Here is a 56,589-nt window from a genome sequence, read left to right on the forward strand (position 1 = left end):
CCGGCAGGGTGTTGGTCTGATGAGACAGCTCGGCGGCTTCAAAAATACGCCCTTCGTTGGCCAGCTTCAGCCAGTTCGGGATGTAGTTATGGACCGGACACTTCCATTCGCAGTAAGGGTTACCGCAGGACAGGCAGCGGTCTGCCTGTGCTTTGGCCTGGCCTTCTGAAAACGGCTCGTAGATTTCAACAAATTCAATTTTACGGATCTTCAGCGGTTTCTTTGGCGGATCAACACGCTGAAGGTCGATAAACTGGTAAACGTTCTGGCTCATCTGAATTCCTTACTGCGCCTGCACGCGCAGCTCTGCTGCGCTACGACTACGGTGACCCAACAGGGCTTTAACATCGCTGGACTTCGGCTTAACCAGCGCGAATTTCGCAGAGAACGCCGGCCAGTTGGCCAGGATCTCTTCGCCGCGCGAAGAACCGGTATGCTGCACGTGTTCGGTAATTAAGCCGCGCAGGTGTTCTTCGTGGATGGCCAGCGTATCAACGTCCAGCACTTCCACCAGTTCCGGGTTCACGCGTTTGCGGAACTCACCGTCTTCATCCAGGACGTAGGCAAAACCGCCCGTCATGCCCGCGCCAAAGTTCACGCCGGTTTTACCCAGGACGCACACAATTCCGCCCGTCATGTATTCACAGCCGTTATCGCCGATGCCTTCCACCACGGTGATGGCACCGGAGTTACGCACCGCAAAACGCTCGCCCGCACGGCCCGCGGCAAACAGACGACCGCCGGTTGCACCGTACAGACAGGTATTGCCGATGATGCTTGCTTCATGGCTGCGGAAGGCTGAACCAACCGGAGGACGCACCGCCAGCAGACCGCCCGCCATGCCTTTTCCGACGTAGTCGTTGGCATCACCGGTCAGGTATAACTCAACGCCGCCCGCGTTCCACACACCGAAGCTCTGACCCGCGGTACCGCTGAAGTGCGCGGTAATCGGATCCGACGCCAGGCCCTGGTCACCGTGCGTTTGCGCGATGTAACCGGAGAGGGACGCACCCACGGAACGATCGGTGTTGCGGATATCAAACCAGAACGTTTTGCTCTGCTTCTCATCCACGTACGGCTTCGCCTGTTGCAGCAGCTGCGCGTTCAGCACGCCGTTGTCGAACGGCGGGTTGTTCTCGGTGCAGTAAACCGCTTTGCCAGGATGCGGCTGAGCGGTTTCCAGCAGCTTAGACAGCTCCAGCTTCTGCTGCTTGGCCGTGAAGCCCTCAAGCTCTTTCAGCAGGTCGGTACGGCCAATCAGATCCACCAGACGCTTCACGCCCAGCTGCGCCATCAGCTCGCGGGTTTCACGGGCGATGAAGTCAAAGTAGTTAGTCACTTTGAACGGGAGGCCGTGATAGTGATTCTTACGCAGCTTTTCGTCCTGGGTAGCAACGCCCGTTGCGCAATTATTCAGGTGGCAAATACGCAGGTATTTACAGCCGAGCGCAACCATCGGGCCGGTACCGAAGCCGAAGCTTTCCGCACCCAGAATCGCCGCTTTGATGATGTCGAGGCCGGTTTTCAGCCCGCCGTCTACCTGCAAACGGATCTTGTGACGCAGGCCGTTGGCGACCAGCGCCTGCTGGGTTTCCACCAAACCAAGCTCCCACGGACAACCCGCGTATTTTACGGAGGAGAGCGGGCTTGCGCCGGTGCCGCCGTCGTAGCCGGCGATGGTGATCAGATCCGCATAGGCTTTCGCCACGCCGGTGGCGATGGTGCCAACGCCCGGCTCGGAAACCAGCTTCACGGAGATCATCGCTTTCGGGTTGACCTGTTTCAGGTCGAAAATCAGCTGCGCCAGATCCTCGATAGAGTAAATATCGTGGTGTGGCGGCGGGGAGATCAGCGTCACGCCCGGCACCGAGTAGCGAAGCTTAGCGATGTACGGGGTGACTTTATCACCCGGCAGCTGACCGCCTTCACCCGGTTTTGCCCCCTGCGCGACCTTAATCTGGATCACGTCGGCGTTAACCAGGTATGCAGGCGTTACGCCGAAACGGCCGGACGCTACCTGCTTGATACGGGACACTTTATTGGTGCCGTAACGGGCAGGATCTTCACCGCCTTCGCCGGAGTTGGAGTTGCCGCCGATGCTGTTCATGGCTTCCGCCAGCGCTTCGTGGGCTTCCGGGCTCAGCGCGCCGATGGACATCGCCGCGGTATCGAAACGTTTGAACAGCTCAGATGCGGGTTCAACCTCGTCAATGCTGACCGCTTCCTCACCCGGATTGAGGGCAATGAGATCGCGCAGCGTCGCCGCCGGACGGTTGTTCACCAGATCAGCATACTGCTGATAATCGCTGTACTCGCCGCTTTGCACCGCCTGTTGCAGTGTGCGCACCACGTCCGGGTTATAAGCGTGATACTCACCCCCGTGAACGTATTTCAGCAGACCGCCCTGTTCCAGCGGCTTACGTGCCAGCCAGGCGCGTTTCGACAGGTTCACCAGATCCTGCTGGAAGTCAGCAAAGCCTGCGCCACCAATACGGCTGATCACGCCCTGGAAGCAGAGGTTGGCAACGTCGTCATGCAGACCGACCGCTTCAAACAGCTTCGAGCAGCGGTATGAGGCGATGGTCGAGATGCCCATTTTGGACATGATCTTGTACAGACCTTTGTTGATGCCGTTACGGTAGTTCAGCATCACAGCACGGTAGTCTTTATCGATCGCGCGGGTATCCACCAGGCGGGCCAGTGTTTCGTAGGCCAGATACGGGTAGATCGCCGTGGCGCCAAAGCCTAACAGCACCGCAAAGTGGTGCGGGTCGCGCGCGCTCGCAGTTTCAACGATGATGTTGGCATCGCAGCGCAGGCTCTTGTCCACCAGACGCGTCTGGATAGCCCCCACCGCCATGGGTGCAGGTACCGGCAGACGGTTTTTCGCGATGTTGCGGTCAGACAGCACCAGCAGAACGGTGCCGTTACGCACCATCTGCTCGGCTTTGTCGCACAGCGCGTTCACCGTCTCTTCGAGGCTCGTTTCGGTCACGTCGAAGGTGATATCGAGCGTGTCGGCGCGATAGTGCTCCTCGGTCATGGTGGTGAGCTGTTTGAAATCGGAGTACAGCAGGATCGGTGATTTAAAGGTCAGACGGTGCGCCTGGCCTTCGGCTTCACAGAATACGTTCATCTCACGGCCGATGCTGGTGGCCAGCGACATGACGTGGGCTTCGCGCAGCGGATCGATTGGCGGGTTGGTGACTTGCGCAAACTGCTGACGGAAATAGTCGTAAATAATGCGTGGCTGGCTGGAGAGCACAGCAAACGGGGTATCGTCACCCATTGAGCCGACCGCTTCCTGGCCGTTTTCGCCGAGCACGCGAATAACCGAGTCCAGCTCTTCCGCGCTGTAGTTAAACTGCTTCTGGAAGCTCGCGAGGGTGTCATCGTCCAGCTCGCGGCTACCCACTTCTTCGTCCGACAGATCTTCAAACGGCACCAGACGACGCACGTTTTTCTCCATCCACTCTTTGTACGGATGGCGGCTCTTCAGATCGTTGTCGGTTTCAGCAGAGTGCAGAATTCGCCCACCGCGGGTGTCAATCACCATCAGCTCGCCCGGTCCGACGCGGCCTTTCTCGACCACTTCGTCTGGCTGGTAATCCCAGATACCCACTTCAGAGGCACAGGTGATGAGCTTGTCTTTGGTAATGACATAGCGCGCCGGACGCAGACCGTTACGGTCCAGGTTACAGGCGGCAAAACGTCCGTCGGACATAACGATGCCTGCCGGGCCATCCCACGGCTCCATGTGCATGGAGTTAAAGTCAAAGAACGCGCGCAGCTCAGGGTCCATATCCGGGTTGTTCTGCCAGGCCGGCGGTACAAGCAGACGCATGGCGCGTACGATATCCATACCGCCCGCCAGCAGCAGTTCCAGCATGTTATCCATTGAGCTGGAGTCCGAGCCGGTTTCGTTCACGAACGGCGCGGCATCGTGCAGGTCCGGGATCAGTGGGGTCTGGAACTTATAGGTACGGGCGCGGGCCCACTGGCGGTTACCGGTGATGGTGTTGATCTCACCGTTGTGCGCCAGGTAGCGGAACGGCTGAGCCAGCGGCCAGCGTGGAACGGTATTGGTGGAGAAGCGCTGGTGGAACAGGCAAATGGCCGATTCCAGACGCAGATCCGCCAGGTCCAGGTAGAAGCGCGGCAGGTCAGCCGGCATGCACAGACCTTTATAGATGTTCACCAGGTTAGAGAGGCTACAGACGTAGAACTCTTTATCGTCCTGAAGACGTTTTTCAATGCGGCGGCGGGCAATAAACAGACGGCGTTCCATATCACGCGGACGCCAGCCCGCAGGCGCGTTGACGAAAATCTGTTCAATACGAGGCAGCGAGGAGAGGGCGATTTCACCGAGCACCCCTTCGTTGGTTGGCACATCGCGCCAGCCGACAATCGACAGGGTTTCACGCTGAAGTTCTTCTTCAACGATGCGGCGTGACGCGGCAGCTTTTTCAGGATCCTGATTCAGGAACAGCATACCGACAGCGTAGTTTTTAGCTAAACGCCAGCCGCGCTCTTCCGCCACGATGCGGAAGAAACGATCCGGTTTTTGCAGCAGCAGACCGCAACCGTCGCCGGTTTTACCATCGGCAAGGATGGCGCCACGGTGCTGCATACGGGCCAGTGCGTGAATAGCAGTACGCACTACCTTGTGGCTAGGTTCGCCTTCTATGTGGGCGATCAGGCCGAAACCACAGTTATCCTTCTCAAGGGATTTATCGTACAACATATCAGTGAACCTCCCCAGGCTCGTCGGGCTTCCCACTGAACTTTACCGTGGCGCACAGGCGCAGAAAGAGCATGGCGACGGGGTTAGCGTTTCATACGCGGACCTCGCATTCGCCCTCTTTTTCATCCTTTCGCGCAGGTAAACAAGTTTGAGGACTTGCTTCAGAGGGAATCTCAATTACTGCATAAATATGATGAGCAGGCCGCTCATCCAGAAAGCTTCCAGCGGATTTCCAACTTATCGGGAATTGGTACACAGGTCAAATGGCAATCTTATTTATACAAAAATGTGCTAAAGAGTGGTCATATTGTTGTTTTTATTGATGATTTCACTATTTTTACAACCACTTAAAGCGCCGGGAAGGTGCAGGGGAGTGTGATCTGACTCACTATATGAAAGCGGTATTATCAATGCAGCGTGCTGAAATGCAGATTTATAGCAGAATAATAATCTGGGGTGGCATTCAAACCCGCATAAAATCACTGTTTTTCAGACCTGGCGCTATAAATGAAAAAAACCATCAGAACATAAGGAAAAGTAATTACGTGCAGGGTGAATGAAATCTCGGTAATCGTGATTATTTATTCAAATAGATAAAGGCCGTCCAGGGCGATTGATCCAGGTCATCGCCGACAGAGGCTAAAAATGGCAGGCTTGTCCCCTTTCTTCGGGACGGTCTATCAGATTATGCAGTTACAGAAATTAGTCAATATGTTTGGTGGGGATCTTTTGCAGCGCTACGGACAAAAGGTTCACAAACTGACGCTGCACGGCGGCTTTAGCTGTCCGAACCGCGATGGCACCATCGGGCGTGGTGGCTGCACCTTCTGTAACGTGGCCTCGTTTGCTGATGAAGCTCAACAGCATAAATCTATCGCTGAACAGCTCGCCCATCAGGCGAGTCTGGTGAACCGCGCGAAGCAATATCTGGCCTATTTCCAGGCCTACACCAGCACGTGGGCGGAGGTGCAGGTGCTGCGCGCTATGTATCAACAGGCGGTTGCTCAAGCGAACATTGTCGGGCTGTGCGTGGGGACGCGTCCGGACTGCGTGCCGGACGCCGTGCTGGATTTACTTAGCGAGTACAAAGAGAAGGGCTACGAGATCTGGCTGGAGCTGGGCTTGCAGACCGCGCACGACAAAACCCTGCACCGTATCAATCGCGGGCATGATTTTGCCTGCTACCAGCGCACCACGCGTCTCGCCCGCGAGCGTGGATTAAAAGTCTGCTCGCATCTGATTGTCGGCTTGCCGGGAGAAGGGCAGCAGCATGGCCTTGAAACGCTGGAAAAAGTCGTCGAGACCGGCGTGGACGGCATTAAGCTGCACCCGCTGCATATCGTTACGGGAAGCATTATGGCGAAAGCCTGGGAAGCGGGGCGGTTAAGTGGCATCGAACTCGACGACTATACGGTGACGGCGGGGGAGATGATTCGCCACACGCCGCCGGAGATTGTTTACCACCGCATCTCGGCAAGCGCCCGCCGCCCAACGCTTCTGGCACCGCTCTGGTGTGAGAACCGCTGGACGGGGATGCTGGAAATCGACCGCTATCTACAGGAGAACGGCGTACAGGGGTCGGCGCTTGGCCGCCCGTGGGTTCCACCGCTACCGGCGGCGGCCGCCTAACAGACTTCCCAGCATGCCGCGCACTATCTGGTTGGTAATCTGACGCGTCGCGCTTTTTGCCATGGTCTGCACCACGCCATCGCGTTTGCCGCCGCGCGGCCCGGTGCTGCCGAACAGAATATCTTTCAGCCCGCCGAGAATACCGTCGTCCACGGCTACAGATTGCCCTTTGGCGGCAGGCGCATCCTGCGATTCGGCAGTCGCCTGCACCCCTTTTTGCAGCATCTCGAACGCGGATTCGCGATCCACCTCGTCTTCATACTTCCCGTACACCGGGGAGTGGTTGATCAGGCCGTTGCGTTCATCGTCCGTTACTGGCCCCATGCGCGAGCAGGGCGCAATCACCATCGCGCGCTCGACAACTGTCGGGCTGCCTTTTGCATCGAGGAACGAAATCAGCGCTTCACCGGTGCCCAGCGCCTGAATGGCGGTTTCGGTATCAAAGGCCGGATTGGCACGCATGGTTTGCGCCGCGGCTTTCACCGCTTTCTGATCTTTTGGCGTAAAGGCGCGCAGGGCGTGCTGCACGCGGTTACCCAGTTGCCCCAGTACGTTGTCCGGAATATCCGACGGGTTTTGCGACACAAACCAGACCCCGACGCCTTTGGAGCGGATCAGGCGGATAACCTGTTCAATTTTATCCAGCAGCACCTGCGGCGCGTCGTTAAACAACAGGTGCGCTTCGTCAAAGAAGAACACCAGTTTGGGTTTTTCCAGATCGCCTGCTTCCGGCAGTTGTTCGTAGAGTTCAGAGAGCATCCACAGCAGGCTGGCGGCGTAGAGCTTCGGCATCTGGTAGAGCTTCTCTGCGCTCAGAATGTTGATGATGCCTTTGCCGCTGCTGTCGGTGCGCATCCAGTCTTTGATATCCAGCATTGGCTCGCCGAAGAAATGCTCGGCGCCCTGTTGCTCCAGCGTCAGGAGCCCGCGCTGAATGGCGCCCACCGAGGCGCTGCTGATATTGCCGTACTGGTTCTGGAAGGATTTGGCGTTATCGCCAATGTACTGGGTGATGGCGCGCAGATCTTTGAAGTTGAGCAGCAGTAAGCCCTGATCGTCGGCGATACGGAAGATAATGTTCAGCACCCCGGACTGCACGTCGTTAAGATTAAGCAGACGGGCCAGCAGCAAAGGGCCGAGGTCGGAGACGGTGGCGCGCACCGGATGCCCTTTTTCGCCGAAGATATCCCAGACCACCACTGGATTACCGTGCGGCGTCCAGTCCGTGATGCCGATATTTTTCAGGCGCTCGAGCAGTTTTTCTGACGCCGTGCCTTCCTGAGCCACCCCGGTTAAATCGCCCTTCACGTCAGCCATAAAAACCGGCACGCCAGCCTCGGACAACGACTCAGCCAGCTTTTGCAGGGTGACGGTTTTTCCCGTCCCGGTCGCGCCGGTGATCAGGCCATGACGGTTCGCCATCGCGGGCAGTAAAAACAGCTCTTTTTCCAGCGTCCTGGCGATTAACAATGGTGTACTCATGATGCACGTCCTCTCGTAGTCCTGGGTGGAGTATAGGCAACCTGACGGCAAAATGTCTGCGTAAATTCCTCACTTTGCGGCGCGTTATCCAGTGCGGACTATGCTTTTGCATACGGTAAACAAAATTTTGGGAAACTATGTCCAGATTCTTTTTTAACGACCGCAAACAGCTTGTCAACGATGCCATTGAAGGCATACTTCTCTCCGCGCCGCACGGTAATCTCGTCAAACTGGATATCGATCCGGCCATCCGCGTGGTGGCACGCGGCGACTGGGATAAAAGCCGCGTGGCGGTGATCTCCGGTGGCGGCTCCGGCCATGAACCGGCACATGCCGGGTTCGTCGGTAAAGGCATGCTTACCGCAGCGGTGTGTGGCGATTTGTTCGCCTCCCCAAGCGTGGATGCGGTCCTCAATGCCATTGTGGCGGTGACGGGCGATCGTGGCTGCCTGCTGATTGTGAAAAACTACACCGGCGACCGGCTTAACTTTGGCCTGGCGGCGGAAAAAGCCAAACGCTACGGCCTGAAGGTGGAGATGGTTATCGTCGCGGATGATATTGCCCTGCCGGATAACAAGCAGCCGCGTGGTATCGCGGGAACGGCGCTGGTGCATAAGATTGCGGGATATGCGGCAGAGCAGGGGAAATCGCTAAACGACGTGCGGGATATAGCGCAACAGGCCTGCGATAACCTCTGGAGCCTGGGCGTGGCGATGCAAACGTGCAACCTGCCGGGCAGCGATGATGAAGAGGGGCGCATAAAACAAGGCCATGTCGAGCTGGGTTTGGGCATTCACGGCGAGCCGGGGGCATCGGTGGTGGATACGCAAAACAGCAAAGCCATTATCGACACGCTGGTGACGCCGTTACGCACGCAGGCGGGGGACGGGCGCTTTGCGGTGCTGATCAACAACCTCGGCGGCGTGTCAGCGCTGGAGATGGCTCTGCTCACCAAAGAGCTGGCGCATTCGGCGCTGAAAGAGAACATAGCGTATCTGATTGGCCCGGCGCCGCTGGTGAGTGCGCTGGATATGAAAGGGTTTTCGCTAACGCTGTTAAAGCTCAGCGATTTCTTCGAGAAGGCGATACACGCCGAGGTCGAGACGCTGGGCTGGCAGAAGCCCGTCGCGTTCGCGCCCCTGCGTACCGTCCCCCATAGCGCCCTTCGTGACCGCGTGGAATATACCCCATCGGACAATCCGCAGGTGAGCGAGGCCGTCGCTTCGGTAACGAAGACATTGATCCAGCTGGAAAACCGCCTCAACGCGCTGGATGCCAAAGTAGGCGATGGCGATACGGGCTCCACCTTTGCGCAAGGGGCGCGGGATATTGCGCAGCGACTTGAGGAGAACAACCTGCCCCTTAACGACGTGCCGACATTACTCCTGCTGGTGGGGGAGCGGCTGGCTACGGTAATGGGCGGGTCGAGCGGGGTGCTGATGTCGATCTTCTTCACGGCGGCAGGACAAAAGCTTCACGATGGACAGCCGCTACCAGAAGCATTGTTGAGCGGACTGGCGCAGATGAAGCAGTATGGCGGGGCCGATCTTGGGGATCGCACGCTGATCGACGCCCTGCAACCGGCGCTGGAGGCGTTAAGGGATGGCGATCTGCGGACGGCGGCGCAGGCTGCGCAGCAGGGTGCCGAAGCAACGGCAAAAATGGCGAAAGCCGGCGCGGGACGCTCGTCGTATGTCAATAAAGAGAACCTGGATGGGGTGATGGATCCGGGAGCGGTCGCGGTGGCAGAAGTACTTAACGTATTGGCGCGGCAGTGAAAGTAGGCCGGGTCAGGCGAAGCCGCCACCCGGCAAACTCACATCAGAAATCCGCTTTCAACACCACGCGGTAGCGGGCTTTGCCGTCGCGCACGTGCTGGATCGCTTCGTTGATTTTTGACATCGGATACAGTTCGGTGGTCGGCGCCACTTTTGTGCGTCCGGCAAACTTCATCAGCTTGCGTAACTCATATGGCGTGCCGGTAGCAGATCCGGATACGCTGCGATCGCCGCCGATCAGGGTAAACGCCGGAACCGGCAGCGGCTTCATCACCGCACCCACGGTGTGGAAGTTACCACCGTAGGCCAGGGCCTCAAAGTACGGCTGCCAGTCGAGATCGACGTTGACGGTGTTGATGATCAGGTCAAACTGACCTGCCAGAGCGGTGAGCGCCTCGGGATCGCGACTGTTCACCACTTTATCCGCACCCATCGCCAGCACTTCCTGCTCTTTCGCCGGGTTCGAGCTGAACGCCGTCACTTCACAGCCCATCGCGTGCAGCAGTTTGATGGCAATATGCCCCAGCCCGCCAATACCGATCACGCCCACGCGGCTGGTGGCGGTGATGTGATGCATCAGCAGCGGTTTAAATACGGTGATACCGCCACACAGCAGCGGACCTGCTGATTCAATATCAATGCTGTCCGGCAGCGGGATAACCCATTGCCAGTCGGCGCGTAGTTTATCGGCGAAACCACCCTTGTTCAGGATGGTCGGCGTAGCGCCCTCAAGGCAGTTGATCTGGTTACCGCTAATACAGGCGTCGCAGTGGCCGCAGCTGCGTGCCGTCCAGCCGATACCCACGCGCTGGCCCACTTTCAGCCCTTTGTCCTGCGCGGCGCTGCCGAGCGCCACGACGCGGCCAATGACTTCGTGCCCGGCAACCAGCGGATAGCTGGAAAAGCCCCATTCATTGTCGATCATCGAGAGGTCTGAATGGCAGATCCCGCAGTAATCCACCTGTACTTCGACGTCTTCCGCTTTTAGTTCGCCCGCATCGTACTCGTACAGCTCAAGTTCTGCACCCGCCTGCGGTGCGGCGTAGCTTTTTATCTTCGACATCGCGTTTCCCCTGTTTTGGTGTGAACTGTGAGTGTAGAGCATTCAGTTTACAGACGCTTAACAGAAGACGGCAGGAACAAAACTTACAGACTTTTCAGCATCCTGACTTCGCAGTCCACGTGGCCCGTGCAGCCCAGTGGGGCATCGATATGCTCAAAGCCCAGATGCTCATACAGGCCAATGGCCTCTCTAAGGAAAGCGGTGGTTTCAAGGTAGCAACGTTTAAAGCCCTGTGAGCGTGCATGTTCCAGGGCGACCAGCGCCAGCTTTTTCGCCAGGCCTTGTCCGCGTATCGTTGGCAGGAAATACATTTTCTGAAGTTCACAGATATCCGGCTCGCTGCAGAGCAGGGGGGCAATGCCGCCGCCGCCCACGACCTGGCCGTCCTGCTCGATGACCCAATAGGCATGGCCCAGCTGGCTGTACAGCTGAAAAAGTTCGTCCAGATTTGGGTCGGCCACGGTGTAGCCTTTGTCGGCGGTCAGGCCATATTCGGCCGATACCGTGCGGATAACGGCGGCGATAGCCGGGTTGTCCTGCTCAGTGATCCGACGCATTGTCGTCGCGACGGGGGTAATCACGCTCATAGCATTACTCATGACAAAAATTGACACACAACTGCTGTTAATAGCACCGCAGAAAGGGGAGTGCAAGCGAGGAGTTTTCAGGAAGGATACCCCTTACGCCCTGAAGCGTAAGGGGTAAAAGCATTACAGGGCTGCAATAACCGCCTGCTGCTCGATCAGTTTGGTCTTCGCATCGGCGAAGGCAACCAGACGCTCACGCTCTTTGGCGATGACCGCTTCCGGCGCGCGGGCCACAAAGCCCTCGTTCGCCAGTTTGCTTTCGATTTTGCCAATTTCCACGTCGACTTTCGCCACTTCTTTCGCCAGACGAGCCAGCTCAGCGTCTTTGTCGATCAGGCCCGCCATCGGGATCAACAGCTCCGCGCCGTCGATAATTTTGGTCACGGAAACCGGACCTTTATCATCGGCAGGCAGCACGGTGATGCTTTCCAGACGCGCCATGGTTTTCAGGAAGGTGTTGTTCTCGGTGACGCGACGAACGGCAGCTTCGCTGCAACCGCGCAGCAGCAGCTCCAGTGGTTTACCCGGAGCGATGTTCATTTCCGCGCGGATGTTACGTACCGCAACGATCGCCTGTTTCAGCCACTCGGTATCCGCAGACGCGGCTTCATCCACTTTCGCGGCATCGAATGCCGGGAACGGCTGGAGCATGATGGTATCGGCGTTAATACCGGCAATCACCTTCACGCGCTGCCAGATGGTTTCGGTGATGAACGGAATGATCGGGTGCGCAAGGCGCAGCAGACCTTCCAGGACGGTAATCAGCGTATTACGCGTACCGCGCAGCTCTGCCTCAGTGCCGCCGTTCATGACCGGCTTCGCCAGCTCCAGATACCAGTCACAGAACTGGTTCCAGGTGAATTCGTACAGGATGCCTGCCGCGATGTCGAAGCGGTAGCTGTCCAGCGCGTCGCGGAACGATTTCACCGTCTGGTTAAATTCCGCCAGGATCCAGCGGTCTGCCAGAGACAGGGGCATTTCGCCGCCGTTAAATCCGCAATCCTGATCTTCGGTGTTCATCAACACGAAGCGGCTGGCGTTCCACAGCTTGTTACAGAAGTTACGGTAACCTTCGAGACGCTTCATATCCCAGTTGATGTCACGACCGGTGGAGGCCAGCGCCGCCAGGGTGAAGCGCAGGGCGTCGGTACCGTGAGATTCGATCCCGTTCGGGAACTGCTTCTCGGTACGCTTGCGGATTTTCTCCGCCAGCTGCGGCTGCATCATGTTGCCGGTACGTTTTTCCAGCAGCTCTTCCAGAGAGATACCATCAACCATGTCCAGCGGGTCGATAACGTTACCCTTGGATTTGGACATCTTCTGGCCTTCGTCGTCGCGGATCAGGCCGGTCATGTAAACGGTATGGAACGGAACCTGCGGCTTGCCATCTTCGTCTTTGATGAAGTGCATGGTCATCATGATCATGCGGGCGATCCAGAAGAAGATGATGTCGAAGCCGGAGACCATCACGCTGGTTGGGTGGAACTGACGCAGCGCGTCGGTGTTTTCCGGCCAGCCGAGGGTCGAGAAGGTCCACAGCGCGGAAGAGAACCAGGTATCCAGCACGTCTTCGTCCTGGCGCAGCGCAACGTCAGCGCCCAGGTTATTTTCCTGACGCACTTCCTCTTCGGTGCGGCCAACGTAGACGTTGCCTTCATTGTCGTACCACGCCGGGATACGGTGACCCCACCACAGCTGACGGGAGATACACCAGTCCTGAATATCGCGCATCCAGGAGAAGTACATGTTTTCGTACTGCTTCGGCACGAACTGAATGCTGCCGTTCTCAACCGCTTCCACAGCCGGTTTCGCCAGCACGTCGGCACGCACGTACCACTGGTCGGTCAGCATTGGCTCGATAACCACGCCGCCACGGTCGCCGTACGGCACGGTCAGATCGTGAGGTTTAATCTCTTCCAGCAGGCCGAGCGCGTCAACGGCGGCTACGACGGCTTTACGCGCGGCAAAGCGCTCCAGCTTCTGGAACTCAGCCGGGATGTCGCTGGAATAAACGTCGGATTCGTTGCCTTTGGTGTCGTACACTTCTGCGCTTTCGCGGATATCGCCGTCGAAGGTCAGAATGTTGATCATCGGAAGTTGATGGCGACGACCGACTTCATAGTCGTTAAAGTCGTGCGCCGGGGTAATTTTCACGCAGCCGGTGCCTTTTTCCATGTCGGCGTGTTCGTCGCCCACAATCGGAATACGGCGGTTCACCAGCGGCAGCACCACAAATTTGCCGATCAGATCTTTATAGCGCGGATCTTCCGGGTTAACGGCCACGCCGGTATCGCCCAGCAGGGTTTCCGGACGGGTGGTCGCCACCACCAGGTAATCTTTACCGTCTGCGGTTTTTGCACCGTCGGCCAGCGGGTAGCGGATGTGCCACATGGAGCCTTTAGACTCGCGGTTTTCCACTTCCAGGTCAGAGATGGCGGTACGCAGTTTCGGGTCCCAGTTGACCAGGCGTTTGCCACGGTAAATCAGGTCTTCTTTGTACAGGCGCACGAAGACTTCTTTCACGGCGTTGGACAGGCCTTCGTCCATGGTGAAGCGCTCACGCTCCCAGTCCACGGAGTTGCCGAGACGGCGCATCTGACGGGTAATAGTGCCGCCGGATTCCGCTTTCCACTGCCAGATTTTGTCGATAAACGCGTCGCGACCGTAGTCGTGGCGGGTTTTACCTTCTTCAGCGGCAATTTTACGCTCAACCACCATCTGGGTCGCGATACCCGCGTGGTCAGTCCCCGCCTGCCACAGGGTGTTTTTACCCTGCATACGCTGGTAGCGGATCATGGTATCCATGATGGTCTGCTGGAAAGCATGCCCCATATGCAAACTGCCGGTGACGTTCGGCGGCGGGATCATGATGCAGAAGGACTCTTTGCTTTCGTCGCCGTTAGGCTTGAAATAGCCCTGCTGTTCCCAGTGCTCGTAAAGCGGCTGTTCGATATCGCGTGGGTTATATGTCTTTTCCATTATTTCCAGGTTGCCGTATTCAGGTTAAAACCGGCCAGGCGGTACGCTTTGTAGCGTTCGCGCGCCAGCTGTTTCAAAGATTCTTCGTAAGGGACAAAGTCTACCACTTCTGTGAAAGCGGTGGCAAAATCTGCAAAGTCTGTCCGCAGGCTAATGAGAATATCGCGCGCGCTGCTGTTGCGTTTTTGCGGCCAGGCAATCTCCACCGGTGCCCCGCCGCGTGGACCTTCGCCCGACAGGTTATGCGGAACAAAACTCTCCGGCGGGCGCGCCCATAGCGCTTCATCCAGACGAATCGCCTGCTGCTCATCTTCACAGGCAATCAGGACGCGTTTACCTGCGCGCCAACGTTCTGCGGCAATTTCACACACCAGTTGTTCAACGGCGCTGAGGCCATCCTGATGGGTGTCATTGTCCAGAAGGTAGAACGTTGCATTCTTCATATATGGGGTTTCTTGTCGTGGATTTAAATGCAAAGCCGGGTGGCGCTACGCTTACCCGGCCTACGGTTGAGTGACGTTGTAGGCCGGGTAAGGCGAAGCCGCTACCCGGCGTTTTTCATCACTCGTCGCCGTTAAAACCCGCGCGATTGAGCAGGAACTGCGACAGCAGCGCCACCGGACGTCCGGTCGCGCCTTTGGCTTTACCGGAGCGCCATGCGGTCCCCGCGATGTCCAGGTGCGCCCAGTTGTACTTGCGGGTGAAGCGCGCCAGGAAGCAGCCTGCGGTAATTGCGCCGCCAGGACGACCACCAATGTTCGCCATATCCGCGAAGTTAGACTCCAGCTGTTCCTGGAACTCGTCCCCCAGCGGCAGACGCCACGCGCGGTCGCCAGCCTGTTCGGACGCGCCGATCAGCTCATGCGCCAGCGGATTGTGGTTCGACATCAGGCCGGTGATGTGATGCCCCAGCGCAATCACGCAGGCGCCGGTCAGGGTAGCTACGTCGATAACCGCTTCAGGTTCGAAACGCTCAACGTAGGTCAGCACGTCGCACAGCACCAGACGGCCTTCGGCGTCGGTGTTCAGCACTTCAACGGTCTGGCCGGACATGGTAGTCAGCACATCACCCGGGCGATAAGCGCGGCCGCCAGGCATGTTTTCGCAGCCCGCCAGCACGCCGATCACGTTGATGGGCAACTGAAGTTCCGCGACCATGCGCATGACGCCGTAAACCGCCGCCGCGCCACACATGTCGTACTTCATCTCATCCATGCCTTCTGAAGGCTTGATGGAGATACCGCCGGAGTCGAAGGTCAGCCCTTTGCCAACGAGCACGATCGGACGCGCGTCTTCAGACGGATTGCCTTTGTATTCGATGACCGACATCAGGGATTCGTTCTGGGAGCCGTTACCGACCGCCAGATAAGAGTGCATCCCCAGCTCTTTCATCTGCTGTTCGCCGATAACGCGGGTGATGACGTTCTTGCTGTAGGCGTCAGCCAGCTGGCGCGCCTGTGACGCCAGGTACGCGGCGTTACAGATGTTTGGCGGCATATTGCCAAGATCTTTTGCCGCTTTAATACCGGCAGCAATCGCCAGACCGTGCTGAATGGCGCGCTCGCCGCTGGTCAGCTCGCGACGGGTCGGCACGTTAAAGACCATTTTACGCAGCGGGCGACGCGGCTCGCTTTTGGTGGTCTTCAACTGATCAAAGCTGTAGAGGCTCTCTTTTGCGGTTTCGACGGCCTGGCGTACTTTCCAGTACGTGTTGCGGCCCTTAACGTGCAGCTCCGTGAGGAAGCAGACGGCTTCCATCGAACCAGTATCATTCAGTGTATTAATGGTTTTCTGAATAACCTGCTTGTACTGGCGCTCATCAAGCTCACGTTCTTTACCGCAGCCAATCAGCAGAATACGCTCGGACAGGACGTTTGGAACGTGGTGCAGCAACAGGGTCTGCCCTGGTTTGCCTTCCAGTTCGCCACGGCGCAGCAGGGCGCTGATATAGCCGTCGCTGATTTTATCGAGTTGCTCGGCGATCGGGGAGAGTCGGCGTGGTTCAAAGACGCCCACAACGATGCAGGCACTCCGCTGTTTCTCCGGGCTACCGCTTTTTACACTGAACTCCATGCACTACGCTCCTGAATCTTAAAGACAACGGCGGCGGCTACGGATAGAATTGAAACCTTTCGTAACTCATGTCCGCCGTTGTGGTGACTTCGTGTTAATCTTACGTTACTACGGTTTCGACACGTCAATAAATGTCATGAAGCGCGAATCCGCCGGGTTTTTTAATCTTAGCGATGATTTCGACGACTCAAGAGAATAAATGACGTTTAAGCCATGAAACAAGCTAAATTCCTGCATAAGACGAGTTTTAACGGGCGTATTTAAAGTGATAATCATAAGATATCTGGTTCGGGAGACGCTGAAGAGCCAACTGGCGATCCTCTTTATCCTCCTTCTGATCTTTTTCTGTCAGAAGCTGGTCAGGATCCTCGGCGCGGCAGTTGATGGCGAAATCCCAACGAATCTGGTGCTTTCCCTGCTCGGGCTTGGCGTGCCGGAAATGGCGCAGCTTATCCTGCCGTTAAGCCTGTTCCTTGGTCTGCTGATGACCTTGGGTAAGCTCTATACCGAAAGTGAAATCACCGTGATGCATGCCTGCGGCCTCAGTAAGGCCGTACTGGTAAAGGCAGCCATGGTGCTGGCGCTGTTTACGGGCATTGTTGCCGCGGTTAACGTCATGTGGGCGGGGCCGACCTCGTCCCGTCATCAGGATGAGGTGCTGGCGGAAGCAAAAGCTAACCCGGGGCTGGCGGCGCTGGCGCAGGGACAGTTCCAGCAGGCGACCGACGGTAACTCCGTGCTGTTTATCGAAAGCGTCGATGGCAACCGCTTCAATGACGTGTTTCTTGCTCAACTGCGCCCGAAAGGTAACGCGCGCCCTTCTGTGGTAGTGGCGGATTCCGGTCAGCTGGCGCAGCGTAAAGACGGCTCTCAGGTTGTCACGCTGAACAAAGGAACGCGTTTCGAAGGCACGGCTATGCTGCGTGACTTCCGTATCACCGATTTCCAGAACTACCAGGCCATTATTGGTCACCAGGCCGTCGCGCTCGATCCAACGGATACCGAGCAGATGGATATGCGCACCTTAATGAATACTGATACCGATCGTGCGCGTGCTGAACTGCACTGGCGTATCACGCTGGTATTCACCGTATTTATGATGGCGCTGATGGTGGTTCCGTTGAGCGTGGTAAACCCGCGCCAGGGCCGCGTGCTGTCGATGCTGCCAGCGATGCTGCTGTATCTGGTGTTCTTCCTGCTGCAAACCTCAATCAAGTCTAACGGCGGGAAAGGTAAAATTGACCCGATGATCTGGACCTGGGTCGTGAATGGTTTGTATCTGCTGCTGGCAGTCGGACTCAACTTGTGGGACACGGTGCCTGTGCGTCGTCTTCGTGCCCGGTTTACGCGTAAAGGAGCCATCTAATGCAGGCGTTTGGCGTACTTGACCGCTATATCGGTAAAACAATTTTTACCACCATCATGATGACCCTTTTCATGCTGGTGTCGCTCTCGGGCATTATCAAATTTGTCGACCAGCTGAAAAAAGCCGGGCAGGGGAGTTACGACGCGTTGGGCGCCGGGATGTACACCCTGCTCAGCGTACCAAAAGATGTGCAGATCTTCTTCCCGATGGCGGCCCTGCTGGGTGCGCTGCTGGGCCTGGGGATGCTGGCTCAGCGTAGCGAACTGGTGGTGATGCAGGCATCGGGCTTTACCCGTATGCAGGTTGCGCTGTCGGTGATGAAAACCGCGATCCCGCTGGTGCTGCTGACCATGGCGATCGGCGAATGGGTCGCGCCGCAGGGCGAACAGATGGCGCGTAACTACCGTGCTCAGGCGATGTACGGCGGTTCTCTGCTCTCCACGCAGCAGGGATTATGGGCGAAAGATGGCCAGAACTTCGTCTATATCGAACGCGTGAAAGGGGATGACGAGCTGGGTGGCGTGAGTATCTATGCTTTCAATAACGATCGTCGTTTGCAGTCAGTGCGTTATGCCGCCTCTGCTAAATTTGATGCAAACAACAAGCTGTGGCGGTTATCCCAGGTTGATGAATCTGACCTGACTAACCCGAAACAGATCACCGGTTCGCAGACCGTTAGCGGTACCTGGAAAACCGACCTGACGCCGGACAAGCTCGGCGTCGTGGCGCTTGACCCCGATGCGCTCTCCATCAGCGGTCTGCATAACTACGTGAAGTATCTGAAATCGAGCGGGCAGGATGCGGGGCGTTACCAGCTCAACATGTGGAGCAAAATCTTCCAGCCGCTGTCCGTGGCGGTGATGATGCTGATGGCGCTGTCGTTCATCTTTGGACCGCTACGTAGCGTGCCGATGGGGGTTCGCGTGGTAACCGGTATCAGCTTTGGTTTCGTGTTCTACGTCCTCGATCAGATTTTTGGTCCGCTGACGCTGGTGTATGGCATTCCGCCAATTATCGGCGCGCTGTTGCCGAGCGCCAGTTTCTTCCTGATCAGCCTCTGGATGCTGCTAAAACGCTCCTGATAAACCTTCTTCCTCGCTCCCGCTTGCCCGGGGGCGAGGCTAATCTCCTGTTTCACCCCGCACTTTTTCTCACAACCTTCAACGCCTCGCCGTGAATTTGAGTATTATTGAGCGATAAAGTCGTGAAGGGATCCTCTATGAAGCAAATTCGAATGCTGGCCCAGTACTACGTCGACCTGATGATGAAGCTCGGGCTGGTGCGTTTTTCCATGCTGCTGGCGCTGGCGCTGGTCGTTCTGGCCATCGTCGTGCAAATGGCCGTGACCATGGTTCTGCATGGTCAGGTCGAGAGCATCGACGTGATCCGCTCTATTTTCTTTGGCCTGCTGATCACCCCATGGGCGGTCTATTTCCTCTCCGTGGTGGTTGAGCAGCTGGAAGAGTCCCGACAGCGTTTATCGAAACTGGTGGATAAGCTGGAAGAGATGCGCGAGCGCGATCTTAAACTCAACGTTCAGCTCAAGGACAACATTGCCCAGCTGAATCAGGAAATTTCAGACCGTGAGAAGGCGGAAGCCGAGCGTCAGACCACGCTGGAGCAGCTGAAAATTGAGATGAAAGAGCGTGAGGTCACGCAGATCCAGCTTGAACAGCAATCCTCTTTCCTGCGCTCGTTCCTCGATGCGTCGCCGGATCTGGTGTTCTACCGTAATGAAGATAAAGAGTTCTCCGGCTGTAACCGGGCCATGGAACTGTTGACCGGGAAAAGCGAAAAGCAGCTGATACACCTGAAACCTCAGGATGTCTATTCCGAAGAGGCGGCGGCAAAAGTGATGGAGACGGATGAAAAGGTCTTCCGCCATAACGTCTCGTTGACCTATGAGCAGTGGCTGGATTATCCCGACGGGCGCAAAGCCTGCTTTGAAATCCGCAAAGTGCCTTATTACGACCGGGTGGGTAAACGTCATGGTCTGATGGGCTTTGGCCGTGATATCACCGAGCGTAAGCGATATCAGGATGCGCTGGAGCGCGCCAGTCGTGACAAGACCACCTTCATCTCCACCATCAGCCATGAGCTTCGTACGCCGCTAAACGGTATCGTGGGGCTGAGCCGTATTCTGCTGGATACCGACCTGACCAGCGAGCAGGAAAAATACCTCAAAACGATCCACGTCTCGGCGGTCACGCTGGGCAATATCTTCAATGATATTATCGACATGGATAAGATGGAGCGACGTAAGGTTCAGCTCGACAACCAGCCGGTTGATTTTACCGGCTTCCTCGCGGACCTGGAGAACCTGTCAGGTTTGCAGGCCCAGCAGAAAGGGTTGAGCTTCGTGATGGAACCGACGCTGCCGCTGCCGCATAAAGTGGTGACGGACGGCACGCGTCTGCGTCAGATCCTGTGGAATCTCATCAGCAACGCCGTGAAGTTTACCCAGAAGGGACAGGTTGCGGTGCGCATTCGCTATGATGAGGGGGACATGCTGCACTTTGAAGTTGAGGACTCGGGTATCGGCATTCCTCAGGATGAGCAGGATAAGATCTTCGCCATGTATTATCAGGTTAAAGACAGCCACGGCGGTAAACCGGCGACCGGCACGGGCATTGGCCTGGCGGTGTCGAAACGTCTGGCGAAAAGTATGGGTGGGGATATCACCGTTGCCAGCCAGCCGGGTAAAGGCTCCACCTTTACGCTTACCGTCCACGCCCCTGCTGTTGCTGAAGAAGTGGAAGATACGTTTGAGAACGATGATATGCCGCTTCCAGCCCTGCACGTCCTGCTGGTTGAAGATATTGAGCTGAACGTCATTGTCGCCCGGTCGGTACTGGAAAAACTCGGTAACAGCGTGGATGTCGCGATGACCGGCAAAGCCGCGCTGGAGATGTTCACGCCGGGCGAGTACGACCTGGTGCTGCTCGATATTCAGCTACCGGACATGACCGGGCTGGATATCTCCCGCGAGCTGACGCGCAAATATGCTCCTGACGAGCTGCCGCCGCTGGTTGCGTTGACCGCAAACGTGCTGAAAGATAAAAAAGAGTACCTCGAGGCCGGTATGGACGATGTGCTCAGCAAGCCGCTGGCAGTACCTGCCCTGACGGCGATGATCAAAAAGTTCTGGGATACCTGTGATGAAGAGGAGAGCACCATGACGTCTGTTGATAGCGCTAAAACCCAAACGATACTGGATACCGCCATGCTGGAGCAGTATATCGATCTGGTGGGACCCAAACTGATCACCGATGGCCTGGCCGTGTTCGAAAAAATGATGCCGGGCTATCTGAACGTGCTCGAATCCAACCTGACGGCGCGTGACCAGAAGGGCATCGTCGAAGAGGGACATAAAATCAAAGGCGCAGCTGGTTCAGTCGGGTTACGCCATCTCCAGCAGCTGGGCCAGCAGATTCAGTCGCCTGATTTACCTGCCTGGGAAGATAACGTAGGTGATTGGGTTGAAGAGATGAAACAAGAGTGGCAAAACGATGTGGCAGTGCTGAAAGCCTGGGTAGAATCCCGAAAAAAATGACCCCGGCTATACCGGGGTGCGCGAATACTGCGCCAACACCAGGGAAATCGTGGCTGCGCCTGATTTTTATGGGTTGTTTTCGCATGGACGCCGCCTGAAAATTAAGGCCGCACGCAGATAAGATAGCAAATCTTAAACAGTTTGTTACATGAATCAGTGAAATGTGTGAAGCATAGCGTTTTAATCAGAATTTTTAATGTGCTTCAGCGAGTTGCATAGAAGGATCGTCAGAATGAAGAAAGTGGGTGTCGTGCTGAGCGGATGTGGCGTTTACGATGGTTCAGAGATACATGAAACCGTATTAACGCTGCTGGCATTATCGCGCCAGGGGGCCGACGTTATCTGCTTCGCTCCGGATAAAACGCAGGCAGACGTGGTTAATCATCTTACCGGCGAGCCAATGGAGGAAAGCCGTAACGTGCTGATTGAAGCGGCACGTATTGTGCGCGGGGATATTCATCCGCTGGTACAGGCCGATGCGGCTGAGCTAGATGCACTCATCGTGCCGGGCGGCTTTGGCGCGGCGAAAAACCTGAGCACGTTTGCAACGCAAGGCGCGGCGTGCCATGTCGATCCCGATTTGAAAGCGCTATCGCTGGCGATGCATGCGGCAGGTAAGCCGCAGGGCTTTATCTGCATTGCGCCAGCCATGCTGCCGAAGATTTTTGATTTCCCGCTGCGGCTCACGATCGGAACCGACATTGATACTGCTGAAATTGTCGAAGATATGGGCGGCGAACACGTGCCATGTCCGGTAGACGACATTGTGGTGGATGAGGACAATAAAATCGTCACCACACCGGCGTATATGCTGGCGCAGAACATTGCCGAGGCTGCTGCAGGCATTGAAAAGCTGGTGGACAGAGTGCTGGTTCTTACCGAATGAGCCGTAAATTATCCTCTGGCGGGTGGTTAAAACGGATCCTGCTGCGTATTGTGCTGGTCCTGGCCGTTTTTTGGGGCGGAGGCATTGCGCTGTTCAGCATCCTGCCCGTCCCGTTCTCGGCCGTGATGGCAGAGCGGCAGATTAGCGCCTGGCTCTCGGGTGATTTTGGCTATGTTGCCCACTCAGACTGGGTCGGCATGGATGAAATCTCCCCGTGGATGGGGCTGGCGGTCATTGCGGCAGAAGATCAGAAATTCCCGGAGCACTGGGGTTTTGACGTGGCGGCTATCGAGAAGGCGCTGGATCATAATGAACGTCATGAAAACCGCGTCCGCGGTGCGTCGACGCTTTCTCAGCAGACGGTAAAAAATCTGTTCTTATGGGACGGTCGCAGCTGGGTGAGAAAAGGGCTGGAGGCCGGGCTGACGCTGGGCGTCGAGACGGTGTGGAGCAAAAAACGCATTTTGACCGTCTACCTGAATATCGCGGAGTTTGGTGACGGCGTGTTTGGCGTCGAAGCGGCATCGCAGCGCTATTTTGGCAAGCCCGCCAGCAGGCTGACTATGTCCGAAGCGGCACTGCTTGCCGCCGTGCTGCCGAACCCGCTGCGTTTTAAGGCCAGCGCGCCGTCAGGCTACGTGCGAAGCCGCCAGGCGTGGATTATGCGCCAGATGCGTCAGCTGGGTGGGGAAGGCTTTATGGAGCGAAATAATCTTATGTAAAGCGGGTAAGCGCAGCGCTACCCGCCGACGTGGCGAACGTTAATCTTCGTCAAACCCGGCGTTAAACAGGGCAATCACTGCCGCCAGCGCTTCTTCTTCCTGCGGGCCGGTGGCTTCAACTTCAATCTGGCGGCCTTTGGCAGAATCCAGCATCAGCAGCGCAATCACGCTGTTGGCTTCTGCCTCGGTTCCCTCATCGTTGCGCAGCAGCACCTCAGCATCAAAACCCTGCATCAGTTCAAACAGCTTCATCGCCGGGCGCGCATGCATGCCCAGCTTATTGGTGATTTCGACGGTCTGTTTTACGGTCATGTTTTACGTTTTTCCAGCGTGCGATGACGGGACTGAACGTTCTTCCCGCGTGAGCGGAAGTAATCGGCCAGCTGTTCGGCAATGTAGACCGAACGATGTTTACCGCCGGTACAGCCAATCGCCACCGTCAGGTAGCTACGATTGTTTGTCTCCAGCATAGGTAACCATAGCTCAAGGTAGCTTCGCGTCTGGTAGATAAAATTGTGTACTTCTGTGTGTCGGTCGAGGAACGCCGCCACCGGCTTATCCAGACCGGTCATCGGACGCAGTTTCGGATCCCAGTGTGGGTTCGGCAGGAAACGCACATCAAAAACGTAATCCGCATCGATAGGGATACCGTGCTTAAAGCCGAAGGATTCAAACACCATCGTCAGTTCGCGCTCGCGCTTGCCGAGTAAGCGCGTACGCAGCATTTCCGCCAGCTCGTGGACGGACATTTCAGAGGTGTCGACAATCAGGTCGGCCCGGGAACGCAGCGGCTCAAGCAGATCGCTCTCTTTATCGATGGCGCTTTCCAGCGAAAGATTTTTACTGGAGAGCGGATGCAAACGACGTGTATCGCTGTAACGGCGGATCAGCGTGTTGCGGTCAGCGTCCAGGAACAAGAGCTGAGGCGAGAAGCACTCCGGCAGGCTGTTCATTGCCTGCTCGAAGATTTCCGGCGATTCCGGCATGTTACGCACGTCAATACTGACGGCGGCAGAGATTTGCCTGTCCGCCAGCGTCCGCGCCAGATCGGGTAACAGCACTACCGGCAGGTTATCTACGCAGTAAAATCCCATGTCTTCCAGCGCGCGCAGGGCCACGGACTTCCCGGACCCCGAACGACCGCTGACGATCATCAGCACCATGTTCCGTTTCTCCTCAGGGAAGCCGTTCTGAAGGCCCTTTCCCGATTATGCCTCATCCTGATTGCCTTCTGCTTCAGTGATAATTTGATAAAGCTCTTCATCACTTTGAGCTGAGCGCAGTCGACGACAAATGGTTTTATCCGCCAGACGTTTGGCAACCAGCGACAGCGTGTGCAGGTGGGTTTTGGTCTGATCGGCAGGAACCAGCAGCGCGAAGAGCAGATCCACAGGCTGGTTATCGATGGCGTCAAAAGCGATAGGCGTTTCCAGTTGCACAAACACCCCCACGGCACGCAGCGTATCTTCTTCCAGCTTGCCATGCGGGATCGCAATGCCATTGCCGATGCCGGTACTGCCCATTTTTTCACGGGTCAGAATGGCTTCAAACACGATCTGCGGCGGCAGACCCAGCTGTTTTGCGGCCAGCTCACTGATGATTTCCAGCGCACGTTTTTTGCTCTGGCAGTGAACGCCACTGCGGGTACAATCCTGGTTAAGGACATTGCTCAGTTGAAGAGCGGAATCGTTGTTTATCATAATTTCACCTAAGCGCTAACTGTACAAATGGCCTGTTGTGTTTCACAACAGGCCGTCCTGCACCCGTTAACTGCCCGGACAATTAGTGTTGTTTCAGTTTATCTTTATGTTTATTGAGCTGTCTCGCAAGCTTATCAATCAAGCCGTCGATAGCCGCGTACATGTCTTGCCCTTCCGCACTGGCATGAAGTTCCCCTCCGTTGACGTGCAGGGTCGCATCCGAGATATGCGTCACTTTCTCCACTTTCAACACAACATAGACCTGGTTGATCCTCTCGAAATACTGCTCGAGTTTCGCGAACTTAGCGTTTACAAAATCGCGTAAAGCCTCAGTAATTTCGACGTTATGTCCGGTGATATTGAGCTGCATAGTGTCTTCCTTATCGGTTGTGTCAAACCAGTTGTTTACGCTGGTTAGACGGCGGAATGGATAAAGACTCTCGATACTTCGCGACAGTACGGCGTGCCACCATAATACCCTGATCGGACAGCATGGTGGTTAACTTACTGTCACTGAGTGGCTTCGCGGGGTTCTCCGCGGCGATCAACTTCTTCACCAGTGCGCGAATAGCTGTTGACGAGGCTTCGCCGCCGCCTTCGGTGTTCACGTGGCTGGAGAAGAAATACTTAAGCTCAAAAATACCGCGTGGGCTGTGCAGATACTTCTGCGTGGTCACGCGGGAAATGGTTGATTCATGCATCTCGACGGCCTGGGCGATGTCCGCCAGCACCATCGGTTTCATAAACTCTTCGCCCTGCTCAAAGAATGCCTGCTGCTGTTCGACAATACAGCGGCTGACGCGCAGCAGCGTGTCATTACGGCTTTCCAGACTCTTAATCAACCAGCGTGCTTCCTGAAGGTTGCTGCGAATGTATTGATTATCAGCGTCGTTACGGGCGCTGGTGCACATGGAGGCGTATTGCTGGTTGATTTGCAGGCGAGGAATGCTGTCGGCGTTCAGTTCAACGACCCAGCGGCCATTGTGTTTTCTCACCAGCACATCAGGAATAACGTATTCCGGTTCGCTGGTCTGGATAGATTGCCCCGGACGCGGATCGAGTGACTGGATCAGATTCACCGCTTCCTTCAGCACCTCTTCTTTGAGGCGCGTGACGCGCATCAGGGTGCGGAAGTCGTGATTTGCCAGCAAATCCAGATGCTCGCTGATGATGAGCCGGGCTTCGTCAATCCACGGTGTCTCTTTGGCAAACTGCGAAAGCTGGATCAGAAGGCAGTCGCGCAGATCTTTCGCGGCGACGCCAATCGGGTCGAAACGCTGAACGCGTTTCAGGACGGCTTCGATCTCTTCCAGTTCAATCTCGTCATCGCCGATGCTTTCCAGAATCTCGTCCAGCGTCACGGTCAAATAGCCCGTGTCGTCAACGGCATCGACAATCGAGGTGGCAATGGCGCGATCGGTATCGGAGAAAGGCGTCAGCTCCACCTGCCACATCAGGTAGTCCTGAAGCGACTGGGTAGTTTCGCCCTGGTAGACCGGGAGTTCATCGTCCTGGTAATCTGCACGCGTCCCGGAAGGGGTACCCGCGGTGTAGATTTCATCCCAGCTGGCATCCAGCGGCAGTTCCTCCGGCATCTCTTTCTGTTCGAGCGCATCTACGGAGTCGAGCGTTTCTGTGTCCTGCGTCTGCTGAGCGTCTACCTCGTCATGAAGATCGGTTTGCTCCAGCAGCGGATTGCTGTCCAGCGCCTGCTGGAGCTCCTGCTGGAGTTCTAACGTGGACAGCTGCAACAGACGGATTGCCTGCTGGAGCTGCGGCGTCATGGCCAGTTGCTGGCTGAGCCGTAATTGCAAACCTTGCTTCATGTTCAGAGCGTTTTTCTCCGGTTCGGCGTGACTTAACCTCTACCCTATCAGAGTCTGAAGTCTTCCCCAAGGTACACGCGCTTAACATGCTCATCTTCGAGGATTTGCTGCGGCGTACCGTGGGCAATCAGATGGCCCTGGCTCACTATGTAGGCGCGCTCACACACGGCCAGCGTTTCACGAACGTTGTGGTCCGTGATCAGCACGCCAAGCCCGCTGTCGCGCAGGTGCTCAATAATACGTTTGATATCGATAACGGAGATGGGGTCAACGCCCGCAAACGGTTCATCCAGGAGGATAAATTTCGGGTTTGCTGCCAGCGCGCGCGCAATCTCAACGCGGCGGCGTTCACCACCGGACAGCGCCTGACCGAGGCTGTCACGCAGATGTTCGATATGAAACTCTTCCATCAGCTCGTTCGCACGGTCAGTGCGCTGCTCGCTGGTCAGATCGTCACGGATCTGGAGCACGGCCATCAGGTTGTCGAACACGCTTAAGCGGCGGAAGATGGAGGCTTCCTGCGGCAGATAGCCGATGCCACGACGCGCGCGGGCATGCAGTGGCAGCAGGCTGATATCTTCATCATCGATGATGATGTTGCCGGCGTCACGCGGGACGATGCCCACCACCATGTAGAAGGTCGTGGTTTTACCCGCCCCGTTAGGGCCAAGCAAACCCACGATTTCGCCGGAGTTGACGGTCAGACTGACATCTTCGACGACGCGGCGGCCCTTATACGCTTTTGCGAGGTTTTTTGCAGTTAAAGTTGCCATAACGAATTAGTTACTCTTTTTCTGTGCCGGAGCCTGGCCGTTGTTCTTGTCCTGCAATTGCGAAGGCACAAGAACGGTCGTGACGCGTTTGCCTTTTTCACTGGAGGCCTGCATTTTCTGCTCTTTCACCAGATAAGTGATCTTGTCGCCTTTGATATTGCTGTCCAGCTGTTCCAGGTAAGCATTACCGGTCAGGATGACCAGATCCTTCGCCAGTTCATAGTGCATATGCGAGGCATGGCCTTTCACCGGCTTGCCGTTGTCCTGCATCTGGTAGAAGGTGGCCGGGTTACCATAACCATCGATAATCTCTTTGCCCTGCTCGCCGCCCGGTCGGGTAACGACCACTTTGTCGGCGTTGATTTTGATGGTGCCCTGGGTCATGACCACGTTGCCAGTAAAGGTGACGACGTTACCCTGCATATCCAGAGACTGGGTATCGGATTCAATATGAATCGGCTGTTCGGTGTCGCCAGTCACAGCAAGCGCGGGAAGACTGGCCGCCAGCAGCGCGCTGGCGATAACAACTTTAAGGCTGAGTTTGTTTGTTTTGAATTTCATAGGAGGTTCTAACCTTTTCAATCAGCTCGGCGTTTTTGCTGCGTAAGTTCCCGCGCATTCTTAAACCGCTGGAATTAAATGTTGTGCCATACAGGGTGACTAAATCCTGCGACGTGACATCCTGGGTGACCAGGTTGATCTGGGCGTTATCCGTCGTAATTTTTCGCAGTTGCGCGTCAGCAGTCAGGGCGTTGACTTCAACGTGACCATACAGGTAAAGCATACGGTCATTTGTCAGTTTTGCCCGGTCAGACTTGATAGACCACGTCGGCACTTTGTCCGTATCAAAGGTGGTCATGACCGGTTGGGTAAACCACGAAGTACCGTCATCTGAAAAATATTCTACATGCTGAGCAACGAGGCGATAGTTCAGCGCGCCTTCCGGGCTATAGACCACGGTGTCGCTGTGATCGCTTTTATAGGTCGGGTCGCTCGTGTTAACCACTTCCGCTTGCGTATCTTCGCGGTCAGCGAGGTTTACGCCAATCAGTACCAGGGCGACAAGCGCAAGCAGAATGATAACCCAACGTCTGGTTTTACTCATATCGATTGCCCTTTCGCCTCATCAAGCTTGCCCTGCGCCAGCAGAAGCAGATCGCAGACTTCACGGACGGCGCCGCGGCCACAGTGAATATGGGTAACATAATCAGCACGCGGGATCAGCAGCGGGTGCGCGTCAGCCACGGCGATGCTCAGACCCACCTCCGCCATGACTGGCCAGTCGATCAAATCATCCCCGACGTATGCCACATTCTCTGGTGCAATGGCCAGTTTTCCCAACAGATCCCGGAAGGCTACCATCTTATCAGACTGCCCCTGATAGAGATGGGTAATGCCCAGCGTTTCACACCGATCTTCTACCAGTTTAGCTTTCCGCCCGGTGATGATTGCAACTTCAATACCGGACGTGAGCGCACAGCGGATACCGTAACCGTCGCGAACGTTAAAGGCTTTCAGCTCTTCGCCGTTATTGCCCATATAAATCAGACCGTCGGAGAGCACACCATCCACATCGAGGATCAGCAGGCGGATATTTTCCGCCTTTGCCATCATGTGGGCGCTCACCGGGCCATAACAGGTTGCAAGGGATGCACCCGCATTACTCATTGTCTTATCCTTCATTACACTACGCCAGCGCGCAGCAGATCATGCATATGTACCACACCCAGCAGTTGGTCGCCATCGGCAACCATCACTGAGGTAATATGACGGGACTGCATCAGGTTCAGTACATCTACCGCCAGCGTGCCCGGACGGACGCGGATCCCGCCGGGTGTCATTACATCAGCGATGCCCAGCATTCGGACATCCACACCCATATCGAATACCCGGCGCAGGTCGCCGTCGGTGAAAATGCCCTGAATCTTCATCAGATCGTCGCAGATAACCGTCATGCCCAGGTTTTTACGGGTGATCTCCAGTAACGCGTCGCGCAAAGAGGCCTCTTTGCTGACATGCGGGATCTCATCCCCGGTGTGCATAATATCGTTGACCCGCAGCAGCAGTTTGCGCCCGAGCGCGCCGCCGGGGTGAGACAGAGCGAAATCTTCAGGCGTAAAACCGCGGGCTTCCAGCAGCGCAACGGCAAGGGCATCGCCCATCACCAGCGCGGCGGTTGTGCTGGAGGTCGGCGCCAGCCCCAGCGGACAGGCTTCTTTCGGCACCTTCACGCACAGGTGAATATCTGCCGCACGCGCCATGCTGCTTTCCGGGCGGCTGGTCATGCAAATCAGCGGTACGCGCAGACGCTTCAGCACCGGGATCAACGCCAGGATTTCATTCGATTCCCCGGAGTTGGACAGCGCAATAACCACGTCCTGCGGCGTAACCATGCCGAGGTCACCGTGCGCGGCTTCACCGGGATGAACGAAGAATGACGACGTGCCGGTACTGGCAAAGGTCGCCGCCATTTTGCGCCCGATATGGCCGGATTTGCCCATCCCCATCACCACGACTTTACCGGCGCAGTAGAACATCTTCTCACAGGCCAGACTAAAATCCTGATTAATGTACTGATCTAACTGCGCCAGACCTTCACGTTCAATCTCCAGAACGTCTTTGCCTGCTTTCTGAAAGTCAAAACCCGGCTGCAATTCTATTTGCGACATAATGCGTTTCCGTTTACCCAGAGAGAAGTGGCGAGAGCCAGTACAGCATCGCCAGCCATACGATAAATCCACCCGTCAGCAGCGCGCCCGCGCCTTTGCCGATCTGCTCTTTTCGCCGCCAGCAGAGCAGGGCGAAAATTACGCTGACCAGCAGCATCACACCGTAATCGCGCGTGAAGACCATAGGGTTAAACGGCCCCGGTGAGATTAATGCCGGCAGCCCCGTCACGATCGCGATATTGAAAATATTCGAGCCAATGATATTGCCGATGGCGATATCATCTTCCCCTTTACGTGCCCCGGCGATGGCGGTAGCCAGCTCTGGCAGGCTGGTGCCGATGGCGATGACCGTCAGACCGATTGTCAGTTCGCTCATCGCAAACGCGTTCGCCAGCACCGTCGCGTTATCGACCACCATCCGCGTGGCCATTGGCATTATGATCAGCGCGACGCCCAGCCACAGCAGGGCGACGGGTAAGGTCCCTTCCCGTGGCAGCTCGGCGAGATGCTCACGCGTGAGGCTATCATTACCCTGTTTTTCCGCCAGACGTGCGATCTTCACGCTGTAAAGCAACCAGATCACGGCCAGGGCGAGCAGGAATATACCGTCACCGACGCTCAGCACCCCGTCATAAAGCACATAGCCTGCCAGCAGACTGACGACTAACATTAGCGGCAATTCACGACGCAAAACATCGGAATGTACGCGAAATGGATGCAGTAATGCGGCTAAGCCTAAAATCAGCAAGATATTGACGATGTTAGAGCCAATCGCGGTGCCAATAGCGAGGTCGACCTGGCCATGCAACGAGGCTGAAACAGAAACGATGATTTCAGGAAGCGATGTGCCTACACTGACCACCGTCATCCCAATAATGATGGGCGGCATGCCAATGAGTCGACAGAGAATGGATGCGGCAAAGACCAAACGGTCAGCACTGTAGACCACCAACAGTAAACCAATTATTAACAGTGCTGTTGCTAAAAGCATCAAAAGTCCTTTCTTCAGGTATACTCGCTGGTCCACTGCGCACGAATTTTAGCGCCAGATGAAGTCTGAGACGTGACGAATTCCTAATTTTGACTTTATGCGCCGGAAAAGTAAAACAAATGCCAGCTTTCGCTAACCCCAATAGTGAATATTCTGTAAAAATGCGGGGTTTAGGGCTGATTTACGCTTCATGCCAGCAGTGAAGCAAGGTAAGTAAGGAACCATAAATGAGCCAAACGATGGCGAATATAGTCGATGTCCGGGGCGTCAGTTTTTCTCGCGGCAACCGGGTGATATTTGATGATATTTCGCTGACCGTGCCGCGCGGTAAAATCACCGCCATCATGGGGCCGTCAGGGATCGGTAAAACGACGTTGCTGCGTCTTATCGGCGGGCAAATCCCCCCTGATAGCGGCGAAATTCTCTTCGACGGTGAAAACGTCCCGGAGATGTCTCGCTCGCGCCTCTACACGGTTCGCAAACGGATGAGCATGCTCTTTCAGTCGGGTGCGCTGTTCACCGATATGAACGTATTTGACAACGTGGCCTATCCGCTGCGTGAGCACACCCATCTTCCTCCTGCGCTGTTGCACAGCACGGTGATGATGAAGCTCGAAGCTGTGGGGTTGCGGGGGGCTGCGAAACTTATGCCGTCCGAACTCTCGGGTGGGATGGCGCGCCGCGCCGCGCTGGCGCGTGCTATTGCCCTGGAACCCGATTTAATCATGTTCGATGAACCGTTCGTCGGGCAGGACCCTATCACCATGGGCGTGCTGGTGAAGTTAATCTCGGAGCTGAACAGCGCCCTTGGCGTCACCTGCGTGGTGGTTTCCCACGACGTTCCGGAAGTGCTGAGTATTGCTGATTACGCCTATATTGTGGCTGACAAAAAGATCGTCGCCCACGGCAGCGCTCAGGCGTTGCAGGAGAATGGCGATCCGCGCGTGCGGCAGTTCCTGGACGGTATCGCAGATGGGCCGGTGCCTTTCCGCTATCCGGCGGGCGACTATCATGACGATTTACTGGGAATAGGGAGTTAATCCACTCATGCTGTTAAATGCGTTGGCGGGTCTTGGACACCGTGGCCTAAAAACCATCAGTACGTTCGGGCGTGCCGGATTAATGTTGTTCAACGCGCTGGTTGGCAAACCGGAGTTCCGCAAGCATGCGCCGTTACTGGTGCGGCAGCTTTATAACGTCGGTGTGCTGTCGATGCTTATCATCATCGTGTCGGGTCTGTTTATTGGCATGGTGCTGGGGTTGCAGGGGTATCTGGTGCTGACAACCTACAGCGCGGAAACCAGCCTTGGCATGCTGGTGGCGCTCTCGCTGCTGCGTGAACTCGGGCCGGTTGTAGCAGCGCTGCTGTTCGCCGGGCGTGCCGGATCAGCGCTGACGGCTGAAATTGGCCTGATGCGCGCCACAGAGCAGCTCTCCAGTATGGAGATGATGGCGGTCGATCCGCTGCGCCGGGTGATCTCGCCGCGCTTCTGGGCCGGGGTTATCTCCTTGCCGTTACTGACTATCCTCTTTGTGGCGGTAGGTATCTGGGGAGGCGCGCTGGTTGGCGTCAACTGGAAAGGCATTGATGCCGGGTTCTTCTGGTCTGCCATGCAGGACGCCATCGATCTGCGGATGGATCTGGTGAACTGTCTGATCAAGAGCGTGGTTTTCGCTGTGACGGTTACCTGGATTGCGTTGTTTAATGGTTACGATGCCATTCCGACGTCGGCGGGCATTAGCCGTGCAACGACGCGTACTGTCGTACATTCGTCGCTGGCCGTTTTAGGTCTGGATTTTGTGCTCACCGCACTGATGTTTGGGAATTGAGTTCATGCAAACGAGAAAAAATGAAATTTGGGTTGGCGTGTTTTTGCTTCTGGCGCTGCTGGCCGCACTGTTTATCTGCCTGCGAGCGGCGGACATCACCTCTGTTCGCACCGAGCCGACGTATCGCGTCTACGCGACTTTCGATAATATCGGCGGCCTGAAGGCGCGCTCACCGGTCCGTATTGGTGGCGTCGTTATTGGACGTGTCGCTGACATTACGCTTGATGAGAAAACCTATCTGCCGCGCGTCGCAATGGATATCGAAGAACGCTATAACCACATTCCGGACACCAGCTCGCTCTCTATCCGCACCTCTGGCCTGCTGGGGGAGCAATATCTGGCCCTTAACGTTGGTTTTGAAGATCCTGAGCTGGGAACGTCTATCCTTAAAGACGGTAGCGTAATCCAGGATACCAAGTCAGCGATGGTGCTGGAAGATATGATTGGTCAGTTCCTTTACAACAGTAAAGGGGATGATAAAAAGTCTGACGATGCCCCTGCGCAGAGTGAAGACCACACCAACGTCGAACCGACGCCAGGCGCGACGAATTAATTTCAGGAGAAGTCATTCATGTTTAAACGACTGTTAATGGTTGCCATGCTGGTCATTGCCCCTCTAACCGCGGCGCACGCTGCGGATCAGAGTAACCCGTACAAACTGATGGATGAGGCCGCGAAGAAAACCTTCGACCGTCTTAAAAACGAACAGCCCAAAATCCGTTCTAACCCTGATTATCTGCGTGATGTGGTGGATCAGGAGCTGCTGCCGTATGTGCAGATCAAGTACGCGGGCGCACTGGTGCTGGGCCGTTACTACAAAGACGCGACCCCGGCGCAGCGCGAGGCTTACTTTGCGGCGTTCCGTGAATACCTGAAACAGGCTTACGGCCAGGCGCTGGCGATGTACCACGGGCAGACCTATCAGATTGCCCCTGAACAGCCGCTGGGCGATGCCACCATCATTCCTATCCGCGTGACGATTATCGATCCAAACGGTCGTCCACCGGTACGCCTGGACTTCCAGTGGCGTAAAAACAGCCAGACCGGAAACTGGCAGGCGTACGACATGATCGCTGAAGGCGTCAGCATGATCACCACTAAACAGAACGAGTGGAGCGATTTGCTGCGCACCAAAGGCATCGATGGCCTGACGGCTCAGCTTCAGTCCATCTCTCGTCAGAAAATTACCCTGGACGAGAAGAAGTAATGTCACAGCAGCTTAGCTGGGCGCGTGACGGCGAGACGTTGACGCTGACGGGAGAGCTGGATCAGGATCTGCTTAACCCGCTGTGGGACGCTCGCCATAACGCGATGCAGGGCGTGACGTTGATTGATCTCCATGGCGTCACGCGGGTAGATACCGCCGGTATCGCCCTGCTGGCGCACCTGGTGGCCACGGGCAAAAAGCAGGGGAGTAGCGTCACCCTGACGGGGGTAAGCGATAATGTCGTAACCCTTGCACAGCTTTACAATTTGCCTGAAGACGTATTACCTCGCTAACTTTTTCAGTACGTTACTTCCGAAAGCCCCGACAGTTTACGCGTCGGGGCTTTTTGCTTGTTTAAGACCGCGCCACTTTGCTCTAAGATGTTGAGCTTGTTTTCACTATCAGATGATGTAGACCCCATGGAAAATAATGAAATCCAGACAGTGCTGATGAATGCACTCTCCCTTCAGGAAGCCCACGTCTCTGGCGATGGCAGTCACTTCCAGGTTATTGCTGTGGGTGAGATGTTCGACGGAATGAGTCGCGTGAAGAAACAGCAGGCTGTGTACGCGCCGCTGATGGAATACATTGCGGATAACCGCATCCACGCCCTGTCGATTAAAGCGTTCACCCCACAGGAGTGGGCACGCGATCGCAAACTAAACGGTTTTTGAGCTGAGGGCGAAGCGCCCGCAGCACGGTTGAATTTATAAGAGAGCAAACGATGGATAAATTTCGTGTACAGGGACCCACGCGTCTCCAGGGCGAAGTCACAATTTCTGGCGCTAAAAACGCCGCGCTGCCCATTCTTTTCGCTGCGCTGCTCGCAGAAGAGCCGGTAGAGATCCAGAACGTACCGAAGCTGAAAGATATCGACACGACCATGAAGTTGCTCGGCCAGTTGGGCACCAAAGTGGAGCGTAACGGTTCCGTCTGGATCGATGCCAGCAACGTGAACAACTTCTCAGCGCCGTATGAGCTGGTGAAAACCATGCGTGCTTCCATCTGGGCGCTTGGCCCGCTGGTGGCGCGTTTCGGTCAGGGACAGGTTTCACTGCCGGGCGGATGCGCTATCGGCGCCCGTCCAGTCGACCTGCATATCTTCGGTCTGGAAAAGCTGGGCGCGGAGATCAAGCTGGAAGAGGGGTACGTTAAAGCGTCCGTCAATGGTCGCCTGAAAGGCGCGCACATTGTCATGGACAAAGTGAGCGTGGGCGCAACGGTAACCATCATGTCGGCTGCTACGCTGGCAGAAGGCACTACCATCATCGAAAACGCCGCCCGAGAGCCGGAAATCGTGGATACCGCGAACTTCCTGGTCGCGCTGGGGGCGAAGATCAGCGGGCAGGGCACAGACCGTATCACCATCGAAGGCGTTGAACGTCTGGGTGGTGGTGTGTACCGCGTACTGCCAGACCGTATCGAAACCGGTACTTTCCTGGTAGCGGCTGCCATTTCTGGCGGTAAGATTGTTTGTCGTAACGCACAACCGGATACCCTGGATGCGGTGCTGGCGAAACTGCGCGATGCGGGTGCGGACATTGAAATTGGTGAAGACTGGATCAGCCTCGATATGCACGGGCAGCGTCCTAAAGCCGTTAACGTGCGCACTGCGCCACATCCGGCATTCCCGACGGATATGCAGGCACAGTTCACCCTGTTGAACCTGGTGGCCGAAGGCACAGGCTTCATCACGGAAACTATCTTCGAAAACCGTTTCATGCACGTACCGGAACTGATCCGTATGGGTGCGCATGCTGAGATTGAAAGCAACACGGTCATTTGCCACGGCGTTGAAAAACTGTCCGGTGCGCAGGTGATGGCGACCGATCTGCGCGCGTCTGCGAGCCTCGTACTGGCAGGTTGTATTGCAGAAGGGACTACCGTTGTCGATCGTATCTACCACATCGATCGTGGTTACGAGCGTATTGAAGACAAACTGCGCGCGCTGGGTGCGAATATCGAGCGTGTGAAGGGCGAGTAATCGTTCCGGCACCCCCCTGCCAGAACAGGCCGGGGGATTGCTGTTCCTGTAAATCCGGGTGCATCAGTCCTGATGTGCTTTCTTCGCTTTGCTCTGGCGCATCATGCGCGTTCTGTCGATAAATTCATGAGTAATGGGATCGTGATAGCGTGACGGCCATATCACCCACGGATGCGTATCCAGCGCCGTCGCAATAATCAGTTCCCCCTTCGGCCATGGGCGGGTCAGGGCGTTTGCCAGCGTCGACGAGCTCAGCCCATGACGACGTGATTCGGCAGCCAGCGATGTCCCTTTTTTACGCAGTGCCGCAATAATGTCAGCAGAATGCCAGTCGATGAATTTTGTATCCATAATGCTGTCCTTGTGTTCGTTATCGTCCACGTCGTTTCGTGTGAAAAGACAGCATTACTATACTCACTTCGAACATCTGTTCTAAAAAGTTCATGTTACGAGAAGCAATATTCAGAATAAGGCACGGCTTTATACATACGGCCTGTAACCTGATGAGCTTACGCGTAAATGTAATTTATTGGTGCGTACTGGAACCTCCCTACGAGATCGCAGGGAGATGAGGAGGGGATTAACGGTCGCGCTGGACGGCGATGTGCGCGAGGCCGATTAGCGCATCACGCCATGGGCTGTCGGGAATGACCTGAATTGCGGCGATGGCTTTGTCTGCTTCTTCTTCAGCACGCTGACGCGTCCATTCAAGGGAACCACAGATGGCCATTGTTTCCAGTACCGGTTCCAGAAGATGGCGACCATTTCCCTGCTCGATAGCCTCCCGGATCATTTTCGCCTGCTCTGGTGTGCCATTGCGCATCGCGTGGAGCAGCGGCAGCGTTGGTTTGCCTTCGTTCAGGTCATCGCCAACGTTTTTACCGAGCGTTTCGCCATCCGCGCTGTAGTCCAGCAAATCATCAATCAGCTGGAACGCGGTGCCGAGGTAACGGCCGTAGTCCTGAAGCCCTTTTTCCTGAGCTTCGCTACAGCCAGCCAGAATGCCGGAGCACTGCGCGGCGGCTTCAAACAGACGTGCGGTCTTGCTGTAAATCACCCGCATATAGTTTTCTTCGGTGATATCCGGGTCGTTGACGTTCATCAACTGTAGGACTTCGCCTTCAGCGATAACGTTTACGGCTTCTGACATCACTTCCAGCACCTTCAGCGAGCCAAGGCTGGTCATCATCTGGAAGGCTCGGGTATAGATAAAATCCCCTACCAGAACGCTTGCCGCATTACCAAACGCGGCATTGGCGGTGGCTTTGCCACGACGCATGTCTGATTCATCCACAACATCGTCATGAAGCAGGGTGGCGGTGTGGATAAATTCGATCAGCGCCGCGATCGTGACGTGGGCATTTCCCTGATAGCCAACCGCGCGTGCGGCCAGAATGGCAATCATCGGACGAATACGTTTACCGCCGCCGCTGACGATGTAATAGCCCAACTGATTGATCAGCTGAACGTCAGAGTTGAGTTGCTCCAGGATTGCTGCATTCACACCCGCCATATCTTGCGCGGTTAACTCATTGATTTTTTCTAAATTCATCGCAAAAGCCGGGCTTTTTATCCTGTTTATCCCACACGAGATGGGTACACAAAGGGTTTCGGTTTATAAATAGTATTGCTGATTGTACTGAAAAAATGGCTCAGATAAACGTTACCGTACGTGTTGTGTTTTTTTTCTTCATGTATTGATGGTAGCACTTGTCAAAGGCTCGCGTTTTGCGTAATATTCGCGCCCTATTGTGAATATTTATAGCGCACTCTGAATCATACGAGGATGTGCGCGGAAGCGGAGTTTATATGTACGCGGTTTTCCAAAGTGGTGGTAAACAACACCGAGTAAGCGAAGGTCAGACCGTTCGCCTGGAAAAGCTGGACATCGCAACTGGCGAATCTGTTGAGTTCGCTGAAGTTCTGATGATCGCAAACGGTGAAGAAGTCAAAATCGGCGTTCCTTTCGTTGATGGCGGCGTTATCAAAGCTGAAGTTGTTGCTCACGGTCGTGGCGAGAAAGTTAAAATCGTTAAGTTTCGTCGTCGTAAACACTATCGTAAGCAGCAGGGCCACCGTCAGTGGTTCACTGATGTGAAAATTACTGGCATCAGCGCCTAAGACCTGAGGAGAGATTTAAATGGCACATAAAAAGGCTGGCGGCTCCACACGTAACGGTCGCGATTCAGAAGCTAAACGCCTGGGCGTTAAGCGTTTCGGTGGCGAATCCGTTCTGGCGGGTAGCATCATCGTTCGTCAGCGTGGCACCAAGTTCCACGCGGGTACCAACGTAGGTTGCGGTCGTGACCACACTCTGTTTGCTAAAGCAGACGGTAAAGTGAAATTTGAAGTTAAAGGCCCGAACAACCGTAAATACATCAGCATCGTTGCTGAGTAAGGTTTTCTCGGTCCGGTAACGGATTAAAGCCCCGCAACGTGTTGCGGGGCTTTTTACATTGGAAACCCGGAAAATTTTCTGTAGGGAAAACGGGCATGAAGCAGCAGGCCGGCATTGGTATTCTTTTGGCGCTCACTACCGCGATGTGCTGGGGTGCACTGCCAATTGCAATGAAGCAGGTACTGGAAGTGATGGAACCGCCCACGGTGGTGTTTTATCGCTTCCTGATGGCAAGTATAGGCCTGGGCGCCATTCTGGCCGTCAAAGGTAAGCTGCCACCGCTGCGCATCTTCCGAAAACCGCGCTGGCTGGTGTTACTGGCTATCGCGACGGGCGGTCTGTTCGGTAACTTCATTCTGTTCAGCTCTTCCCTGCAATATCTTAGCCCTACAGCGTCGCAGGTGATTGGTCAGCTATCACCGGTCGGCATGATGGTCGCCAGCGTATTCATCCTCAAGGAGAAGATGCGCGGTACGCAGATCATCGGGGCAAGCATGCTGCTTTGCGGTCTGGTGATGTTCTTTAACACCAGTCTGATCGAGATTTTTACCCGCCTGACGGATTACACCTGGGGTGTCATTTTTGGGGTGGGTGCAGCAACGGTCTGGGTGAGTTATGGCGTCGCGCAAAAGGTGTTATTGCGTCGTCTTGCCTCACAGCAGATCCTCTTTTTGCTGTACACTTTGTGTACACTGGCATTATTGCCGTTAGCTAAGCCGGGGGTGATTACCCAGCTCAGCGACTGGCAACTGGCGTGCCTCATTTTTTGTGGGCTGAACACGCTGGTCGGTTATGGCGCGCTGGCTGAAGCCATGGCGCGCTGGCAGGCAGCACAGGTGAGCGCCTTAATCACGCTTACCCCGCTGTTTACGCTGTTATTTTCAGATTTGTTATCAATGGCCTGGCCCGATGTCTTCGTCAAGCCGATGCTCAACCTGTTGGGTTATCTCGGTGCGTTTGTCGTGGTTGCGGGCGCGATGTATTCCGCCATTGGTCATCGTCTCTGGGGGCGTTGGCGCAAAAATGAAGCGGTTGTAATAGTCCCCCGCTCAGGCGAATGAGTTACGGAGAGTAAAATGAAGTTTGTTGATGAAGCGACGATTCTGGTCGTGGCAGGTGATGGCGGTAACGGTTGTGTAAGCTTCCGCCGTGAAAAATATATTCCTCGTGGCGGTCCTGACGGCGGTGACGGTGGGGACGGTGGCGACGTGTGGCTGGAGGCGGATGAAAACCTCAACACGCTGATCGACTACCGTTTCGAAAAATCTTTCCGCGCCGAACGTGGGCAGAACGGCCAGAGCCGCGACTGTACCGGTAAACGCGGTAAAGACGTGACGATCAAAGTGCCGGTAGGTACGCGTGTCATCGATCAGGGCACGGGCGAAACCATGGGTGATATGACCAAACACGGTCAGCGCCTGATGGTGGCGAAAGGCGGCTGGCACGGTCTGGGTAACAGCCGTTTCAAATCTTCCGTTAACCGTACCCCGCGTCAGAAAACCATGGGTACCCCGGGTGATAAGCGCGACCTGCAACTGGAACTGATGCTGCTGGCGGATGTGGGGATGCTGGGTATGCCAAACGCCGGTAAATCGACGTTTATCCGTGCGGTCTCTGCGGCGAAACCAAAAGTGGCGGATTATCCGTTTACGACACTGGTACCGAGCCTGGGCGTTGTCCGTATGGATAACGAGAAGAGCTTCGTGGTCGCTGACATCCCGGGTCTGATTGAAGGGGCAGCAGAAGGCGCCGGTCTGGGGATTCGCTTCCTGAAGCACCTTGAGCGTTGTCGCGTACTGTTGCACCTCATCGACATCGATCCAATCGACGGTTCCGATCCGGTTGAAAACGCCCGTATCATTATCGGTGAGCTGGAGAAATACAGTGAAAAACTGGCGCAAAAACCGCGCTGGCTGGTATTTAACAAGATCGACCTGATGGATAAAGCGGAAGCTGAAGCGAAAGCTAAAGCGATTGCCGAAGCGATGGGTTGGGAAGATAAGTACTACCTGATCTCTGCCGCCAGCCAGGTTGGCGTGAAAGATCTCTGCTGGGATGTGATGACCTTTATCATCGAGAATCCGGTTGTTCAGGCAGAAGAGGCGAAACAGCCTGAAAAAGTTGAATTCATGTGGGATGACTACCACCGCCAGCAGCTCGAAGAGCTGGAAGCGGATGAAGATGATGAAGACTGGGACGATGACTGGGATGAAGACGACGAAGAAGGCGTCGAGTTCATCTACAAGCACTAACCTCAGTATAAAGCCCCTTAACGGGGCTTTTTTTTATCCTATTTTCGCCGGTAACCAACAGCTGGCGATGAGGCCGCCCTCAGCGCCGTTCTCCAGCGTTAAATAGCCATGATGGAGCTGTACGATACGCTGTACGATGCTCAGCCCAAGGCCGCTGCCGCCGTAGCGCTGGTCGAGACGTCGGAAAGGTTCGGTGATCGACTGGCGGTGTGCCTCATCAATACCCGGCCCCTGATCGGTAACGCTCACCCGGGTACCGCTCTCCGTCGCTGTTAATGCCACTTCAATGGTTGTGCCTGCCGGGCTGTAGCGGGCGGCATTCTCCAGAAGGTTCCTTAGCATCAGACGTAACAGGACGGCGTCGCCCTGTACCGTCATCGCGCTGTGGGCCGGCCATATCACCGTATGCTCTTTGGCTTCATGCTCCAGGCTAAGCGGAGCAATGATCGTCTCAGTCCAGTTCACGGTATCGTAATGGCCGCTGGCCATCGCCTGTCCGGCACGCGCCAGCATCAGCAGCTGTTCCACCGTGTGCATCAACTGATCGATCCGGTTTATCAGTGGTGTGGCCTGCGGGGAACCGGACTGAGCCATCAGTTCCAGATGGAGCCTGATCCCCGCAAGCGGCGTACGTAACTCGTGTGCCGCATCGGCGGTAAACAGGCGTTCCTGTTGAATAGTGTGATCCAGCCGGGCGAGGAGTTGATTGAGCGATGTGGTCACAGCGCCTATCTCTTCCATATCAGAATACATCGGCAGGGGAGTCAGATTATCCGCCGAACGGTTCGCAAGGCTGACGCGAAGTTTGTTGAGTGGTCGGGTGATCCAGGTGACGGCCCAGAATGAGAAGAACAGGGTAAAACCGACCATCACCAGAGAAGGGACCAGCAGGGAGGCAATGGCTTCGCGGATCTCTTTTTCGACATGGTTGTTGCGCGCTTTCGCAGACAACGTTTCATTCACCAGAAAACCGATTTGCTCGCGGCTCTCATGCCACAGCCAGACTACGCTAACCAGTTGAAAAAATAGCAGTATAACCGCCAGCAACACCATTAATCGCCGGCGCATACTGTTCATTTCTGGCTCTCCAGACGGTAACCCACGCCACGTACGGTTTTGATGCGATCTTTACCGAGCTTGCGGCGCAGATTATGAATGTGAACTTCAAGCGTGTTTGATCCTGGATCGTCCTGCCAGGAGTAGATGTCCTGTTGCAGCGTTTCACGGTGCACGGTCTGCCCGCTGCGCATGATCAGACGCGTCAGCAGAGCGAACTCTTTTGGGGTCACTTCCACAGGCTGAGACTGGCGCAGCACCTGCTGAGTTTGCAGATTGAGGGTGATATCCCCGTCCGTCAGCAGGTTGTCGCTGTGGCCCTGATAGCGGCGGATTAACGCCCGTACGCGAGCCTGTAGCTCGGCAAGGGCGAAGGGTTTTACCAGATAATCGTCAGCGCCAGAATCCAGCCCGTTAATTCTGTCTTCAATGGCATCGCGGGCGGTGAGAATCAATACGGGATTCTCCACTCCGCGACGACGCCACTGGCAGAGCAGCGTCGCGCCGTCTTTATCCGGCAGTCCCAAATCCAGGATCACAAGGCTGTATTCTCCGCTCTGGATCAAGGCATCTGCTTCAGCCGCCGTGGCGGCACAATCCAGGGCGTAGCCCTCATTCCCCAGTGCCAGCGCTAACCCTTCCTGTAATAACAGATCGTCTTCAACTATCAGTAGTTTCATCGCTAGTTATTCTGGTAGATGTCCTTATAGAGCCTGCTTTCGAAACGCACCAGTGGAATGCGACGATTGCGCTGGTCAGCCGGTTCGACGGCATAGCCGGACAGATACTGCACAAAGGCCATGCGTTGCCCGCTGGCTGTCGTGATAAAACCGGCAAGGTTGTAAACGCCCTGCAGGGAACCCGTTTTGGCTGACACTTTGCCATCCACGCCTGCAGCGTGAAGGCCCGCACGGTACTGAAGTGACCCATCGTGTCCGGCGAGCGGAAGCATTGTAATAAAGTTTAGCTCAGCGTCATGCTGAGCGATGTACTGCAACACCTGCATCATGGTGGCCGGTGAGATCAGGTTATGGCGCGATAAACCGGAACCGTCGACAGCGATCGTATTGCCCAGATCGATACCCGCCTGCTGGCGCAGGATCTGACGTACGGCATCAGAACCGGCCCGCCAGGTTCCTGGCACACCAAAGCGCGCGTGTCCAATCATACGGAACACCGTGTCGGCAATCATGTTATCCGACTTTTTCAGCATAATCTTAAGCAAATCATGCAGTGGCGCGGACTGTTTGCTGGCAATCACCGTGCCTGGTTCATTCACCTGCGTCTGGCGCAGCAGCGTTCCGGTGTAGGTTATGCCCGCCTGCTTCAGTTCATCTTTAAAAATGGCACCGGCATAGCCTGCGCCATCCTGAATGGCAAAGGCCAGCGGGAGGGGATCGGCCCGCTGGGTCAGGCAGCCGGTGAGCGTATAGCGATTGAGATCGCCCGGTACCACGTCGAGCTCACAATACTGCGCCTCCGGGGAGCCTTTCGCCAGCGTCCGCACCTGGCTGAACATCGTGACCGGGTAGTAAGACGCCACGCGGATAAACGCTAAGTCATTGGGTTTTGGCGCGCTGTAAAGCGATACGGAGAAGCAGTTACGGTCAACGATGGCGGCGGCTGGCGGGGCGCTAAAGCACTGCGTCATGTCGTTCCATGGCCAGCCAGGCGCTTTATCGTGGCTGGCGAAAATGGAGGTGTCGATCAGCACGTTGCCATCAATTTTTGTTACGCCGGATTTTTTCAGTACCGCCACCATGTTGCGGACATCCTGGCGCTTAAAGGTGGGATCGCCACCAAAACGGGCGATAAGATCGCCTTTCAGTTCGCCACCCTCAACGTTACCTCTGGTTTCAAGGGTGGTAGTAAAACGGAAGTCAGGCCCGAGCTGGAGCAGGGCGGCGAGGGCAGTGATCACCTTCTGGGTACTGGCAGGCAGCGCCATCTGTTGACTGTGATAGTCAATCTCGGGAGCCTGCGCGCCAACCTTCTGCACCATCAGGGCAAGGTTCGCGCCGGCGGGCAGTTGATTAATGTACTCATCAACATTCGCGGCCTGAACGGTGAACGTTATACTGGTAGTCAATCCGATGATAAAACTGGAAAATCGCATAATCTCGCGCTAACAACCCGAAAACAAACCGTCATACTACGGTGCATGGCACTGTAAAGTAAACGATGACCCATAGTGAACTTCGCGGTAAAATGCGTATCAAATTGAAAAATTGCTGCTGACCTGGGGCGTTGCTCCCGGGTCGGTTTTCTTTTTGCTTCTGGCCTGTTCAGGTGGGCTGGAGCAGGGAACACTGCTCCCAACAGGAATGTTTAAGAGGTATAACAAATGCAAGCTATTCCGATGACCTTACGTGGTGCCGAAAAACTGCGCGAAGAGCTGGATTTTCTGAAATCCGTACGTCGCCCTGAAATCATCGCCGCTATCGCGGATGCGCGTGAGCATGGCGACCTGAAAGAGAATGCTGAATACCACGCGGCGCGTGAGCAGCAGGGTTTCTGCGAGGGGCGTATCAAAGATATCGAAGCGAAACTGTCCAACGCGCAGGTTATCGATATCACTAAAATGCCAAACAACGGTCGCGTGATCTTCGGCTCTACCGTCACCGTCCTGAATCTGGACAACGACGAAGAGCAAACCTATCGCATCGTGGGTGATGATGAAGCGGACTTCAAACAGAACCTGATTTCGGTGAACTCCCCGATTGCTCGCGGCCTGATTGGCAAAGAGCAGGATGATGTTGTGACTATCCGCACCCCAGGTGGCGAAGTGGAATACGAAATTATTAAGGTTGAATACCTGTAATTCGCTTCTCTTCTAAGATGTTGATACATTGTAAAGAAAAGAAAAAGGCCGCATAGCGGCCTTTTATCAACTCAAGGAGCATGGCATTTTGCTCGCCTGCTGAAAGAAATCCCTCGTTTCACACAGAAAATGTGTTTGATTCAGGATATCCTTAACGTGGCAGCGAGATTTTGCGCTCTTTAGATGGGCGATAGAGCACCAGCGTTTTACCGATGACCTGTACATTACAGGCGCCGGTTTCGCGCACGATGGCTTCCACGATCAGGTTTTTAGTGTCTCTGTCTTCAGAGGCGATTTTCACCTTGATCAGCTCGTGGTGTTCCAGCGCTTGTTCAATCTCGGCAAGCACCCCTTCGGTCAAACCATTGTTGCCAAGCATCACTACAGGCTTGAGCGGATGTGCCAGACCTTTAAGGTGCTGTTTTTGTTTAGTACTCAGATTCATCGTATATTTTTGCTTACGTTGGGATTGAAAACGGTTCATTCTACCGCCATCTCCCTAATATCGCCAAATAGCTGCGTAGAAATTTACGTCACAGGCAAGTAACGATGAACCAGGACGGAAATGTTAAATGACAGGTAAAAAGCGTTCTGCCAGCTCCAGCCGCTGGCTTCAGGAACACTTTAGCGATAAATATGTTCAACAGGCGCAGAAAAAGGGGTTACGTTCCCGCGCCTGGTTTAAACTTGATGAAATACAGCAAAGTGACAAACTTTTTAAACCGGGAATGACGGTGGTCGACCTCGGTGCGGCACCTGGCGGATGGTCCCAGTATGCGGTTACGCAGATCGGCGGAACGGGCCGAATCATCGCATGCGATCTTTTACCAATGGATCCCATCGTCGGTGTCGACTTCCTTCAGGGCGACTTTCGTGATGAATTAGTGCTTAAAGCATTACTTGATCGTGTAGGTGACAGTAAGGTCCAGGTTGTCATGTCGGATATGGCACCAAATATGTGTGGAACACCGGCGGTGGATATCCCCCGCGCCATGTATCTGGTGGAACTAGCGTTAGAAATGTGTCGTGATGTACTAGCGCCTGGTGGTAGTTTTGTTGTGAAGGTGTTTCAGGGCGAAGGTTTCGAGGAGTATCTTAAGGAAATTCGCTCCCTGTTTGCGAAGGTCAAAGTTCGTAAGCCGGACTCTTCCCGGGCCCGTTCCCGTGAAGTGTATATTGTAGCGACCGGGCGAAAATGATAACCGGTAGATTTCAGGCGAAAGTTTGAATGAAACTGGATATAGAGTATCCTGACGCTGTTTTTAACACAGTTGTAATATGAGGTTAATCCCTTGAGTGACATGGCGAAAAACCTAATACTCTGGCTGGTCATTGCCGTTGTGCTGATGTCAGTTTTCCAGAGCTTTGGGCCCAGCGAGTCGAATGGCCGCAAGGTGGATTATTCTACCTTCCTGCAAGAGGTCAATCAGGACCAGGTTCGCGAAGCGCGTATCAACGGACGTGAGATCAACGTTACCAAGAAAGATAGTAACCGTTACACGACTTACATTCCGGTGAACGATCCTAAGCTGCTTGATAACCTTCTGACCAAAAACGTCAAAGTGGTAGGCGAGCCGCCGGAAGAACCAAGCCTGCTGGCTTCTATCTTCATTTCCTGGTTCCCGATGCTGCTTCTTATCGGCGTCTGGATCTTCTTTATGCGCCAGATGCAGGGCGGTGGTGGCAAAGGTGCCATGTCGTTCGGTAAGAGCAAGGCGCGTATGCTGACGGAAGACCAGATCAAGACCACCTTTGCTGACGTAGCAGGTTGTGACGAAGCAAAAGAAGAGGTGGGTGAACTGGTTGAATACCTACGCGAGCCGAGCCGTTTCCAGAAACTGGGCGGTAAGATCCCGAAAGGCGTCCTGATGGTCGGCCCTCCGGGTACCGGTAAAACCCTGCTGGCAAAAGCCATCGCGGGTGAAGCGAAGGTGCCGTTCTTTACTATTTCAGGTTCTGACTTCGTTGAAATGTTCGTGGGTGTCGGTGCATCTCGTGTGCGTGACATGTTCGAGCAGGCTAAGAAGGCAGCACCGTGCATCATCTTCATCGATGAAATCGACGCCGTAGGCCGCCAGCGTGGCGCAGGCCTGGGTGGTGGTCACGATGAACGTGAGCAGACGCTGAACCAGATGCTGGTTGAGATGGACGGCTTCGAAGGTAACGAAGGTATCATCGTTATCGCGGCAACTAACCGTCCGGACGTACTTGACCCTGCGCTGCTGCGTCCAGGCCGTTTTGACCGTCAGGTTGTGGTCGGTCTGCCGGATGTTCGCGGTCGTGAACAGATTCTGAAAGTGCATATGCGACGCGTACCGCTGGCGCCAGATATCGACGCGGCAATCATCGCGCGTGGTACTCCAGGCTTCTCCGGTGCGGATCTGGCTAACCTGGTCAACGAAGCAGCCCTGTTTGCCGCTCGCGGTAACAAGCGCGTGGTGTCCATGGTGGAATTCGAGAAAGCGAAAGACAAAATCATGATGGGTGCGGAACGTCGCTCCATGGTGATGACGGAAGCGCAGAAAGAGTCCACGGCATATCACGAAGCGGGCCACGCGATTATCGGTCGTCTGGTGCCGGAACACGATCCCGTACACAAGGTGACGATTATTCCGCGCGGTCGTGCGCTGGGTGTGACCTTCTTCCTGCCTGAAGGCGACGCGATCAGCGCCAGCCGTCAGAAGCTGGAAAGCCAGATTTCAACCCTGTACGGCGGTCGTCTGGCTGAAGAGATTATCTACGGTGCGGAACATGTTTCCACCGGTGCGTCGAACGATATTAAAGTGGCGACAAACCTGGCGCGTAACATGGTGACTCAGTGGGGCTTCTCCGACAAACTCGGTCCGCTGCTGTATGCAGAGGAAGAGGGCGAAGTATTCCTGGGCCGCTCTGTGGCAAAAGCGAAACATATGTCCGATGAAACGGCACGTATCATCGATCAGGAAGTGAAAGCGCTGATTGAACGTAACTACGCTCGCGCCCGTCAGATCCTGAACGACAATATGGACATCCTGCATTCGATGAAAGATGCGCTCATGAAATATGAGACCATCGATGCACCGCAGATTGACGACCTGATGGCGCGCCGCGAAGTGCGTCCGCCAGCAGGCTGGGAAGACCCAGGCGCGTCTAACAATTCTGACAACAATGGCACCCCGCGTGCACCGCGTCCGGTCGATGAACCGCGTACGCCAAACCCGGGCAACACCATGTCAGAGCAGTTGGGCGACAAGTAAGTCACTGCTGTTGAAGCGTTTGTCTGTACATCAAACCCTGGAGCGTGCTCCGGGGTTTTTCTTTTTTATATAACCATGCAAATAACAGGGATTTAGCCATGAAACTCTTCGCCCAGGACTCGCATCTCGACCTTTCACATCCGCATGTGATGGGGATCCTGAATGTCACGCCTGATTCCTTCTCTGACGGCGGCACGCATAACTCGCTTATCGACGCGGTTAAACACGCGAATTTAATGATCAACGCGGGTGCCACCATCATTGACGTTGGAGGGGAGTCAACGCGGCCTGGCGCGGCGGAGGTTTCGTTGGAAGAAGAGCTGGCGCGCGTGGTGCCGGTGGTGGAGGCTATCGCCCGGCGCTTTGAAGTGTGGATCTCCGTTGATACCTCCAAACCCGAAGTGATCCGTGAAGTGGCGAGAGTGGGCGCTCACATTATCAATGATATCCGCTCGCTGACCGAGCCGGGTGCAATTGAAGCCGCCGCTGAAACCGGGCTACCGGTGTGTCTGATGCATATGCAGGGCCAGCCTAAGACAATGCAGGAGGCGCCAAAATATGAAGATGTGTTTGCCGACGTCACCCGCTTCTTTATTGAGCATATCGAACGCTGTGAACGTGCGGGTATCGCAAAAGAGAAATTGCTGCTCGACCCGGGCTTCGGTTTCGGTAAAAATCTCTCACACAATTACGCGTTGCTTGCGCGCTTATCAGAGTTTCATCAGTTCGGCCTGCCACTGCTGGTGGGAATGTCGAGAAAATCGATGATTGGTCAGTTGTTGAATGTCGGGCCGAACGAACGTCTGAGCGGCAGTCTGGCCTGCGCGGTGATTGCCGCGATGCAAGGTGCACACATCATTCGCGTCCATGACGTAAAAGAAACAGTAGAAGCCATGCGTGTGGTGGAAGCCACACTGGCAGCGAAGGAAAACAAACGCTATGAGTAATCGTAAATATTTTGGTACCGATGGCATCCGTGGGCGCGTAGGCGATGCGCCAATTACCCCTGACTTTGTCCTGAAGCTGGGTTGGGCGGCGGGTAAGGTACTGGCGCGTCATGGCTCCCGTAAGATCATTATTGGTAAAGATACCCGTATTTCGGGTTATATGCTGGAGTCCGCGCTGGAAGCCGGGCTGGCGGCGGCGGGGCTTTCAGCTTCCTTTACGGGGCCAATGCCGACCCCTGCTGTTGCCTATCTGACTCGTACCTTCCGTGCGGAAGCGGGCATCGTCATTTCAGCTTCTCATAATCCGTTCTATGACAACGGTATCAAATTCTTCTCCATCGACGGCACTAAACTGCCGGATGACGTGGAAGAGGCGATTGAAGCGGAAATGGAGAAAGAGATCACCTGTGTCGACTCCGCTGAGCTGGGTAAAGCCAACCGTATTGTCGATGCCGCAGGCCGCTACATTGAATTCTGCAAAGGCACGTTCCCGAATGAACTGAGCCTGGCACACCTCAAAATTGTGGTGGACTGTGCAAACGGTGCGACCTATCACATTGCGCCGAATGTTTTCCGCGAGCTGGGCGCGAAAGTGATCACCATCGGCTGCGAGCCGGACGGTCTGAACATCAATGAAGAAGTCGGCGCGACAGACGTGCGTGCCTTGCAGGCGCGTGTACTGGCTGAAAAAGCCGATCTGGGTATTGCCCTGGATGGCGATGGCGACCGTGTGATCATGGTTGACCACGAAGGTAACAAGGTCGACGGGGATCAGATCCTCTACATCATTGCGCGTGAAGGCCTGCGTCAGGGGCAACTGCGCGGTGGCGCGGTGGGCACGCTGATGAGCAATATGGGTCTGGAGCTGGCGCTGAAACAGCTGGGCATCCCGTTTGTTCGCGCGAAAGTGGGTGACCGCTACGTGCTGGAAAAACTTCAGGAAAAAGGCTGGCGCATTGGCGCGGAAAACTCCGGCCACGTGATCCTGCTCGATAAAACCACCACCGGTGACGGCATTGTGGCGGCGCTTCAGGTTGTTGCCGCGATGGCGCGTAACCATATGAGCCTGCACGATCTGTGCAGCGGCATGAAAATGTTCCCGCAGATCCTGGTGAACGTGCGTTTCACCGCTGGTAAAGGCGACCCGCTGGAAAATGATAACGTGAAAGCGGTGATGGCAGAGGTGGAAGCGACGCTTGGCAGCCGTGGACGCGTCCTGCTGCGTAAGTCGGGTACCGAGCCGCTGATCCGCGTGATGGTGGAAGGTGAAGACGAAGCGCAGGTAACTGAATTTGCGCACCGCATTGCGGATGCAGTGAAAGCTGCATAATCTTTCAGAATAAGTGTTTAAAAAGGCGGCGTTTGCCGCCTTTGTTTTAAGCAATTAATGGCTTTTTGCTGTTTTTTTCCGCAGTTGATACAATGCCTCGAAAATGCCCTTGCGAAGGTGATTCGCTTTGGTTAGTATTCACACCCGCTTCAGTGGGAAACAAAATCCTGCTAATTGGTCGAAGCATTGGTATGCGGCAAATCCGCAAGGAACAGGTTGATTATGTACGAAGCTCTTTTAGTTATTTTCCTTATTGTAGCCATCGCTCTCGTAGCGCTGATTATGCTGCAGCAAGGTAAAGGCGCTGATATGGGAGCCTCCTTCGGAGCAGGCGCTTCCGGTACGCTGTTCGGTTCAAGTGGTTCTGCGAACTTCATGACCCGTACGACGGCGATTCTGGCTACGCTGTTCTTCATCATCAGTCTGGTGCTGGGCAATATCAATAGCAACAAGACCAGTAAAGGAAGCGAGTGGGAAAACCTGAGCGCGCCAGCAAAAACTGAGCAAACTCAGCCAGCTGCACCGGCTAAGCCAACCAGCGATATCCCGCAGTAAGTATTCAGTACCGAGGTGGTGGAATTGGTAGACACGCTACCTTGAGGTGGTAGTGCCCTAACGGGCTTGTGGGTTCGAGTCCCATCCTCGGTACCAATATTCCAGAAGAAAGACGTCGCGAGACGTCTTTTTTTTCGTCTGTACATTCTGTGTTTCCGATCTATTGTAGGGCGGGTAAGCGCAGCGCCGCCCGCCGTTTTGCCCGGTGGCGCTGCGCTTACCGGGCCTACGAAGACCACAAAAAAGGCGCCCATTGGGCGCCTTTTGCATGTCTTGCTGTCGATTACTTCTTATCGCTGTGTTCCAGGTTCTCAACCTGCGGCAGACCATTACCGGAATTCGCGGAGAGCAGGCCATTCTCAACATAGTTGAACAGCTTCTCACGGGTATCGGTGATGTCCAGGTTACGCATGGTCAGCTGGCCAATACGATCGTCCGGAGAGAATACTGACTCACCTTTCTCCATGGTCAGACGTTCTGCTTTATAGGTCAGGTTGTCAGACACGGTATTGAGGATGGAGTAATCATTGCCGCGACGCAGTTCCAGCGTCACTTCGCCGGTGATTGCGCTCGCCACCCAACGTTGCAGGGCGTCACGCAGCATCAGCGCTTGTGGATCAAACCAGCGACCCTGATACAGCAGTTTGCCCAGCTGACGGCCATGAGCGTGATACTGCTCAATGGTGTCTTCGTTGTGAATACCGGTCAGCAGACGCTCGTAAGCGATGTGCAGCAGCGCCATCCCCGGAGCTTCGTAAATGCCACGGCTTTTCGCTTCGATGATACGGTTTTCGATCTGATCGCTCATACCCAGACCGTGACGACCGCCGATGCGGTTTGCTTCCAGCATCAGTTCAACATCGTCTGAGAAGGTTTTACCGTTCAGGGCAACCGGATGACCGCGTTCGAAACGCACGGTCACTTCTTCCGCCGGGATCTTCACGTTCTCATCCCAGAATTTTACGCCCATGATCGGGTTAACAATTTTTACGCTGGAGTTCAGGAATTCCAGGTCTTTCGCTTCGTGCGTCGCACCCAGCATGTTGGAGTCGGTTGAGTAGGCTTTCTCAACGGACATCTTATAGTCAAAGCCGCAGGCAATCATAAACTCAGACATTTCATGACGGCCACCCAGTTCGTCGATGAAGTCGGTATCCAGCCACGGTTTGTAGATCTGCAACTCGGCGTTGGTCAGCAGACCGTAACGATAGAAACGTTCAATATCGTTGCCTTTATAGGTACTGCCATCACCCCAGATGTTCACGCCATCTTCTTTCATGGCGGCGACCAGCATGGTGCCGGTGACAGCACGACCCAGCGGAGTGGTATTAAAATAGGTCAGGCCGCCGGTAGTGTTATGAAAAGCACCGCACTGGATAGCGGCAATGCCTTCAGCGACCAGTTGCTTACGGCAGTCAATCAGACGTGCGTTCTCTGCGCCATACTCCATGGCACGACGAGGGATCGCGTCATAATCTTCCTCGTCCGGCTGACCCAGGTTCGCAGTATATGCATACGGAACCGCTCCCTTCTGGCGCATCCACAGCAGTGCAGCGCTGGTATCCAGGCCGCCTGAGAAAGCGATGCCAATACGTTGTCCTACCGGAAGATGCTTGAGAATCGTCGTCATAGAATAAAACCCTGCTTGATTGACTGATTAGAGACCGCTTTCGCTCTCTTGTGCATTTTTATGCAAAATAAGTGAGTATTCATTTAATCATCTTTTGTCGAAGACCGAAAGAGACTCGTGCGTTTTTTGTAAAAAATTTGGTCTGTTCTGTCTGGCAGAAGCTGGGTTGACAGGTGGGGTCAACTATCAATATACTAAACGCCGATTTTACGTCCCGTCTTCGGTACCAAATCCCAGCATTATTTGCAAATTCTGTCCAAAACGCGTAGAATTTGCCACGTTTCAGGCGCGGGGTGGAGCAGCCTGGTAGCTCGTCGGGCTCATAACCCGAAGGTCGTCGGTTCAAATCCGGCCCCCGCAACCACTTTCCTATAAAGTTCTTTTTCAAATATACTGTGAAGACTTAGAGCCTTCGTAGCTGGATTTGAAAAAATTCTTTCGGAAAGTGCTCCAGGCCACAGTTGTGGCTATAGGGTTCAGTTATCTAAAGCCCCGATTTATCGGGGTTTTTTGTTATCTGACTACAGAATAACTGGGCTTTACGCCCTTTTTTTATGTCTTGGGGGTGGGCTTGTCCACATTAGAGCAAAAATTAACAGAGATGATTACTGCACCGGTCGAAGCACTGGGCTACGAACTGGTCGGCATCGAATTCGTTCGCGGCCGCACATCGACGCTGCGCATCTATATTGATAGTGAAGATGGCATCAATGTTGATGATTGTGCTGATGTCAGCCACCAGGTGAGTGCGGTTCTTGATGTTGAAGATCCGATTACCGTTGCGTACAACCTGGAAGTTTCCTCACCTGGCCTCGATCGTCCGATGTTCACGGCCGAGCACTATGTGCGCTTTACCGGTGAAGAAGTGGCTCTCGTTCTGCGTATGGCCGTACAGAACCGCCGTAAATGGCAGGGAATTATCAAAGCCGTTGATGGTGAAATGATCACGGTGACAGTCGAAGGCAAAGATGAAGTGTTCGCGCTGAGTAATATCCAGAAGGCGAACCTGGTTCCCCACTTTTAACAGTCTGGATTGAGGTGAAAAGCCCGCGATGAACAAAGAAATTTTGGCTGTTGTTGAAGCCGTCTCCAACGAGAAATCACTGCCGCGTGAGAAGATTTTCGAAGCGCTGGAAAGTGCACTGGCTACAGCAACCAAGAAAAAATACGAACAAGAGATCGATGTTCGCGTAGAAATCGATCGTAAAAGCGGTGACTTCGATACATTTCGTCGTTGGGTAATCGTTGAAGAAGTGACCCAACCGACCAAAGAGATCACCCTGGAAGCGGCACGTTTTGAAGACGAAAGTCTGAACGTGGGTGACTACGTTGAAGATCAGATTGAATCTGTCACCTTCGACCGTATCACCACCCAGACCGCGAAGCAGGTTATCGTGCAGAAAGTTCGCGAAGCCGAGCGCGCGCTGGTTGTCGATCAGTTCCGCGATCAGGAAGGCGAAATCATCACTGGCGTGGTGAAGAAAGTGAACCGCGATAACATCTCTCTGGAGATCAAATCCGAAGGGCTGCCGGGTAACGCTGAAGCCGTTATCCTGCGTGAAGACATGCTGCCGCGTGAAAACTTCCGCCCAGGCGACCGTATTCGTGGTGTGCTGTATGCCGTACGTCCTGAAGCACGTGGTGCACAGCTGTTCGTGACGCGTTCTAAACCAGAAATGCTGGTTGAACTGTTCCGTATCGAAGTGCCGGAAATCGGCGAAGAAGTTATCGAAATCAAAGCGGCGGCCCGCGATCCGGGCTCCCGTGCGAAAATTGCGGTGAAAACCAACGACAAGCGTATCGACCCGGTCGGTGCTTGCGTCGGTATGCGTGGCGCACGTGTTCAGGCGGTTTCTACCGAACTGGGCGGCGAGCGTATTGATATCGTTCTGTGGGACGACAATCCGGCGCAGTTCGTGATCAACGCAATGGCACCGGCTGATGTGGCGTCTATCGTTGTTGACGAAGACAAACACACCATGGATATCGCTGTAGAAGCGGGCAACCTGGCGCAGGCGATTGGCCGTAACGGTCAGAACGTACGTCTGGCGTCACAGCTGAGCGGCTGGGAACTCAACGTGATGACCGTTGATGACCTTCAGGCCAAGCATCAGGCTGAAGCCCACGCGGCGATCGATACCTTCACCAAATACCTGGACATTGACGAAGACTTCGCCACTGTGCTGGTTGAAGAAGGTTTCTCTACGCTGGAAGAACTGGCCTACGTGCCAATGAAAGAGCTGCTGGAAATTGACGGTCTGGATGAACCAACCGTTGAAGCCCTGCGTGAACGCGCTAAAAACGCACTGACCACCCTGGCGCTGGCTCAGGAAGAAAGCCTTGGCGATAAGAAGCCGGCTGATGACCTGCTGAATCTGGAAGGTCTTGATCGTGCGATTGCGTTCAAGCTGGCTGCCCGTGGTGTTTGTACGCTGGAAGATCTCGCTGAGCAAGGCGTTGATGACCTGGCTGATATCGAAGGTTTAACCGACGAGAAAGCCGGCGAACTCATCATGGCCGCACGTAATATTTGCTGGTTCGGCGACGAAGCGTAATAAACTGTAGCAGGAAGGAACAGCATGACTGATGTAACTGTAAAATCGCTGGCTGCTGAGATTCAGACCTCCGTGGACCGCCTGGTACAGCAATTTGCTGATGCAGGGATCCCGAAGGCCGCTGATGACTCGGTGACCGCGCAAGAAAAACAAACCTTGTTAGCGCACCTGAACCGTGAACACGGCTCTACGCCTGACAAGTTAACGCTGCAGCGCAAAACGCGTAGCACGTTGAACATCCCTGGTACCGGTGGCAAAAGCAAATCGGTACAAATTGAAGTCCGCAAGACGCGCACCTTTGTAAAACGTGATCCGCAAGAGGCAGAACGCCTTGCTGCGGAAGAGCAGGCACAGCGTGAAGCGGAAGAACAAGCTCAGCGTGAGGCAGAAGCCACTGCTAAACGCGAAGCAGAATTAAAAGCTGAACGTGAGGCCGCAGAAAAAGCGAAACGCGACGCCGGTGAAAAAGCGAAGCGTGACGCTGCGGAAAAAGACAAAGTGAGCAATCAACAGACCGACGAAATGACCAAAACTGCCCAGGCTGAAAAAGCCCGCCGTGAAAATGAAGCTGCCGAGCTGAAGCGTAAAGCGGAAGAAGAAGCCCGCCGCAAGCTTGAAGAAGAAGCTCGCCGCGTCGCCGAAGAAGCGCGTCGCATGGCAGAAGAAAACGAGAAGAACGGTGTGAATACCGCTGAACCAACTGAAGACAACAGCGATTATCACGTCACCACCTCTCAGCATGCACGTCAGGCAGAAGACGATAACGACCGTGAAGTTGAAGGTGGTCGTGGCCGTACTCGCAGTACAAAAGCGGCGCGTCCTGCGAAAAAAGGTAACAAGCACGCTGAATCTAAAGCTGACCGTGAAGAAGCACGTGCAGCGGTTCGCGGTGGTAAAGGCGGTAAGCGTAAAGGTTCCGCTCTGCAGCAGGGCTTCCAGAAGCCAGCTCAGGCCGTTAACCGTGATGTTGTGATCGGCGAAACCATCACCGTTGGCGAACTGGCTAACAAGATGGCGGTAAAAGGCTCTCAGGTCATCAAAGCGATGATGAAGCTGGGCGCAATGGCCACCATCAACCAGGTCATCGACCAGGAAACCGCACAGCTGGTTGCCGAGGAGATGGGCCACAAAGTTATCCTGCGTCGTGAAAACGAGCTGGAAGAAGCAGTAATGAGCGACCGTGATACGGGCGCAGCGGCTGAACCGCGCGCACCGGTTGTGACCATCATGGGTCACGTTGACCACGGTAAAACCTCTCTGCTTGACTACATTCGTTCTACTAAGGTTGCCTCCGGCGAAGCGGGTGGTATTACCCAGCACATCGGTGCTTACCACGTAGAAACCGAAAACGGCATGATCACCTTCCTGGATACCCCAGGCCACGCAGCGTTTACCTCAATGCGTGCTCGTGGTGCTCAGGCAACGGATATCGTTGTTCTGGTTGTTGCTGCCGATGATGGCGTGATGCCACAGACCATTGAAGCTATCCAGCACGCGAAAGCGGCGCAGGTGCCTTTGGTTGTTGCAGTCAACAAAATCGATAAGCCAGAAGCCGATATGGATCGCGTTAAGAACGAACTGTCACAGTACGGCGTTATGCCGGAAGAGTGGGGCGGTGAAGCGCAGTTCATCCCTGTATCTGCAAAAGCAGGTACCGGTATCGACGACCTGCTGAACGCTATCCTGCTTCAGGCTGAAGTTCTGGAGCTGAAAGCGGTTCGTAAAGGTATGGCGAGCGGCGCGGTAATCGAATCCTTCCTGGATAAAGGTCGTGGTCCGGTTGCAACCGTTCTGGTTCGCGAAGGTACTCTGCACAAGGGCGACATCGTTCTGTGTGGTTTCGAATACGGTCGCGTTCGTGCGATGCGTAACGAACTGGGTCAGGAAGTGCTGGAAGCGGGTCCGTCCATCCCAGTGGAAATCCTCGGCCTGTCCGGTGTTCCGGCTGCCGGTGACGAAGTAACCGT

General features: G+C 55.2%; 53 protein-coding genes and 2 tRNA genes (2 of these 55 running past the window's edge). 29 read left to right on the plus strand and 26 right to left on the minus strand.

Annotated elements, in window-relative coordinates; translation table 11 throughout:
- Both gltD and gltB read right to left on the minus strand, forming a co-directional pair.
- A protein-coding gene (gene gltD, locus ACNQ0T_RS12775; protein ID WP_032626441.1) for a glutamate synthase subunit GltD crosses the window boundary here: on the minus strand, positions 1-274 show its 5' portion. Its footprint begins 1,145 nt before the window's first position; the window shows 274 of its 1,419 coding nt (coding positions 1-274); its start codon is at positions 272-274; the stop codon falls past the left edge of the window.
- 9 nt (positions 275-283) lie between these two features.
- Positions 284-4,744 (minus strand): glutamate synthase large subunit, encoded by a 4,461-nt coding sequence (gene gltB / locus ACNQ0T_RS12780; RefSeq protein WP_046620899.1) that lies wholly within the window; start codon positions 4,742-4,744, stop codon positions 284-286.
- 687 nt (positions 4,745-5,431) lie between these two features.
- Between gltB and ACNQ0T_RS12785 the strand changes: the two genes are divergently transcribed.
- A complete protein-coding gene (locus tag ACNQ0T_RS12785) occupies positions 5,432-6,373 on the plus strand; it encodes a TIGR01212 family radical SAM protein (RefSeq protein ID WP_417930139.1) in 942 nt (313 codons plus the stop codon).
- Here ACNQ0T_RS12785 and ACNQ0T_RS12790 read toward each other — a convergent pair.
- Positions 6,353-7,855 (minus strand): helicase HerA-like C-terminal domain-containing protein, encoded by a 1,503-nt coding sequence (locus tag ACNQ0T_RS12790; RefSeq protein ID WP_417930110.1) that lies wholly within the window; start codon positions 7,853-7,855, stop codon positions 6,353-6,355. The two genes, ACNQ0T_RS12785 and ACNQ0T_RS12790, sit on opposite strands and share 21 nt — an antisense overlap.
- Before the next feature lie 137 nt (positions 7,856-7,992).
- On the opposite strand from ACNQ0T_RS12790, the gene ACNQ0T_RS12795 reads away from it, so the two are divergent.
- A complete protein-coding gene (locus ACNQ0T_RS12795) occupies positions 7,993-9,633 on the plus strand; it encodes a dihydroxyacetone kinase subunit DhaK (RefSeq protein ID WP_417930111.1) in 1,641 nt (546 codons plus the stop codon).
- A 43-nt stretch (positions 9,634-9,676) separates the two neighbouring features.
- Here the strand turns inward: ACNQ0T_RS12795 and ahr are convergent, their stop codons facing one another.
- From ahr to pepA, 5 genes are all read right to left on the minus strand, one after another.
- On the minus strand, positions 9,677-10,696 hold the full coding sequence (gene ahr / locus ACNQ0T_RS12800; RefSeq protein WP_046620895.1) for an NADPH-dependent aldehyde reductase Ahr: 1,020 nt from the start codon (positions 10,694-10,696) through the stop codon (positions 9,677-9,679).
- A gap of 83 nt (positions 10,697-10,779) precedes the next feature.
- A complete protein-coding gene (locus ACNQ0T_RS12805; RefSeq protein ID WP_417930112.1) occupies positions 10,780-11,283 on the minus strand; it encodes a GNAT family N-acetyltransferase in 504 nt (167 codons plus the stop codon).
- Positions 11,284-11,406: 123 nt separating this feature from the next.
- The gene (locus ACNQ0T_RS12810) at positions 11,407-14,262 is read right to left on the minus strand and encodes a valine--tRNA ligase (RefSeq protein ID WP_417930113.1); all 2,856 of its coding nucleotides are present in this window, start codon (positions 14,260-14,262) and stop codon (positions 11,407-11,409) included.
- On the minus strand, positions 14,262-14,705 hold the full coding sequence (gene holC, locus ACNQ0T_RS12815) for a DNA polymerase III subunit chi (protein ID WP_003861884.1): 444 nt from the start codon (positions 14,703-14,705) through the stop codon (positions 14,262-14,264). Before holC ends, ACNQ0T_RS12810 begins: the two co-directional genes overlap by 1 nt.
- A gap of 118 nt (positions 14,706-14,823) precedes the next feature.
- Positions 14,824-16,335: a leucyl aminopeptidase gene (gene pepA / locus ACNQ0T_RS12820; RefSeq protein WP_003861882.1), complete on the minus strand. Its 1,512-nt coding sequence runs from the start codon at positions 16,333-16,335 to the stop codon at positions 14,824-14,826.
- 265 nt (positions 16,336-16,600) lie between these two features.
- On the opposite strand from pepA, the gene lptF reads away from it, so the two are divergent.
- From lptF to mtgA, 5 genes are all read left to right on the plus strand, one after another.
- Positions 16,601-17,701: an LPS export ABC transporter permease LptF gene (gene lptF / locus ACNQ0T_RS12825; RefSeq protein WP_000584142.1), complete on the plus strand. Its 1,101-nt coding sequence runs from the start codon at positions 16,601-16,603 to the stop codon at positions 17,699-17,701.
- Positions 17,701-18,783, plus strand: coding sequence for an LPS export ABC transporter permease LptG (gene lptG, locus ACNQ0T_RS12830; RefSeq protein WP_022649534.1), 1,083 nt, complete (start codon positions 17,701-17,703; stop codon positions 18,781-18,783). Before lptF ends, lptG begins: the two co-directional genes overlap by 1 nt.
- A gap of 137 nt (positions 18,784-18,920) precedes the next feature.
- The gene (gene arcB, locus ACNQ0T_RS12835; RefSeq protein WP_032626426.1) at positions 18,921-21,254 is read left to right on the plus strand and encodes an aerobic respiration two-component sensor histidine kinase ArcB; all 2,334 of its coding nucleotides are present in this window, start codon (positions 18,921-18,923) and stop codon (positions 21,252-21,254) included.
- A gap of 232 nt (positions 21,255-21,486) precedes the next feature.
- The gene (gene elbB / locus ACNQ0T_RS12840; RefSeq protein WP_417930115.1) at positions 21,487-22,140 is read left to right on the plus strand and encodes an isoprenoid biosynthesis glyoxalase ElbB; all 654 of its coding nucleotides are present in this window, start codon (positions 21,487-21,489) and stop codon (positions 22,138-22,140) included.
- Positions 22,137-22,862 (plus strand): monofunctional biosynthetic peptidoglycan transglycosylase, encoded by a 726-nt coding sequence (gene mtgA, locus ACNQ0T_RS12845; RefSeq protein WP_417930116.1) that lies wholly within the window; start codon positions 22,137-22,139, stop codon positions 22,860-22,862. The genes elbB and mtgA overlap by 4 nt, the downstream gene beginning before the upstream one ends.
- A gap of 39 nt (positions 22,863-22,901) precedes the next feature.
- Here mtgA and npr read toward each other — a convergent pair whose 3' ends face one another.
- The 11 genes from npr to ACNQ0T_RS12900 all read right to left on the minus strand — a co-directional run bounded on the left by npr (position 22,902) and on the right by ACNQ0T_RS12900 (position 30,821).
- The gene (npr, locus tag ACNQ0T_RS12850; RefSeq protein WP_003861872.1) at positions 22,902-23,174 is read right to left on the minus strand and encodes a PTS phosphocarrier protein NPr; all 273 of its coding nucleotides are present in this window, start codon (positions 23,172-23,174) and stop codon (positions 22,902-22,904) included.
- Positions 23,171-24,025 carry an RNase adapter RapZ gene (gene rapZ / locus ACNQ0T_RS12855; RefSeq protein ID WP_003861870.1) on the minus strand — a complete coding sequence of 285 codons (855 nt, stop codon included), beginning with the start codon at positions 24,023-24,025 and terminating at the stop codon, positions 23,171-23,173. Before rapZ ends, npr begins: the two co-directional genes overlap by 4 nt.
- 45 nt (positions 24,026-24,070) lie before the next feature.
- Positions 24,071-24,562 (minus strand): PTS IIA-like nitrogen regulatory protein PtsN, encoded by a 492-nt coding sequence (gene ptsN / locus ACNQ0T_RS12860; RefSeq protein WP_003861869.1) that lies wholly within the window; start codon positions 24,560-24,562, stop codon positions 24,071-24,073.
- 82 nt (positions 24,563-24,644) lie between these two features.
- Positions 24,645-24,932: a ribosome hibernation promoting factor gene (hpf, locus tag ACNQ0T_RS12865; RefSeq protein WP_014171818.1), complete on the minus strand. Its 288-nt coding sequence runs from the start codon at positions 24,930-24,932 to the stop codon at positions 24,645-24,647.
- Positions 24,933-24,954: 22 nt separating this feature from the next.
- Positions 24,955-26,388: an RNA polymerase factor sigma-54 gene (gene rpoN, locus ACNQ0T_RS12870; RefSeq protein ID WP_022649530.1), complete on the minus strand. Its 1,434-nt coding sequence runs from the start codon at positions 26,386-26,388 to the stop codon at positions 24,955-24,957.
- A gap of 47 nt (positions 26,389-26,435) precedes the next feature.
- Entirely contained in the window at positions 26,436-27,161 is a 726-nt protein-coding gene (gene lptB / locus ACNQ0T_RS12875) for an LPS export ABC transporter ATP-binding protein (protein WP_003861862.1), read from the minus strand.
- 6 nt (positions 27,162-27,167) lie between these two features.
- Positions 27,168-27,722 carry a lipopolysaccharide ABC transporter substrate-binding protein LptA gene (gene lptA, locus ACNQ0T_RS12880; RefSeq protein ID WP_006812136.1) on the minus strand — a complete coding sequence of 185 codons (555 nt, stop codon included), beginning with the start codon at positions 27,720-27,722 and terminating at the stop codon, positions 27,168-27,170.
- The gene (gene lptC / locus ACNQ0T_RS12885; protein ID WP_022649529.1) at positions 27,691-28,266 is read right to left on the minus strand and encodes an LPS export ABC transporter periplasmic protein LptC; all 576 of its coding nucleotides are present in this window, start codon (positions 28,264-28,266) and stop codon (positions 27,691-27,693) included. Before lptC ends, lptA begins: the two co-directional genes overlap by 32 nt.
- Positions 28,263-28,829: a 3-deoxy-manno-octulosonate-8-phosphatase KdsC gene (gene kdsC / locus ACNQ0T_RS12890; RefSeq protein ID WP_417930117.1), complete on the minus strand. Its 567-nt coding sequence runs from the start codon at positions 28,827-28,829 to the stop codon at positions 28,263-28,265. Before kdsC ends, lptC begins: the two co-directional genes overlap by 4 nt.
- Positions 28,830-28,843: 14 nt before the next feature.
- Complete coding sequence (gene kdsD / locus ACNQ0T_RS12895; RefSeq protein ID WP_417930118.1) at positions 28,844-29,830, minus strand: arabinose-5-phosphate isomerase KdsD; 987 nt, start codon at positions 29,828-29,830, stop codon at positions 28,844-28,846.
- Positions 29,831-29,843: 13 nt separating this feature from the next.
- Positions 29,844-30,821, minus strand: coding sequence for a calcium/sodium antiporter (locus ACNQ0T_RS12900; protein WP_003861852.1), 978 nt, complete (start codon positions 30,819-30,821; stop codon positions 29,844-29,846).
- A 227-nt stretch (positions 30,822-31,048) separates the two neighbouring features.
- Here ACNQ0T_RS12900 and mlaF point away from each other — a divergent pair, with 227 nt between their 5' ends.
- From mlaF to murA, 7 genes are all read left to right on the plus strand, one after another.
- Positions 31,049-31,861 (plus strand): phospholipid ABC transporter ATP-binding protein MlaF, encoded by an 813-nt coding sequence (mlaF, locus tag ACNQ0T_RS12905; RefSeq protein WP_022649527.1) that lies wholly within the window; start codon positions 31,049-31,051, stop codon positions 31,859-31,861.
- 7 nt (positions 31,862-31,868) lie between these two features.
- Entirely contained in the window at positions 31,869-32,651 is a 783-nt protein-coding gene (gene mlaE / locus ACNQ0T_RS12910) for a lipid asymmetry maintenance ABC transporter permease subunit MlaE (protein WP_003861848.1), read from the plus strand.
- A gap of 4 nt (positions 32,652-32,655) precedes the next feature.
- Entirely contained in the window at positions 32,656-33,204 is a 549-nt protein-coding gene (gene mlaD, locus ACNQ0T_RS12915; protein WP_022649526.1) for an outer membrane lipid asymmetry maintenance protein MlaD, read from the plus strand.
- Positions 33,205-33,222: 18 nt separating this feature from the next.
- On the plus strand, positions 33,223-33,858 hold the full coding sequence (gene mlaC / locus ACNQ0T_RS12920) for a phospholipid-binding protein MlaC (RefSeq protein ID WP_006812130.1): 636 nt from the start codon (positions 33,223-33,225) through the stop codon (positions 33,856-33,858).
- A complete protein-coding gene (gene mlaB / locus ACNQ0T_RS12925) occupies positions 33,858-34,151 on the plus strand; it encodes a lipid asymmetry maintenance protein MlaB (RefSeq protein WP_022649525.1) in 294 nt (97 codons plus the stop codon). The genes mlaC and mlaB overlap by 1 nt, the downstream gene beginning before the upstream one ends.
- A gap of 126 nt (positions 34,152-34,277) precedes the next feature.
- Positions 34,278-34,532 carry a BolA family iron metabolism protein IbaG gene (gene ibaG, locus ACNQ0T_RS12930; RefSeq protein WP_003861840.1) on the plus strand — a complete coding sequence of 85 codons (255 nt, stop codon included), beginning with the start codon at positions 34,278-34,280 and terminating at the stop codon, positions 34,530-34,532.
- A 50-nt stretch (positions 34,533-34,582) separates the two neighbouring features.
- On the plus strand, positions 34,583-35,842 hold the full coding sequence (gene murA / locus ACNQ0T_RS12935) for a UDP-N-acetylglucosamine 1-carboxyvinyltransferase (RefSeq protein WP_006812128.1): 1,260 nt from the start codon (positions 34,583-34,585) through the stop codon (positions 35,840-35,842).
- 63 nt (positions 35,843-35,905) lie between these two features.
- Here the strand turns inward: murA and sfsB are convergent, their stop codons facing one another.
- Together sfsB and ispB are read right to left on the minus strand one after the other, a co-directional pair.
- Positions 35,906-36,193, minus strand: coding sequence for a DNA-binding transcriptional regulator SfsB (gene sfsB, locus ACNQ0T_RS12940; RefSeq protein ID WP_022649524.1), 288 nt, complete (start codon positions 36,191-36,193; stop codon positions 35,906-35,908).
- A gap of 229 nt (positions 36,194-36,422) precedes the next feature.
- The gene (gene ispB, locus ACNQ0T_RS12945) at positions 36,423-37,394 is read right to left on the minus strand and encodes an octaprenyl diphosphate synthase (protein WP_006812126.1); all 972 of its coding nucleotides are present in this window, start codon (positions 37,392-37,394) and stop codon (positions 36,423-36,425) included.
- Between the two features lie 257 nt (positions 37,395-37,651).
- Here ispB and rplU point away from each other — a divergent pair, with 257 nt between their 5' ends.
- The 4 genes from rplU to cgtA all read left to right on the plus strand — a co-directional run bounded on the left by rplU (position 37,652) and on the right by cgtA (position 40,492).
- On the plus strand, positions 37,652-37,963 hold the full coding sequence (rplU, locus tag ACNQ0T_RS12950) for a 50S ribosomal protein L21 (RefSeq protein ID WP_003025032.1): 312 nt from the start codon (positions 37,652-37,654) through the stop codon (positions 37,961-37,963).
- Positions 37,964-37,982: 19 nt separating this feature from the next.
- The gene (gene rpmA, locus ACNQ0T_RS12955) at positions 37,983-38,240 is read left to right on the plus strand and encodes a 50S ribosomal protein L27 (protein ID WP_003861831.1); all 258 of its coding nucleotides are present in this window, start codon (positions 37,983-37,985) and stop codon (positions 38,238-38,240) included.
- A gap of 95 nt (positions 38,241-38,335) precedes the next feature.
- On the plus strand, positions 38,336-39,301 hold the full coding sequence (locus ACNQ0T_RS12960; protein WP_003861826.1) for a DMT family transporter: 966 nt from the start codon (positions 38,336-38,338) through the stop codon (positions 39,299-39,301).
- Between the two features lie 15 nt (positions 39,302-39,316).
- Positions 39,317-40,492 (plus strand): Obg family GTPase CgtA, encoded by a 1,176-nt coding sequence (gene cgtA, locus ACNQ0T_RS12965; protein WP_046620879.1) that lies wholly within the window; start codon positions 39,317-39,319, stop codon positions 40,490-40,492.
- Between the two features lie 33 nt (positions 40,493-40,525).
- Here the strand turns inward: cgtA and pmrB are convergent, their stop codons facing one another.
- The 3 genes from pmrB to dacB are packed head-to-tail and all read right to left on the minus strand — an operon-like array spanning position 40,526 to position 43,664.
- Positions 40,526-41,569, minus strand: a complete 1,044-nt coding sequence (gene pmrB, locus ACNQ0T_RS12970) for a two-component system sensor histidine kinase PmrB (protein WP_063163494.1) — start codon at positions 41,567-41,569, stop codon at positions 40,526-40,528.
- Positions 41,566-42,228 (minus strand): two-component system response regulator PmrA, encoded by a 663-nt coding sequence (pmrA, locus tag ACNQ0T_RS12975; RefSeq protein ID WP_003861819.1) that lies wholly within the window; start codon positions 42,226-42,228, stop codon positions 41,566-41,568. The genes pmrB and pmrA overlap by 4 nt, the downstream gene beginning before the upstream one ends.
- A gap of 2 nt (positions 42,229-42,230) precedes the next feature.
- Positions 42,231-43,664: a serine-type D-Ala-D-Ala carboxypeptidase gene (gene dacB, locus ACNQ0T_RS12980; protein ID WP_003861817.1), complete on the minus strand. Its 1,434-nt coding sequence runs from the start codon at positions 43,662-43,664 to the stop codon at positions 42,231-42,233.
- 228 nt (positions 43,665-43,892) lie between these two features.
- Between dacB and greA the strand changes: the two genes are divergently transcribed.
- A complete protein-coding gene (greA, locus tag ACNQ0T_RS12985) occupies positions 43,893-44,369 on the plus strand; it encodes a transcription elongation factor GreA (protein ID WP_014171793.1) in 477 nt (158 codons plus the stop codon).
- Between the two features lie 151 nt (positions 44,370-44,520).
- On the opposite strand, the gene yhbY is transcribed toward greA, so the two are convergent.
- Positions 44,521-44,814, minus strand: coding sequence for a ribosome assembly RNA-binding protein YhbY (gene yhbY / locus ACNQ0T_RS12990; protein ID WP_003861814.1), 294 nt, complete (start codon positions 44,812-44,814; stop codon positions 44,521-44,523).
- 127 nt (positions 44,815-44,941) lie between these two features.
- On the opposite strand from yhbY, the gene rlmE reads away from it, so the two are divergent.
- The 6 genes from rlmE to ACNQ0T_RS13020 all read left to right on the plus strand — a co-directional run bounded on the left by rlmE (position 44,942) and on the right by ACNQ0T_RS13020 (position 50,533).
- Entirely contained in the window at positions 44,942-45,568 is a 627-nt protein-coding gene (gene rlmE, locus ACNQ0T_RS12995; protein WP_003861812.1) for a 23S rRNA (uridine(2552)-2'-O)-methyltransferase RlmE, read from the plus strand.
- A gap of 102 nt (positions 45,569-45,670) precedes the next feature.
- Entirely contained in the window at positions 45,671-47,605 is a 1,935-nt protein-coding gene (gene ftsH / locus ACNQ0T_RS13000; RefSeq protein ID WP_003861810.1) for an ATP-dependent zinc metalloprotease FtsH, read from the plus strand.
- A gap of 98 nt (positions 47,606-47,703) precedes the next feature.
- On the plus strand, positions 47,704-48,552 hold the full coding sequence (folP, locus tag ACNQ0T_RS13005; RefSeq protein ID WP_417930119.1) for a dihydropteroate synthase: 849 nt from the start codon (positions 47,704-47,706) through the stop codon (positions 48,550-48,552).
- Entirely contained in the window at positions 48,545-49,882 is a 1,338-nt protein-coding gene (gene glmM, locus ACNQ0T_RS13010; RefSeq protein ID WP_003861804.1) for a phosphoglucosamine mutase, read from the plus strand. The genes folP and glmM overlap by 8 nt, the downstream gene beginning before the upstream one ends.
- Before the next feature lie 222 nt (positions 49,883-50,104).
- Positions 50,105-50,437 carry a preprotein translocase subunit SecG gene (gene secG / locus ACNQ0T_RS13015; RefSeq protein WP_003861803.1) on the plus strand — a complete coding sequence of 111 codons (333 nt, stop codon included), beginning with the start codon at positions 50,105-50,107 and terminating at the stop codon, positions 50,435-50,437.
- A 9-nt stretch (positions 50,438-50,446) separates the two neighbouring features.
- A tRNA-Leu gene (locus ACNQ0T_RS13020) sits at positions 50,447-50,533 on the plus strand.
- Positions 50,534-50,720: 187 nt separating this feature from the next.
- Here the strand turns inward: ACNQ0T_RS13020 and argG are convergent.
- Positions 50,721-52,067 carry an argininosuccinate synthase gene (gene argG, locus ACNQ0T_RS13025; protein ID WP_022649518.1) on the minus strand — a complete coding sequence of 449 codons (1,347 nt, stop codon included), beginning with the start codon at positions 52,065-52,067 and terminating at the stop codon, positions 50,721-50,723.
- A gap of 287 nt (positions 52,068-52,354) precedes the next feature.
- On the opposite strand from argG, the gene ACNQ0T_RS13030 reads away from it, so the two are divergent.
- The 4 genes from ACNQ0T_RS13030 to infB form a co-directional block, all read left to right on the plus strand.
- Positions 52,355-52,431: transfer RNA gene (locus tag ACNQ0T_RS13030), tRNA-Met, on the plus strand.
- 207 nt (positions 52,432-52,638) lie between these two features.
- Positions 52,639-53,091 (plus strand): ribosome maturation factor RimP, encoded by a 453-nt coding sequence (rimP, locus tag ACNQ0T_RS13035; protein ID WP_014833432.1) that lies wholly within the window; start codon positions 52,639-52,641, stop codon positions 53,089-53,091.
- Between the two features lie 28 nt (positions 53,092-53,119).
- Positions 53,120-54,622: a transcription termination factor NusA gene (nusA, locus tag ACNQ0T_RS13040; RefSeq protein ID WP_003861798.1), complete on the plus strand. Its 1,503-nt coding sequence runs from the start codon at positions 53,120-53,122 to the stop codon at positions 54,620-54,622.
- Between the two features lie 24 nt (positions 54,623-54,646).
- On the plus strand, positions 54,647-56,589 hold the 5' portion of the coding sequence (gene infB / locus ACNQ0T_RS13045) for a translation initiation factor IF-2 (protein ID WP_022649517.1). It continues 745 nt past the right edge of the window; only the first 1,943 of its 2,688 coding nucleotides appear in the window; it begins with the start codon at positions 54,647-54,649; its stop codon lies beyond the right edge, outside the window.

The sequence above is a fragment of the Enterobacter cloacae complex sp.6700776 genome (assembly GCF_048284255.1).
Taxonomy (GTDB): domain Bacteria; phylum Pseudomonadota; class Gammaproteobacteria; order Enterobacterales; family Enterobacteriaceae; genus Enterobacter; species Enterobacter intestinihominis.

What these genes read in the sequence shown, in the direction of transcription:
- npr (WP_003861872.1), bottom strand. Translation starts at nt 23,174, where the DNA reads ATGACCGTAAAACAGACCGTCGAAATCACCAATAAGCTGGGCATGCAT.
- mlaD (WP_022649526.1), top strand. Translation starts at nt 32,656, where the DNA reads ATGCAAACGAGAAAAAATGAAATTTGGGTTGGCGTGTTTTTGCTTCTG.
- arcB (WP_032626426.1), top strand. Translation starts at nt 18,921, where the DNA reads ATGAAGCAAATTCGAATGCTGGCCCAGTACTACGTCGACCTGATGATG.
- ACNQ0T_RS12960 (WP_003861826.1), top strand. Translation starts at nt 38,336, where the DNA reads ATGAAGCAGCAGGCCGGCATTGGTATTCTTTTGGCGCTCACTACCGCG.
- pmrB (WP_063163494.1), bottom strand. Translation starts at nt 41,569, where the DNA reads ATGAACAGTATGCGCCGGCGATTAATGGTGTTGCTGGCGGTTATACTG.
- secG (WP_003861803.1), top strand. Translation starts at nt 50,105, where the DNA reads ATGTACGAAGCTCTTTTAGTTATTTTCCTTATTGTAGCCATCGCTCTC.
- mlaC (WP_006812130.1), top strand. Translation starts at nt 33,223, where the DNA reads ATGTTTAAACGACTGTTAATGGTTGCCATGCTGGTCATTGCCCCTCTA.
- ACNQ0T_RS12805 (WP_417930112.1), bottom strand. Translation starts at nt 11,283, where the DNA reads ATGAGCGTGATTACCCCCGTCGCGACGACAATGCGTCGGATCACTGAG.
- murA (WP_006812128.1), top strand. Translation starts at nt 34,583, where the DNA reads ATGGATAAATTTCGTGTACAGGGACCCACGCGTCTCCAGGGCGAAGTC.
- ACNQ0T_RS12790 (WP_417930110.1), bottom strand. Translation starts at nt 7,855, where the DNA reads ATGAGTACACCATTGTTAATCGCCAGGACGCTGGAAAAAGAGCTGTTT.
- ispB (WP_006812126.1), bottom strand. Translation starts at nt 37,394, where the DNA reads ATGAATTTAGAAAAAATCAATGAGTTAACCGCGCAAGATATGGCGGGT.
- ibaG (WP_003861840.1), top strand. Translation starts at nt 34,278, where the DNA reads ATGGAAAATAATGAAATCCAGACAGTGCTGATGAATGCACTCTCCCTT.
- mlaB (WP_022649525.1), top strand. Translation starts at nt 33,858, where the DNA reads ATGTCACAGCAGCTTAGCTGGGCGCGTGACGGCGAGACGTTGACGCTG.
- elbB (WP_417930115.1), top strand. Translation starts at nt 21,487, where the DNA reads ATGAAGAAAGTGGGTGTCGTGCTGAGCGGATGTGGCGTTTACGATGGT.
- cgtA (WP_046620879.1), top strand. Translation starts at nt 39,317, where the DNA reads ATGAAGTTTGTTGATGAAGCGACGATTCTGGTCGTGGCAGGTGATGGC.
- lptA (WP_006812136.1), bottom strand. Translation starts at nt 27,722, where the DNA reads ATGAAATTCAAAACAAACAAACTCAGCCTTAAAGTTGTTATCGCCAGC.
- mtgA (WP_417930116.1), top strand. Translation starts at nt 22,137, where the DNA reads ATGAGCCGTAAATTATCCTCTGGCGGGTGGTTAAAACGGATCCTGCTG.
- ACNQ0T_RS12785 (WP_417930139.1), top strand. Translation starts at nt 5,432, where the DNA reads ATGCAGTTACAGAAATTAGTCAATATGTTTGGTGGGGATCTTTTGCAG.
- greA (WP_014171793.1), top strand. Translation starts at nt 43,893, where the DNA reads ATGCAAGCTATTCCGATGACCTTACGTGGTGCCGAAAAACTGCGCGAA.
- ACNQ0T_RS12810 (WP_417930113.1), bottom strand. Translation starts at nt 14,262, where the DNA reads ATGGAAAAGACATATAACCCACGCGATATCGAACAGCCGCTTTACGAG.
- dacB (WP_003861817.1), bottom strand. Translation starts at nt 43,664, where the DNA reads ATGCGATTTTCCAGTTTTATCATCGGATTGACTACCAGTATAACGTTC.
- rlmE (WP_003861812.1), top strand. Translation starts at nt 44,942, where the DNA reads ATGACAGGTAAAAAGCGTTCTGCCAGCTCCAGCCGCTGGCTTCAGGAA.
- pmrA (WP_003861819.1), bottom strand. Translation starts at nt 42,228, where the DNA reads ATGAAACTACTGATAGTTGAAGACGATCTGTTATTACAGGAAGGGTTA.
- ptsN (WP_003861869.1), bottom strand. Translation starts at nt 24,562, where the DNA reads ATGATAAACAACGATTCCGCTCTTCAACTGAGCAATGTCCTTAACCAG.
- gltB (WP_046620899.1), bottom strand. Translation starts at nt 4,744, where the DNA reads ATGTTGTACGATAAATCCCTTGAGAAGGATAACTGTGGTTTCGGCCTG.
- ahr (WP_046620895.1), bottom strand. Translation starts at nt 10,696, where the DNA reads ATGTCGAAGATAAAAAGCTACGCCGCACCGCAGGCGGGTGCAGAACTT.
- pepA (WP_003861882.1), bottom strand. Translation starts at nt 16,335, where the DNA reads ATGGAGTTCAGTGTAAAAAGCGGTAGCCCGGAGAAACAGCGGAGTGCC.
- ACNQ0T_RS12795 (WP_417930111.1), top strand. Translation starts at nt 7,993, where the DNA reads ATGTCCAGATTCTTTTTTAACGACCGCAAACAGCTTGTCAACGATGCC.
- kdsC (WP_417930117.1), bottom strand. Translation starts at nt 28,829, where the DNA reads ATGAGTAATGCGGGTGCATCCCTTGCAACCTGTTATGGCCCGGTGAGC.
- rapZ (WP_003861870.1), bottom strand. Translation starts at nt 24,025, where the DNA reads ATGGTGCTGATGATCGTCAGCGGTCGTTCGGGGTCCGGGAAGTCCGTG.
- rpmA (WP_003861831.1), top strand. Translation starts at nt 37,983, where the DNA reads ATGGCACATAAAAAGGCTGGCGGCTCCACACGTAACGGTCGCGATTCA.
- hpf (WP_014171818.1), bottom strand. Translation starts at nt 24,932, where the DNA reads ATGCAGCTCAATATCACCGGACATAACGTCGAAATTACTGAGGCTTTA.
- rplU (WP_003025032.1), top strand. Translation starts at nt 37,652, where the DNA reads ATGTACGCGGTTTTCCAAAGTGGTGGTAAACAACACCGAGTAAGCGAA.
- ftsH (WP_003861810.1), top strand. Translation starts at nt 45,671, where the DNA reads ATGGCGAAAAACCTAATACTCTGGCTGGTCATTGCCGTTGTGCTGATG.
- kdsD (WP_417930118.1), bottom strand. Translation starts at nt 29,830, where the DNA reads ATGTCGCAAATAGAATTGCAGCCGGGTTTTGACTTTCAGAAAGCAGGC.
- yhbY (WP_003861814.1), bottom strand. Translation starts at nt 44,814, where the DNA reads ATGAATCTGAGTACTAAACAAAAACAGCACCTTAAAGGTCTGGCACAT.
- ACNQ0T_RS12900 (WP_003861852.1), bottom strand. Translation starts at nt 30,821, where the DNA reads ATGCTTTTAGCAACAGCACTGTTAATAATTGGTTTACTGTTGGTGGTC.
- mlaF (WP_022649527.1), top strand. Translation starts at nt 31,049, where the DNA reads ATGAGCCAAACGATGGCGAATATAGTCGATGTCCGGGGCGTCAGTTTT.
- holC (WP_003861884.1), bottom strand. Translation starts at nt 14,705, where the DNA reads ATGAAGAATGCAACGTTCTACCTTCTGGACAATGACACCCATCAGGAT.
- lptG (WP_022649534.1), top strand. Translation starts at nt 17,701, where the DNA reads ATGCAGGCGTTTGGCGTACTTGACCGCTATATCGGTAAAACAATTTTT.
- nusA (WP_003861798.1), top strand. Translation starts at nt 53,120, where the DNA reads ATGAACAAAGAAATTTTGGCTGTTGTTGAAGCCGTCTCCAACGAGAAA.
- rpoN (WP_022649530.1), bottom strand. Translation starts at nt 26,388, where the DNA reads ATGAAGCAAGGTTTGCAATTACGGCTCAGCCAGCAACTGGCCATGACG.
- argG (WP_022649518.1), bottom strand. Translation starts at nt 52,067, where the DNA reads ATGACGACGATTCTCAAGCATCTTCCGGTAGGACAACGTATTGGCATC.
- sfsB (WP_022649524.1), bottom strand. Translation starts at nt 36,193, where the DNA reads ATGGATACAAAATTCATCGACTGGCATTCTGCTGACATTATTGCGGCA.
- lptC (WP_022649529.1), bottom strand. Translation starts at nt 28,266, where the DNA reads ATGAGTAAAACCAGACGTTGGGTTATCATTCTGCTTGCGCTTGTCGCC.
- folP (WP_417930119.1), top strand. Translation starts at nt 47,704, where the DNA reads ATGAAACTCTTCGCCCAGGACTCGCATCTCGACCTTTCACATCCGCAT.
- glmM (WP_003861804.1), top strand. Translation starts at nt 48,545, where the DNA reads ATGAGTAATCGTAAATATTTTGGTACCGATGGCATCCGTGGGCGCGTA.
- lptB (WP_003861862.1), bottom strand. Translation starts at nt 27,161, where the DNA reads ATGGCAACTTTAACTGCAAAAAACCTCGCAAAAGCGTATAAGGGCCGC.
- mlaE (WP_003861848.1), top strand. Translation starts at nt 31,869, where the DNA reads ATGCTGTTAAATGCGTTGGCGGGTCTTGGACACCGTGGCCTAAAAACC.